The sequence below is a fragment of the Arcicella aurantiaca genome, assembly GCF_003148625.1.
Lineage (GTDB): Bacteria > Bacteroidota > Bacteroidia > Cytophagales > Spirosomataceae > Arcicella > Arcicella aurantiaca.
Genome location: NZ_QGGO01000012.1, coordinates 57,672 through 105,621 on the forward strand (window position 1 = coordinate 57,672; position 47,950 = coordinate 105,621).

At 35.0% G+C, this 47,950-nt stretch carries 52 protein-coding genes (1 of these 52 running past the window's edge); 28 read left to right on the forward strand and 24 right to left on the reverse strand.

What is annotated here, in order from left to right; genetic code table 11:
* Both LV89_RS12510 and LV89_RS12515 read right to left on the reverse strand, forming a co-directional pair.
* Positions 1-148, reverse strand: the beginning of a protein-coding gene (locus LV89_RS12510; RefSeq protein WP_109743240.1) for a tetratricopeptide repeat protein. It extends 2,294 nt beyond the left edge of the window; only the first 148 of its 2,442 coding nucleotides appear in the window; its start codon is at positions 146-148; its stop codon lies off the left edge, out of view.
* Between the two features lie 190 nt (positions 149-338).
* Complete coding sequence (locus LV89_RS12515) at positions 339-758, reverse strand: hotdog fold thioesterase (protein ID WP_109743241.1); 420 nt, start codon at positions 756-758, stop codon at positions 339-341.
* A gap of 286 nt (positions 759-1,044) precedes the next feature.
* Here LV89_RS12515 and LV89_RS12520 point away from each other — a divergent pair, with 286 nt between their 5' ends.
* The 12 genes from LV89_RS12520 to LV89_RS12570 all read left to right on the forward strand — a co-directional run bounded on the left by LV89_RS12520 (position 1,045) and on the right by LV89_RS12570 (position 12,109).
* Positions 1,045-1,701, forward strand: coding sequence for a histidine phosphatase family protein (locus tag LV89_RS12520; protein WP_109743242.1), 657 nt, complete (start codon positions 1,045-1,047; stop codon positions 1,699-1,701).
* A gap of 120 nt (positions 1,702-1,821) precedes the next feature.
* Positions 1,822-2,913 carry a sensor histidine kinase gene (locus tag LV89_RS12525; protein ID WP_109743243.1) on the forward strand — a complete coding sequence of 364 codons (1,092 nt, stop codon included), beginning with the start codon at positions 1,822-1,824 and terminating at the stop codon, positions 2,911-2,913.
* Between the two features lie 68 nt (positions 2,914-2,981).
* The gene (locus LV89_RS12530; protein ID WP_109743244.1) at positions 2,982-3,719 is read left to right on the forward strand and encodes a LytR/AlgR family response regulator transcription factor; all 738 of its coding nucleotides are present in this window, start codon (positions 2,982-2,984) and stop codon (positions 3,717-3,719) included.
* Positions 3,720-3,801: 82 nt separating this feature from the next.
* Complete coding sequence (locus LV89_RS12535; protein WP_211321201.1) at positions 3,802-4,641, forward strand: Rpn family recombination-promoting nuclease/putative transposase; 840 nt, start codon at positions 3,802-3,804, stop codon at positions 4,639-4,641.
* 132 nt (positions 4,642-4,773) lie between these two features.
* Positions 4,774-5,316, forward strand: a complete 543-nt coding sequence (locus LV89_RS12540; protein WP_109743245.1) for a hypothetical protein — start codon at positions 4,774-4,776, stop codon at positions 5,314-5,316.
* Positions 5,313-6,266, forward strand: a complete 954-nt coding sequence (locus LV89_RS12545; protein ID WP_146199154.1) for a hypothetical protein — start codon at positions 5,313-5,315, stop codon at positions 6,264-6,266. Before LV89_RS12540 ends, LV89_RS12545 begins: the two co-directional genes overlap by 4 nt.
* Before the next feature lie 208 nt (positions 6,267-6,474).
* The gene (locus LV89_RS12550) at positions 6,475-8,340 is read left to right on the forward strand and encodes a carbamoyltransferase family protein (protein WP_109743247.1); all 1,866 of its coding nucleotides are present in this window, start codon (positions 6,475-6,477) and stop codon (positions 8,338-8,340) included.
* Positions 8,340-9,521: a hypothetical protein gene (locus LV89_RS12555; RefSeq protein WP_109743248.1), complete on the forward strand. Its 1,182-nt coding sequence runs from the start codon at positions 8,340-8,342 to the stop codon at positions 9,519-9,521. Before LV89_RS12550 ends, LV89_RS12555 begins: the two co-directional genes overlap by 1 nt.
* 107 nt (positions 9,522-9,628) lie before the next feature.
* Positions 9,629-9,778, forward strand: a complete 150-nt coding sequence (locus LV89_RS25505; protein ID WP_170117758.1) for a DUF5989 family protein — start codon at positions 9,629-9,631, stop codon at positions 9,776-9,778.
* Between the two features lie 80 nt (positions 9,779-9,858).
* Entirely contained in the window at positions 9,859-10,233 is a 375-nt protein-coding gene (locus tag LV89_RS12560; protein ID WP_109743249.1) for an SxtJ family membrane protein, read from the forward strand.
* 86 nt (positions 10,234-10,319) lie between these two features.
* A complete protein-coding gene (locus LV89_RS12565) occupies positions 10,320-11,255 on the forward strand; it encodes a glycosyltransferase (protein WP_109743250.1) in 936 nt (311 codons plus the stop codon).
* Positions 11,256-11,374: 119 nt separating this feature from the next.
* Complete coding sequence (locus LV89_RS12570) at positions 11,375-12,109, forward strand: glycosyltransferase family 2 protein (protein ID WP_109743251.1); 735 nt, start codon at positions 11,375-11,377, stop codon at positions 12,107-12,109.
* A gap of 96 nt (positions 12,110-12,205) precedes the next feature.
* Here the strand turns inward: LV89_RS12570 and LV89_RS12575 are convergent, their stop codons facing one another.
* Positions 12,206-12,649, reverse strand: a complete 444-nt coding sequence (locus tag LV89_RS12575; RefSeq protein ID WP_109743252.1) for a hypothetical protein — start codon at positions 12,647-12,649, stop codon at positions 12,206-12,208.
* 84 nt (positions 12,650-12,733) lie between these two features.
* Between LV89_RS12575 and LV89_RS12580 the strand changes: the two genes are divergently transcribed.
* Positions 12,734-14,476, forward strand: a complete 1,743-nt coding sequence (locus LV89_RS12580; protein ID WP_229201509.1) for a capsule assembly Wzi family protein — start codon at positions 12,734-12,736, stop codon at positions 14,474-14,476.
* Between the two features lies 1 nt (position 14,477).
* On the opposite strand, the gene LV89_RS12585 is transcribed toward LV89_RS12580, so the two are convergent.
* Together LV89_RS12585 and LV89_RS12590 are read right to left on the reverse strand one after the other, a co-directional pair.
* Complete coding sequence (locus LV89_RS12585; protein WP_109743253.1) at positions 14,478-16,010, reverse strand: glycoside hydrolase family 10-like protein; 1,533 nt, start codon at positions 16,008-16,010, stop codon at positions 14,478-14,480.
* A gap of 42 nt (positions 16,011-16,052) precedes the next feature.
* The gene (locus LV89_RS12590) at positions 16,053-16,763 is read right to left on the reverse strand and encodes a response regulator transcription factor (protein ID WP_229201510.1); all 711 of its coding nucleotides are present in this window, start codon (positions 16,761-16,763) and stop codon (positions 16,053-16,055) included.
* A gap of 177 nt (positions 16,764-16,940) precedes the next feature.
* On the opposite strand from LV89_RS12590, the gene LV89_RS12595 reads away from it, so the two are divergent.
* The gene (locus tag LV89_RS12595) at positions 16,941-17,414 is read left to right on the forward strand and encodes a DUF6934 family protein (RefSeq protein ID WP_109743255.1); all 474 of its coding nucleotides are present in this window, start codon (positions 16,941-16,943) and stop codon (positions 17,412-17,414) included.
* Between the two features lie 13 nt (positions 17,415-17,427).
* The gene (locus LV89_RS12600; RefSeq protein ID WP_109743256.1) at positions 17,428-17,616 is read left to right on the forward strand and encodes a hypothetical protein; all 189 of its coding nucleotides are present in this window, start codon (positions 17,428-17,430) and stop codon (positions 17,614-17,616) included.
* Positions 17,617-17,696: 80 nt separating this feature from the next.
* Here LV89_RS12600 and gpmI read toward each other — a convergent pair whose 3' ends face one another.
* From gpmI to LV89_RS12625, 5 genes are all read right to left on the reverse strand, one after another.
* Entirely contained in the window at positions 17,697-19,223 is a 1,527-nt protein-coding gene (gpmI, locus tag LV89_RS12605) for a 2,3-bisphosphoglycerate-independent phosphoglycerate mutase (protein ID WP_109743257.1), read from the reverse strand.
* Between the two features lie 130 nt (positions 19,224-19,353).
* Positions 19,354-19,953 carry a DUF1684 domain-containing protein gene (locus LV89_RS12610; protein ID WP_109743258.1) on the reverse strand — a complete coding sequence of 200 codons (600 nt, stop codon included), beginning with the start codon at positions 19,951-19,953 and terminating at the stop codon, positions 19,354-19,356.
* 8 nt (positions 19,954-19,961) lie between these two features.
* Positions 19,962-20,558, reverse strand: coding sequence for a hypothetical protein (locus LV89_RS12615; RefSeq protein WP_109743259.1), 597 nt, complete (start codon positions 20,556-20,558; stop codon positions 19,962-19,964).
* A 44-nt stretch (positions 20,559-20,602) separates the two neighbouring features.
* On the reverse strand, positions 20,603-21,109 hold the full coding sequence (locus LV89_RS12620) for a low molecular weight protein-tyrosine-phosphatase (protein ID WP_109743260.1): 507 nt from the start codon (positions 21,107-21,109) through the stop codon (positions 20,603-20,605).
* 67 nt (positions 21,110-21,176) lie between these two features.
* Positions 21,177-21,485: an FtsB family cell division protein gene (locus tag LV89_RS12625; protein WP_109743261.1), complete on the reverse strand. Its 309-nt coding sequence runs from the start codon at positions 21,483-21,485 to the stop codon at positions 21,177-21,179.
* Between the two features lie 282 nt (positions 21,486-21,767).
* Here LV89_RS12625 and LV89_RS12630 point away from each other — a divergent pair, with 282 nt between their 5' ends.
* Genes LV89_RS12630 through LV89_RS12645 form a run of 4 tightly spaced genes read left to right on the forward strand, consistent with a single transcriptional unit; the run spans position 21,768 to position 23,960 of the window.
* Positions 21,768-22,055 (forward strand): hypothetical protein, encoded by a 288-nt coding sequence (locus LV89_RS12630; RefSeq protein WP_109743262.1) that lies wholly within the window; start codon positions 21,768-21,770, stop codon positions 22,053-22,055.
* Positions 22,056-22,090: 35 nt separating this feature from the next.
* On the forward strand, positions 22,091-22,366 hold the full coding sequence (locus LV89_RS12635; RefSeq protein ID WP_109743263.1) for a DUF4160 domain-containing protein: 276 nt from the start codon (positions 22,091-22,093) through the stop codon (positions 22,364-22,366).
* 1 nt (position 22,367) lies between these two features.
* Complete coding sequence (locus LV89_RS12640) at positions 22,368-22,640, forward strand: hypothetical protein (RefSeq protein WP_109743264.1); 273 nt, start codon at positions 22,368-22,370, stop codon at positions 22,638-22,640.
* Between the two features lie 18 nt (positions 22,641-22,658).
* Entirely contained in the window at positions 22,659-23,960 is a 1,302-nt protein-coding gene (locus tag LV89_RS12645; RefSeq protein WP_109743265.1) for a hemolysin family protein, read from the forward strand.
* An 82-nt stretch (positions 23,961-24,042) separates the two neighbouring features.
* On the opposite strand, the gene LV89_RS12650 is transcribed toward LV89_RS12645, so the two are convergent.
* On the reverse strand, positions 24,043-25,272 hold the full coding sequence (locus LV89_RS12650) for a chorismate-binding protein (RefSeq protein WP_109743266.1): 1,230 nt from the start codon (positions 25,270-25,272) through the stop codon (positions 24,043-24,045).
* Positions 25,273-25,659: 387 nt separating this feature from the next.
* On the opposite strand from LV89_RS12650, the gene LV89_RS12655 reads away from it, so the two are divergent.
* Together LV89_RS12655 and LV89_RS12660 are read left to right on the forward strand one after the other, a co-directional pair.
* Complete coding sequence (locus LV89_RS12655) at positions 25,660-25,884, forward strand: DUF8507 family protein (protein WP_109743267.1); 225 nt, start codon at positions 25,660-25,662, stop codon at positions 25,882-25,884.
* A gap of 1 nt (position 25,885) precedes the next feature.
* On the forward strand, positions 25,886-26,302 hold the full coding sequence (locus LV89_RS12660) for a putative toxin-antitoxin system toxin component, PIN family (RefSeq protein WP_109743268.1): 417 nt from the start codon (positions 25,886-25,888) through the stop codon (positions 26,300-26,302).
* Between the two features lie 50 nt (positions 26,303-26,352).
* On the opposite strand, the gene bioA is transcribed toward LV89_RS12660, so the two are convergent.
* The 6 genes from bioA to LV89_RS12690 all read right to left on the reverse strand — a co-directional run bounded on the left by bioA (position 26,353) and on the right by LV89_RS12690 (position 30,923).
* Positions 26,353-27,696, reverse strand: coding sequence for an adenosylmethionine--8-amino-7-oxononanoate transaminase (gene bioA, locus LV89_RS12665; RefSeq protein WP_229201511.1), 1,344 nt, complete (start codon positions 27,694-27,696; stop codon positions 26,353-26,355).
* A 57-nt stretch (positions 27,697-27,753) separates the two neighbouring features.
* On the reverse strand, positions 27,754-28,365 hold the full coding sequence (gene bioD, locus LV89_RS12670; protein ID WP_109743270.1) for a dethiobiotin synthase: 612 nt from the start codon (positions 28,363-28,365) through the stop codon (positions 27,754-27,756).
* On the reverse strand, positions 28,362-29,489 hold the full coding sequence (locus tag LV89_RS12675) for an aminotransferase class I/II-fold pyridoxal phosphate-dependent enzyme (RefSeq protein WP_109743271.1): 1,128 nt from the start codon (positions 29,487-29,489) through the stop codon (positions 28,362-28,364). The genes bioD and LV89_RS12675 overlap by 4 nt, the downstream gene beginning before the upstream one ends.
* Before the next feature lie 264 nt (positions 29,490-29,753).
* Positions 29,754-30,224, reverse strand: a complete 471-nt coding sequence (locus tag LV89_RS12680) for a GyrI-like domain-containing protein (protein ID WP_109743272.1) — start codon at positions 30,222-30,224, stop codon at positions 29,754-29,756.
* A 9-nt stretch (positions 30,225-30,233) separates the two neighbouring features.
* Positions 30,234-30,515: an antibiotic biosynthesis monooxygenase gene (locus LV89_RS12685; protein ID WP_109743273.1), complete on the reverse strand. Its 282-nt coding sequence runs from the start codon at positions 30,513-30,515 to the stop codon at positions 30,234-30,236.
* Positions 30,516-30,530: 15 nt separating this feature from the next.
* Positions 30,531-30,923, reverse strand: coding sequence for a VOC family protein (locus tag LV89_RS12690; protein ID WP_109743274.1), 393 nt, complete (start codon positions 30,921-30,923; stop codon positions 30,531-30,533).
* Between the two features lie 320 nt (positions 30,924-31,243).
* On the opposite strand from LV89_RS12690, the gene LV89_RS12695 reads away from it, so the two are divergent.
* The 3 genes from LV89_RS12695 (at position 31,244) to LV89_RS12705 (ending at position 33,240) form a co-directional block, all read left to right on the forward strand.
* Positions 31,244-32,269 (forward strand): nucleoside hydrolase, encoded by a 1,026-nt coding sequence (locus LV89_RS12695; protein ID WP_109743335.1) that lies wholly within the window; start codon positions 31,244-31,246, stop codon positions 32,267-32,269.
* 198 nt (positions 32,270-32,467) lie between these two features.
* A complete protein-coding gene (locus tag LV89_RS12700) occupies positions 32,468-32,926 on the forward strand; it encodes a hypothetical protein (RefSeq protein ID WP_109743275.1) in 459 nt (152 codons plus the stop codon).
* The gene (locus tag LV89_RS12705; RefSeq protein ID WP_109743276.1) at positions 32,905-33,240 is read left to right on the forward strand and encodes a hypothetical protein; all 336 of its coding nucleotides are present in this window, start codon (positions 32,905-32,907) and stop codon (positions 33,238-33,240) included. Before LV89_RS12700 ends, LV89_RS12705 begins: the two co-directional genes overlap by 22 nt.
* Positions 33,241-33,334: 94 nt before the next feature.
* On the opposite strand, the gene LV89_RS12710 is transcribed toward LV89_RS12705, so the two are convergent.
* From LV89_RS12710 to LV89_RS12720, 3 genes are all read right to left on the reverse strand, one after another.
* A complete protein-coding gene (locus LV89_RS12710) occupies positions 33,335-35,680 on the reverse strand; it encodes a M1 family metallopeptidase (protein ID WP_109743277.1) in 2,346 nt (781 codons plus the stop codon).
* Between the two features lie 132 nt (positions 35,681-35,812).
* Complete coding sequence (locus LV89_RS12715; protein ID WP_109743278.1) at positions 35,813-36,625, reverse strand: HNH endonuclease family protein; 813 nt, start codon at positions 36,623-36,625, stop codon at positions 35,813-35,815.
* Entirely contained in the window at positions 36,622-37,767 is a 1,146-nt protein-coding gene (locus LV89_RS12720; protein ID WP_109743279.1) for an AAA family ATPase, read from the reverse strand. Before LV89_RS12720 ends, LV89_RS12715 begins: the two co-directional genes overlap by 4 nt.
* A 389-nt stretch (positions 37,768-38,156) precedes the next feature.
* On the opposite strand from LV89_RS12720, the gene LV89_RS12725 reads away from it, so the two are divergent.
* From LV89_RS12725 to LV89_RS12735, 3 genes are all read left to right on the forward strand, one after another.
* Complete coding sequence (locus tag LV89_RS12725) at positions 38,157-38,642, forward strand: hypothetical protein (RefSeq protein ID WP_109743280.1); 486 nt, start codon at positions 38,157-38,159, stop codon at positions 38,640-38,642.
* Positions 38,643-39,415: 773 nt separating this feature from the next.
* Positions 39,416-41,893 (forward strand): S8 family serine peptidase, encoded by a 2,478-nt coding sequence (locus LV89_RS12730; RefSeq protein WP_109743281.1) that lies wholly within the window; start codon positions 39,416-39,418, stop codon positions 41,891-41,893.
* A 23-nt stretch (positions 41,894-41,916) separates the two neighbouring features.
* Positions 41,917-42,258, forward strand: a complete 342-nt coding sequence (locus tag LV89_RS12735) for a LytR/AlgR family response regulator transcription factor (protein ID WP_109743282.1) — start codon at positions 41,917-41,919, stop codon at positions 42,256-42,258.
* 133 nt (positions 42,259-42,391) lie between these two features.
* On the opposite strand, the gene LV89_RS12740 is transcribed toward LV89_RS12735, so the two are convergent.
* The 4 genes from LV89_RS12740 to LV89_RS12755 form a co-directional block, all read right to left on the reverse strand.
* The gene (locus tag LV89_RS12740) at positions 42,392-42,976 is read right to left on the reverse strand and encodes a LutC/YkgG family protein (RefSeq protein ID WP_109743283.1); all 585 of its coding nucleotides are present in this window, start codon (positions 42,974-42,976) and stop codon (positions 42,392-42,394) included.
* Positions 42,977-43,083: 107 nt separating this feature from the next.
* Positions 43,084-44,457, reverse strand: a complete 1,374-nt coding sequence (locus LV89_RS12745; protein ID WP_109743284.1) for a lactate utilization protein B — start codon at positions 44,455-44,457, stop codon at positions 43,084-43,086.
* A gap of 74 nt (positions 44,458-44,531) precedes the next feature.
* The gene (locus LV89_RS12750; RefSeq protein WP_109743285.1) at positions 44,532-45,269 is read right to left on the reverse strand and encodes a (Fe-S)-binding protein; all 738 of its coding nucleotides are present in this window, start codon (positions 45,267-45,269) and stop codon (positions 44,532-44,534) included.
* Between the two features lie 156 nt (positions 45,270-45,425).
* The gene (locus tag LV89_RS12755) at positions 45,426-46,280 is read right to left on the reverse strand and encodes an AraC family transcriptional regulator (RefSeq protein ID WP_109743286.1); all 855 of its coding nucleotides are present in this window, start codon (positions 46,278-46,280) and stop codon (positions 45,426-45,428) included.
* A gap of 395 nt (positions 46,281-46,675) precedes the next feature.
* On the opposite strand from LV89_RS12755, the gene LV89_RS12760 reads away from it, so the two are divergent.
* The gene (locus tag LV89_RS12760; RefSeq protein WP_109743287.1) at positions 46,676-47,905 is read left to right on the forward strand and encodes an MFS transporter; all 1,230 of its coding nucleotides are present in this window, start codon (positions 46,676-46,678) and stop codon (positions 47,903-47,905) included.
* Positions 47,906-47,950 lie beyond the last annotated feature (45 nt).

Consider the following 47,950-nt stretch of genomic DNA (forward strand, 5'->3'; position numbering starts at 1 on the left):
TGAGTACGTCCCAATGGATAACATTTTCTAAACCTCTGAAATAGGCTATTCCGAAAATTATCAGTGAAATAACAAGAATAGATAACGAGAAAAGATAAAGAATACGGGTAGGCTTTTGCCAATTCGCCCAAAATTGTAATTGATTCATAATTGGTTGTTTTTCTTAGAACAAAGTTAGGCAGGAAATATTGTTTGGGAAATGAAGTTTGTTGCTGGGATTACGGAGTTTAAGATAAAGTTAACGTAGTCAGCGTTCAAAACGCTGACTACGTTGCTGATTTCGTAAAACAAGTTTTGTGAAAATCTTATCTATATCAAATTTACTGATTTTTGTTTTTTTAACGCTTCTCAATAATTGCCGTAGTCAATCGGCTAACACAAACTAAATCGCCTGTTTCGTTAGTAATTTTTATGTCCCAAATGTGCATGGTTCTACCCACTTTCAAAGGCGTACATTTGGCATAAACGTATCCATCACGAGCAGATTTTAAGTGATTGGCATTGATTTCCACGCCTACTGCTGCTTGTTTTTCGGGGTCAATTGATAAATAGGAAGCAATACTTCCAACTGATTCTGCTAAAACCACCGACGCTCCACCGTGCAGAAGTCCCATTGGTTGTTTGGTTCGGTTATCGACAGGCATTTTTGCACAAATATATTCAGGATTTAGTTCGGTAAATTCTATGCCAAGCAGTCCAACCATATTATTTTCGCTCATTTTATTAAGCATTTCCAATGAAACGGAGGTATTTATCATTTTAATCTGTTGTTTTAAGTAACTCAATAACTGAAGTGGCAGAATATTTTTTCGTTAAATTCCGCTAACATTTAGCAAAAATATTATCAATCTATCTTAGTTTACCATCAATCTTCAAATAAGTGTTCGCATTTGGCTGAAAACCTGTACTTTTGCGTGAAAATTAGTAACCACAGAAGTAATATTAGAAGGCAGTGGTTGCAAGAAGTAAATTTCCTCTCAAAGTATTGTTAGTAGATTTACTTTTCTCAAATCGCACTTCGCTCAAATTTAACCTTACGAATCAATGTCTAACGACCAATCACCAATTCATCATACCAAGACCATTTATTTAATTCGTCACGGAGAAACTGATTTCAACCGTCAGGGAGTTGTTCAAGGAAGTGGCGTAGATTCTTCTCTTAATGCGTTGGGGCAAGCTCAAGCAGAAGCGTTTTTTCAGGCTTATCAGCATCTTAATTTTGATAAAGTTTATACCTCTGTTTTGCAAAGAACGCACCAATCGGTAAAGAAATTTCTTGAAAGAGGTCATGCTTGGGAACAACACGAAGGCTTAAATGAGATTAGTTGGGGCGTGCGTGAAGGCAAAATTCCCAATAGTCGTGATAACGAATATTACAAAATTCTAATTGATAGTTGGATTGAAGGCAAAACTGATATGCCCTCTGAAGGCGGTGAAAGTCCAGAAGACGTGGTGGCTCGTCAGAAACCTGTTTTTGAGTTAATTTTGAGCCGTCCAGAAGAACAATTAATTTTGGTTGCCATGCACGGGCGTGCCATTCGTATTCTTTTGACACACTTATTAGAACGTCCTCTACACGAAATGGATACTTTTGACCATGCTAACTTGTGTTTATACAAATTGATTTACGATTATAAAACATCAAAATTTAGTGTTGAATTAGCCTGTGATGTTTCGCACTTGGAAGGAATCTCAGAATAATTGACCTTTCAAAATCTTCCGTTTATCCACATTACTTTCCGTTTACTCAATTTTTTCAACGTTTTCGACACGATTACGCTAAATTGTTGTTGTCTAAAGGTAAAACTTTATTAAAAATTCATGTCAAGAACAAAACTATATTGGACGCTGCAAATCTTTGGCTGGTCGGCTTGGCTCGCCAATGAAGCCTTGATATATGCCAATAATTATGGGTGGTCGCTTGACTGGTTTGTTGCTGCCGATTTGAACGTCGTCATTGCGATTGTAATGACCAATAATTTCAGAAAAGTTATAAAAAAATACGGTTGGGTTGAACTTCCCATTGAAATGGTGATGCCCCGTATTTTATTGGCAGTTGGCTCAATGTCGATTTTCATGGCTTTAGTCAATATTCCACTCGACTCATATTTATTGAAAGAACACGAAGAAGCTAATCTGTGGTCATTTTTCTTCATTTTGCAGTACATTTTTAGTTGGGCAAAACCTCTCATGATTTGGACGCTTTTTTATTACGCTTCGCATTATTTTGAACGAAAATCAGAAGTTGAAGTTGATAAAATTCGTTTAGAATCATCGGTAAAAGAAACAGAATCGAAGGTTTTGAGAGCTCAAATGAATCCGCATTTTATGTTTAATGCCCTAAATTCAATTCGAGCCTTGATTTTGGAAGACCCCGATAAAGCTCAAAAAGCTGTAACACAATTATCAAATATTTTGAGAAGTTCGCTTTTGGCGGATAGAAGAAAAACGGTTTCACTTTCGGAAGAATTAAGAACGGTAGAAGATTATTTAGCTTTGGAAAAAATCCGTTATGAAGAACGTTTGCAAGTTCGGAAGAATATTTACCCCGAATCTTTGACGGTGCAAGTTCCGCCAATGTTATTACAGACTTTGGTAGAAAACGCTATCAAACATGGCGTTTCTAAACCCGTAAAAGGTGGTTTTGTGAGTTTGGAAGCACAGGTAATTGATAAAGTTTTGTTGATGACTATTAGTAACACAGGCGTTTTGGAAAGTACAGAATCGGAAGGATTTGGCTTGCAAAATACCGCCCACCGCTTGGAATTATTGTTTGGACCAGAGTCAAAATTCAAAATATTTCAATCTGCCAAAGAAGTGGTAACGGCTGAAATCACCATTCCAATTCCACAGATAGAATCAGAAAAAGCTAATCCTTTGACGAAGATTACTAATTTGGTGAAAGTGGGGTGATAATATCCACGCTCGTCCAGATTTACAATTTGGATTAGCAACATTCTTAAAACTGATAACTGAATAATATGAAAGCTCTAATCGTAGATGATGAACGTTTGGCAAGAAATGAACTGAAACGCTTGCTTGAAAATTTCCCTAAAATTAATATCGTTGGTGAAGCTGCCAATGCTGAGGAAGCCGTTGAGTTGATTGACCAATTGCATCCAGACCTTTTGTTTTTGGATATTCAGATGCCGGGGAAAACGGGTTTCGACTTGTTGACAGACCTTGAAGGATACGTTCCAGAAGTTATTTTTACGACTGCCTACGATGAATATGCCATCAAAGCTTTTGAGTTTAATGCTTTGGATTATCTTTTGAAACCCATTGAATTACACCGACTTAGCGAAGCCGTTCAGAAAGTTGAGGAGGAATTTGACCGTCAAAAACAATTGACCGAAACGGTAAAAGACAACACAACGGTACTTTCTGAAAACGACCAAGTTTTTGTAAAAGACGGTGAAAAATGTTGGTTTGTGCGTTTAGGAAATGTTCGCCTTTTTGAATCAATGGGAAATTATGTACGTCTTTATTTTGACGACCAAAAGCCTTTGGTTCTCAAATCTTTAAATGCTTTGGAAGACCGTTTAGACCCTAAAATTTTCTTCCGTGCCAACCGTAAGCATATTATCAATTTGAAATATATCCAAAAGATAGAGCCTTGGTTTTCAGGAGGTTTACAAGTAACCTTGCGTGAAAGTGGCGATAAAATTGAAATCTCTCGTCGTCAAGCAATTCGTTTTAAAGAATTATTGAGTTTGTAAAATAGTTGGGGTATCTGGATAATATAGAATTATTGATAAACAATTATCTTTGTCTATCAATTCAAAAATATATTGCAAAATCATGTCGAAATACATTAATCCATATACGGATTTTGGTTTTAAAAAACTGTTCGGGGAAGAAGGTAATAAGGATTTATTGATAGACTTTTTAAATCAGTTGTTACCAACTCATCATCAGATTGAAACCTTAACTTTTCGTAATAATGAGAATTCTTCGGAATTTGCATTTGAGCGTAAAGCTGTTTTTGATATTCATTGTCATGCCCAAAATGGAGAAAGATTCATTGTAGAAATGCAAAAAGCTAAAGTGAATTACTTTAAAGACCGTTCTCTTTTTTATACCACTTTCCCGATTAGAGAACAAGCGAAACGGGGTGAAGCATGGGATTTTAGATTGACTCCAGTTTATATGATTGCCATTTTGGATTTTCTTTATGATGAAGAAGCCGAAAAGCAAAAGTTCTTGCGTTCGGTAGCTTTAAAAGACCAAGACGGGGAAATATTTTACGATAAGTTACACTTCAAGTTTATACAAATGCCTTTGTTCAATAAGGGCGAAAATGAGCTGAAAACGCATTTTGACAAGTGGATTTATTTTTTGAAAAATTTAGATTCATTCAATGATATTCCTCTAATTCTGAAAGAACCAATTTTTGAGAAAGCATTTCATGAGGCAGAAATTGCAGCAATGACCGCTCCGCAATTTGAACAATATCAAGAGAGTTTGATGAGTTATATTGAAATTCGAGAGGTTATCAATACCGCAATACAAAGTGCTGAGAATGATGGGAGAAAAAAGGAAAAGTATAATATTGCCAAAGAAATGAAGAAAGATGGGGAGCCATTAGATAAAATAATGAGATACACAGGACTTTCAGAAAAAGAAATTAACGGTTTGTAAGCAAATCTTACTTGAAGGGTTTTGACAGTCTGTTGAAACCCTTTTTTCATATCCATAGTTTTGTCTTTATGAAAGACTTTCAACAAAACCACCGAATTTGTCTTTAATTTTACAGGAATTTTAAGAAATGATATGAGAAAATTAACTTATTTATTGATATTGAGTGTGTTTTTGACCTCTTGCGGAGCTGAAAATCAGGGAGAACAAACAAAGAAATATTTTGATTTGAAAGGATTAATCGAACAACAAATTAAAGTTTTGGAAAAGAGAAAGCCGATGATTCAAAAGACTATTTCAATGGCTGAAAAATCTGAAAGTCAGCAAATTAAATCGGTTGATTGGACGAAAGAATTAGAACTATTCACCCAAGCAGATTTGAATAAACCCGCATTTATCAGCAGTTATAACATAGATAGTTCAGCGAATGGAATAAAGTACGTTTTGAAAGAAACGGAAAAATTGCCAATTAAATATTTGACAATCAGTAAAGTAGGAGGGAGGACAACCCAAATTGAAACTTTAATGAGTAATGAAAATTATTTATATCAATCAGAAAAGCATTTGAAATTATCATTGATTAATGAGCAATTATCTGATTATCAGATTGATGGATTTCAAAAAGTGGTGTTTGGTGATAAAAAAGATTTTAAGATTAACGGTAAAATTGCACAATGATAATTCAGTTTCTCAAGAAAGTTTTTGTGCTTTGTTTCTTACTGGTAATAAGTCTCTACGCCTTGTCGTATATGGTTGATGCTGGACTTCGGAAGTCACGAAACGATTATTTTGCCTCATGGAATGATTTGTATTCTTCCAAGATTAATGCCGATTTACTCATTATGGGTTCTTCACGGGCGGCATTTCATATTTCTCCCCAAATTATAGACGCTACTCTTTCTCTAAATTCTTACAATTTAGGACTTTCCGCTTGGCATTTTGATATGCAAAATGCACGTTTCAAAATGTATTTACAGCATAATCGAAAACCTAAATATGTTATCCTAAATGTAGATGTTTATGGTTTTTCAAAACGTGCAGATGTGGCTGATTATCAGCAGTTTTTGCCATATATTCAAGATACTGTTTTACAAAAAACAATTCGTGGGCATAAAGGCGAATTTGACGTTTATCAAAGAAATATTCCCTTGTTGAAATATAGAAACCTACAAAACTTAGCTTTTGAAGGCATTTTTACGTTTTTCGATTTTACGAATTTATATGACTCTACAAGAAACTATAAAGGTTATAGAGGCAATGACTATGCTTGGACTCAAGATTTTGAACGATTCAAAAAACGCTTTCCCAAAGGAGCAAAATATACTTTTAACAAAGAAGTAAAACATCAATTTAATGAGTTTTTAGCCTTTTGTCAACGTGAAAAAATCAAAGTATTTTTGGTATATGCTCCAGAATATTTTGAAGTTCAACCTTATTATAAAAACAAAACTGAATTAATTAATTTATGTATCGAATCAGCTAAAAAATACCAATGTCATTTCTTTGATTATTCTAAGGATTCACTTTGCTATAATCGCCAATATTTTTACAACTCTCAACATCTAAACAAAAAAGGAGCAGAGTTATATTCTAAGGATTTAGCGAAGAAAGTAAAATTGCTTCTATAAAAGGATGCAACCTTTTTAGTATTTTCTTGCGTCTTTCAATATTATATCAAAAATCATGTAGGATAAGAACCTACAATATCAGAAATCATGTAGGATAATAACCTACAAACAGCCTTTTAATAATTTTATAATCTACTTCACTCTTCATAATTGGCATTTCTCTCAATCAGTCGTACTTTTGTAATTCAAATACCCAGAAAACTATTTCATGAACATATTAGGAATATCAGCATTTTATCACGATTCGGCTGCTACTATTACTCAGAATGGAGAAATTATCGCCGCTGCTCAAGAAGAACGCTTCACCCGTATCAAGCACGACCCCGCATTCCCGACAAAAGCAGTTGAGTACTGTTTGATGGAATCTGGATTGTCTTTGGATAAATTAGATGCGATTGTTTTCTACGACAAACCTCTTTTGAAATTTGAACGTTTGTTAGAAACTTATTACGCCTTTTCTCCAAGTGGTCTTCGTTCATTTTTAACGTCTATTCCAGTTTGGTTAAAAGAAAAAATGTTCTTGAAGAGAATGTTGTACGACGAACTTTTCAAGATTGGTCAATTCGATAAGAAAAAAGTAAAACTACTTTTTCCAGAACACCACCTTTCGCACGCTGCCAGTGCATTTTATCCTTCTCCTTTTGAAGATGCTGCCGTTTTAACTATCGACGGTGTTGGTGAATGGGCTACGGCTTCTATTTGTCATGGAAAAGGAAAAGACATGACCATTCTGAAAGAATTACAATTTCCTCATTCATTGGGTTTGTTGTATTCTGCTATTACTTATTTTGCAGGATTCAAAGTAAATTCAGGTGAATATAAATTGATGGGACTTGCTCCGTATGGCGACCCAAATTCTGAAAGAACACTTCGTTATGCAGATATTATCCGTACAAAACTGATTGATATTCATCCCGATGGTTCAATTTGGTTAAATCAAAAATACTTTGATTATGCCACAGGACTACGCATGGTGAAAGATAAAGAATGGGAAAAACTGTTTGGTTTTGCTCGTCGTGAATCAGAAACTAACCTTCAACCAGAACACTGTGATTTTGCTTTAGCTGCTCAAATTGTGACGGAAGAAATCGTTATTTTGATGGCTAAAGAAGCCAAAAGATTAACAGGTTCAGACAACCTTTGTTTAGCAGGTGGTGTTGCCTTGAACTGTGTTGCTAACGGAAAATTACAAAATGCCAAAATCTTCAAAAATGTCTATATCCAACCAGCCGCAGGTGATGCAGGTGGAGCTTTGGGAGCGGCATTAGTAGGAGAATATATTTATTTCGGACAAGAACGCAAACTTACGGCAGGAGCTTTAGACGAAATGAAAGGTTCTTATTTAGGACCAGAATATTCGGATGTTGATACCCGTTTGATGGCAAAAAAATACAATGCCGTTTATACATACTACGAAAATTTTGAAGAATTAGCCGCTAAAACTGCTACTGCTTTGGCAGATGGTAATGTAGTTGGTTGGTTTCAAGGTAGAATGGAGTTTGGACCTCGTGCTTTGGGCGGACGTAGTATTTTGGGAGATGCTCGAAACGAAGAAATGCAGAAAAAACTAAACCTCAAGATTAAATATCGTGAAGGTTTCCGTCCGTTTGCTCCTTCGGTTTTGGCAGAAGATGCCGCTGAATATTTTGAATTGGAAGGTACTTCGCCATATATGCTTTTGGTGCATGGCGTTCAAGAAAAGCGTCGTAAGCAATTGCCAGATAATTACCGTTCTTTGCCTTTGATGGAGAAATTGTATTATCTACGTTCAGACTTACCGTCAATTACGCACATTGACTTCTCTGCTCGTATTCAAACGGTTCACAAAGAAACCAACCCAAGATATTGGACTTTGATTGACCAGTTTAAACAACAAACGGGTTATGGTTTGGTGGTAAATACCAGCTTCAACGTGCGTGGCGAGCCTATCGTATGTACGCCAGAAGATGCTTATAAATGCCTTATGCGTACAGAAATGGACTATTTGGTAGTAGGTAATTTTATTTTTGATAAGAGAAATCAACCAGAATGGGCTGAAAAAGACGACTGGAAAGACGAATTTAAGTTAGACTAATGAATACATTAAAAATCATCTTTTTGTTATTACTATTGAGCGTCTTGGGTTCGTCAGGATTGCTATTGCTTGATTTGTTGAGAGGTGATGGTAATGGTATTGTAGCAGGAATTAATTTTGCTCCTGTGGCAAAATACTTGACTTATGCTTTTTTAGCGTATTGTTTTTGGTATGCTTTCAAACAAAAAATAGGTTGGTTACAAAACGTCGTCATGTCGGGTTTGATGATTTTCTTAACTGTTCTTTTATTAGAATGGATTTGTGGAATTGTCTTGAAAAAACAAGCTGACCTTGCTCCAAAAATTGAAGGTCCAACGCATTCAATGACTTGGGATAATGTTTTGGGCTATAAACCAAATCCTGATACTGTTCATACAGGAACAAGAACTAAAGATGGCAAAGTTATTTATAGCATCACGTATGCAACAGACCATAATAGTCTGAGAGTTACGCCAATTGATACCACCAAACCACGAATGAAATACGCTCAGTTTTTTGGTTGTTCCATGACTTTTGGTGAAGGTGTGCAAAGTAATGAGACGCTTCCATATTATTTTGCAAAATTTGATAGTACTTATCGCCCTTACAATTTGGCTTATAGTGGTTATGGACCTCACCAAATGTTGGCACGTTTAGAGACAAATCAATTGAAAAACATTGTCAAAGAGAAAGCAGGAGTTGGGTTTTATATTTACATCAATGACCATGTAAACCGTGTTTTAGGTACAATGACAAACTTTAGTTATAACGGAGGAAATGCTCCTTATTTTCATAAAGTTGGAAGCGAATTGAAGCACGACGGATTATTCAAAGATAGTCGCAAGATTAGAAGCTTGATTTTTGAGAAATTATTGAAAAGTAATATTCTAAAATTATTCAAAATTGGTTATCCTTTCAAGATTACAGACGAAGATTATGAATTGACTGCTGAAGTGATGGCTCAATCAGCAAAATTATTTAAAGAACAATTTGGGAATGATAATTTTTATGTAATCATTTACCCGACTTCGGTGGATAGTTTTTTGATAATCAATTTGTTAAAGCAAAAAGGCGTGAAAGTTTTAGATTATTCAAAACTATTCAATCCACTTGATGCCAAATATGCTATTCCGTTTGATGAACATCCAACGGCATTGGCAAACGAAGTTTTAATTAAACAATTAGTAAAAGATATAAACTGATGGAAGTATAAAGTATCAGGTATTAAGTATTAAGAAATTCTAAAATCTTACTTCGTGAATACTATTGAACTTTGTAAAGCCTTTAAAACATTTTAAAATTTAATATTATGGACTTTTTAACTGACCTTTTTAGTTTTTTGAAAGAGCGTAAAAAATGGTGGCTCTTACCTGTAATCATCGTATTGTTATTAATCGGTGTACTTATCGTAATTGGCGGAGGTTCAGCCATTGCTCCATTTATTTATACATTATTTTAAGTTAATTGTGATTTAGAGAATGAGTGATTTGTTATTAATAATTCACAAATCACTCATTCTCTAAATCACTAATTAAAAACATGAAACGAGAAAAAAATCTTGAAACCATGCTTGTCATTACGGTAGGTATGTTGGTATTATATTTTGTATTTAGAGAAAAAACTTGGGCAAATAACCTGTTGATTGCTTCTTTAGTCATTGGATTAATTGGTGTTTTTTCAGATTTCTTGAGCGAAAAAGTTGCTTGGGTTTGGGGAAAAATTGCCCATTATTTAGGTACTTTCAACTCTTACGTTTTATTGTCAATCATCTTTTTTGTGTTTCTTACGCCAGTAGCGTTTTTATTCAAATTGACTCGTAAAGATTCATTAAAATTGAAAGCTCAGAAAAATGGTACTGTTTACGAAGAACGCAACCATTTGTATGTAGCAAAAGATGTTGAGAATGTTTGGTAATATGTAGGTTTTAGGAATTAGTTGTTAGGTTTTAGATTTAATCGGTTACTAACACCTAATACCCAATCCCTAATACCTAAATTAAAATGATAAAAATAATCATACCTCTTTATAACGACTGGGAAGCTCTCGATTTATTACTTCAAGAAATAAAAAAGAGCGTCTCAGTCGAATTGTTTTCTAAGTTATCGTTCGTAATTGTGGACGATTGCTCTTCCGTAGATTGTGACATAACTCAATTTTCTTCCTATAATTTATCCATTATCAGGCTTTGGCGTAATGTTAGCCATCAAAAAGCTATTGCATTAGGACTTTCTTATTTAACGCAAGAGTCTGATTTTGAGAAGGTTATCGTTATGGATTCTGACGGGGAAGATAAACCCGCTGATATTCAACGTCTTTACGAAGCTTCTTTGAAAGAACCCAATAAAATTATTTTTGCTCAACGTGCCAAACGTAGCGAAGGTTTAGTGTTTAGAATTGGCTACTCTGTTTATAAATTTCTTTTTGGATTATTGACAGGCAAAGTCATTGAATTTGGCAATTTTAGTATTTTACCATTCCGACAAGCACAAAAGTTAGCCTATGTTTCTGAGATTTGGAATCATTTTCCGGGAGGAATTATTCGCTCAAAATTACCTTATTCGTCCATTCCCATTGAAAGAGGAACACGCTTAGCGGGTAAATCAAAAATGAACTTTGTTTCTTTGGTTCTTCATGGTTTAAGTGCGGTTTCGGTTCATCTTGACACTGTTGCGGTAAGAATCCTGATTGGGTCTTTATGGATGACATTGATGGCAGGTTTAGGAGCAGTAGGCGTTGTTATCGTGAAACTTTTATCTCCTGCAAATGCTTCGCCAGGTTGGGCAACAACTTTAGTTACTGCTTCGATAATCATTATTTTACAAGCCCTTTTGAGTTCGCTGTTCCTTATTTTTACCGTATTGAATTACCGAACACAAAAACACTTTATTCCAGCAAAAGAATATTCAGACTTTATCGAAAAAATAGAAGAAGCGTGAAGGAGTTTATGAGTTTAGGAGGAAGTGAGTTTATGAGTATTTAGCAATTTAGCATATAACTTTGAGATTTTTTTCTCCTTTTATCATAAGTATTTTCGTTTCTTTATCAATAATTAAACATGAAATTAAGCGTAGTAATTCCTGCCTATAACGAAGAAGAATCTCTTCCAGAAACTTTACGTTCATTGTACGAAACGTTAGTAAAACATAATATTGACCACGAAATCTGTGTGACCAATGATAATTCAAAAGACCGTACAGAGCAAGTTTTACAAGATTTACAGAAAGAAATTCCTACTTTGGTTTATTTCACCAATAAAGGACCTAACGGTTTTGGATATGCAATCAGATATGGTTTAGAGCGTTTCTCGGGTGATTGTGTGGCAGTAATGATGGCAGATATGTCAGATTCTCCAGACGATTTAGTGAAATATTATAACACCATGATTGAGCAAGACGTTGATGCCGTTTTTGGTAGCCGTTTTATTAAAGGTGGTGCCGTTTATGATTATCCCAAAGTGAAATTATTAATCAATCGTGTTTCTAATTTTGTGATAAAAATGCTCACAGGAATTAAAACCAACGATACCACAAACGCTTTCAAATTATACAAACGAGAAACCATTGAAGGTGTTAAACCTTTCATGTCGGCACACTTTAATCTCACAGTAGAATTACCTTTGAAAGCCTTTGTCCGTGGTTATTCTTATACTGTTGTACCTAATAGCTGGCAGAATAGAAAGTACGGAAAATCTAACTTAAAGATTAAAGAAATGGGAAGCCGTTACTTATTTATTTTGCTCTATTGTATGATTGAAAAATCATTTTCAAGAGGGGATTATATGAAAAAGTAAAGCATTTTACATGAAACGCCCATCTCAAAACTTTGACATCCCAAAGGAATGATAAGGCGTTCCATCTGATACAATTTAAAAAAACTGAAATTATAATCAGATGAAAAAATGCTTCAATTCAGACATTTGAAAAATCAAAAAAGTCATTATAACACCCCAAAACAAGGCAAAAACTAACATTGAAAACAAAATTTTAGGAATTGGCACTTTAAATGAAAGTGCCAATAACGTTCCACCAATTGGAGTGAAAAATAACGGCGTAAAGCAGGCAATTCCCCAAATTCCCAATTTTTGCCATATTTTCACGGCAAAACGACTTCTCTTTGAAAATAATTTTGGCTCTGTTTTTCTATATTTTGCCATCAATTTCTGAATTTCTCTTCCTAAAAAAGACATTATTGTTACCATCGACATCATACCGATAATAGAACATATAGCTGTCTCTTGCCATGTTAGTCCCAGAAAAATTCCTGCAATTGGACCATTAAAAAATTTGATAGCTGTGGCTAAAATAACTGTAAAATATTTACCGAATGGCATGGTTTTGGGGTTAGGATACTTAAATAATTCTTATCTTGCGAAGGTATTTATCGCAGGGAAGCTAAGCCCTAACAATTTAAAATTATGTTGAAAAAATTACTCTTACTTATTTTATTTGTTTGTATATCAGTGTGTTATGATTCAAACGCTCAAAGCTCATTTGCCCCTTTAAATCAGGACTATTACCATCTTATTGACCGTTACGAAATCAAACGAGGAAAATTTTCTGAAGGTTTTCATACAACTGTTAAGCCATTTACACGCAAAAGTATCGTAGCTTTAGTTGATAGCGTATGGAAAGACACCTCAATCTATTTATCACCGCAAGATAAGTTCAATCTCGAATATTTGGAAAATGATAGTTGGGAATGGGCGAAATCCGATTCAGCCGGTAAAAGTCGTAAGCCAATCTGGAATGTTTTTTACACTAAAAAAAGTGATGCTTATTCCAGTTCTAACGACGTTTTTGATATTCATATTAATCCAGTAGTCAATTTTGAAGTTGGGACAATCGAAGGCAAAAATGCAACTTCTACAACCCTCAATACTCGTGGTGTTGAAATTAGAGGAATGATAAATCGAAAAGTTAGTTTTTATACTTTTCTGACAGATAATATTTCTCTAATTCCTGATTATGTTAAAGAATTTGTGGATAAATATAACCAAAACGAACAACGTGTGGCAGGCAGACTTCCCGGTATGCCCGGTGAAGGACTCACCAAAGAGTTTCGTCAAGACCCACTCAGTACCGATTTCTTTTCAGCACGTGCTTATATTACTTTCCAAGCTACTAAAAATATCCAACTTCAATTTGGACATGATAAGAATATTGTCGGGAATGGTTTTCGTTCTTTAATTCTTTCTGATAATGCTGCTCCGTATTTGTTCCTAAAGTTAAACACAAATATTGGAAGATTTCAGTATCAAAATATATTCTCTCAATTGGTTTACACAGGTTTTAAACCCAATGACCAGATTTTTCCGAGAAAGTATATGACGATGCACCATTTGAGTATCAATATCTCGAAAAAACTCAATATTGGCTTTTCAGAGAGTGTTATTTTTCAAAGAGATAGTACCACAGGAAGTGGCTTTGATTTGAATTATTTGAATCCTGTCATTTTTTACCGTTTTGTCGAAAGTTTTCAAGGAAGTGCTGATAATGCTTTTTTAGGAATTGATTTTAAGTGGAATTTTGCGAAGAGATTTTCATTATACGGTCAATTTATGTTGGATGAATTTAACTCTAAACAGTTTTTTAAAGGCACTGGTTTTTGGGCAAATAAATATGCTGTACAGGCAGGTGTGAAATATATCAATGTTTTTGGAATTGATAATTTAGACTACCAAGCCGAAGTAAATGTGGCTCGTCCATACACTTATAGCCATTACGATGACGCCAATTATTCTCATTATAATCAGAGTTTGGCTCACCCATTGGGAGCAAATTTTGAAGAATGGTCGCACATAATTCGTTGGCAACCGATTAAAAAATTACAGTTAACTGGTAGAGTTATTTATGCAAAATTTGGGGAAGACCGTACCACAACTGAAAACTGGGGAGGTGATATTTTAAAAGATTACGATACCAGAAGTAGGAAAGTGCTTTACGATGACCTCTACGGAAATTACACAGGGCAAGGTAGAAGTACAGTTACCACAATTCTTGATTTTAGAGCTTCGTTCCAAATCAAGCATAATTTATTTATCGAAGGGCATTATATGAATAGAAAATACGATAGCTCAGTTGATAAATTAGATTATACCAATACCGTTTCTTCTTTGGGAATTCGTTGGAATGTACCTGCCAGACAAATGTTTTTCTAAACTATTTTTCTCCGTATTCAATCGTAGCTTTTGCAGAAGTATTTGATTCATTATGCAGACGGTCGAATGAAGTAACGTGGTACACATAACCACGAGCTTTTTCGGCGGTAGAATCTGTGAATGTATTTTGTCTGCCAACATAAAGCATTTTATCAACTCTTTGAAAGTCAGGCGTTTCAGCTCTTTCAAAACGATAAACTGCAAAGTAGGTATTTTCATTTCCATCACTTGCAGTTTCACCAGGCTGCCAAGTTAATATCGGGTTGCCAATTTCATTCCGTGTCAAAAAGACTTTCTTTGGGGCTGTTGGCGGGATATTATCTTTCCACGGCATAGCAGGAATGATGGCAGGCTTTCTGTAAAAATCTGTTCTTAATGAATCTTGAAAACCACCATAATTTTCGGTTAAAGATTTTGAGCTGAAGAATAAACCACCATCAATTTGTGGGTATTGGCGGTCGAGCCGAATCTGGGCAGGAGCTTCTGTTAAACTCCAACCTGCTTTTATTTTATAAACGCCATGACCAATGTATAGGTGTTTTCCAAAAGCATTTTCCATCCACCATTTTGATAATTCTTTATAAGGAACTTTGGCATGATAACGGTCAAAATAAATCTGAGGAGCAATATAATCTATCCAACCTTGCGATAACCATTTACGAGTATCAGCGTATAAATGTCCAAAAGAAGTTTGTCCTGCTTGTGTGCGTGAGCCTTCGGGCGTATTTGAGCTATAATTTTTCCAAACGCCAAACGGACTAATCCCAAATTTAACGTGTGGTTTCGTTTTCTTGATAGCATCACTGATTTGAGAAATCAAAATATCTGTATTATTTCTTCTCCAATCTTCAATATTAGTAAAACCGTTACTATATTTTCTAAAAGTAGCTTCATCTTTTAGCGTTTGCCCCGGCACTTGGTACGGATAAAAATAATCATCAAAATGAATACCGTCAATATCGTAATGTTTTACAATATCGAGAACTACGTTGGTGATGTATTCTCTTACTTCTGGAATACCAAAATTGAGTAATTTTTGACCGTCATAAGTCAGCATCCATTCTGGTTTTCGGTTACTGATATGGTCAGGAGTGACGCTGGTTGCCCGTCTGAAAGTAGCACGATTTAGATTTAACCAAGCGTGAAATTCTAAATTACGGTCGTGGGCTTCCGTAACCATAAAACTGAGAGGGTCGTAAAAAGGATTGGGAAATTTGCCTTGTTGTCCTGTCAAAAACTCAGACCAAGGTTCAACACTACGGGCATAATACGAATCACAAGCATCTCTAACTTGAACCATTACTGCGTTCAGGTTAGAGCGTTTGTGTTCGTTTAAAATACGAATAAAATCGAGTTTTTGTTGGTCAGAGTCATGTTCGCCACGCTTGGGCCAGTCAATATTTTCAACGGTAGCAATCCACACCGCCCGAAATTCATGTTTAGGCGGATTACTTAATTGACGGTTTTTTTGGGCGTGACAACTAAGGGAAATAAATAGTATTAAGAGTAAAGTTTTAATAACTTTTTGTAGCATAATCAAGTAAGGAATGTACAGCGACTATGCAAGTTATTAAATTTATTCTTCAATAGAAAACATATAGCCTACGCCTTTTAACGTTTTGATGTATTGTTCTGGGATTTTTTCACGCAGTTTACGGATATGTACATCAACCGTTCTTTCTACAACATAGACATCTACACCCCAAACTTTCTCTAATAATTCGTCACGATTAAAGACCTTATTTGGGTGTTTTGCCAAGAAGTACAATAGTTCAAATTCTTTCTTGGGCATCACTAATGGATTACCATTATTGAGAACGCTATAATTGGTACGATTGATTGTTAAAAGTCCTATTTCAATTAATGAATCGCTTTCAACCTGTTGTGTATCTCTACGAAGAATTGCCTTAATTCTACTCACTAAAGCACGTGGTTTGATGGGTTTAACGATGTAATCATCAGCACCTACGTCAAATGCAGCGACTTCTGTATATTCTTCTGCACGAGCTGTAAGGAATAAAATATACGTATCTTTAAATTCAAGGATTTGTCTTATCTGACGAGCCGTCTCGATGCCATCTTGACGAGGCATCATTACATCTAACAGTATTAAATCTGGTTTGAAATCCTTTGCAACCTCTAAAGCTTGGATACCATCATTTGCCGAAGCGGTCTCGAAACCTTCCTTGTTAAGGTTGTATTCCAATAATTCAATGATGTCTGGGTCGTCATCAACTAATAGAATTTTGGGGGTAGGTAAAGCGTTTGCCATATTGAAGTTTATCATTACATTACAAAGTTAGCTACCTCAATGTTACGGAATTGTTAAATGTGGATGAAGGAAGCAAACAGCTTTTTTTATTTTAATCGTATTTTGTCCTTAAATAGAATTGTCTATTTTATCAAATTTGCTTTTGGAAGTTATAAATTTAACTCATTATCTTTGAGATAATTGAAAAGCTACATGAAAATAGAAAAATATCAGTTAGAAACTACCAATGATGGACTAAAATACTTTTTTGATAGTATTGGAAAAACAACTATTGAGAAAATAGTATATTATCAACAATTTCCATCTTCAATAATAATAAAAGTGGGATTACCTCCAGAATTAGAAGTTTATAATTTAGCTTTTGGAGATAGAATTGCTGGAACAGATGATTTTAGTGATAAAATGCCGAGTAATAATGGGGATATGGAAAAAGTTTTAGCTACAGTTGTGGATACTACTTTTTATTTTTGGAAAAAATATCCCCAAGCTAATCTATTTCTTACGGGAAGTTCTATCAGTAGAACATATCTTTACCAAAAGAAAATAGAACGCTATTGGGACGAAATTACTGAAGTTGCATACGTTGCAGGACGATTTGATTCTCAATTTGAATTATTTGAAAAGGGAAAAAATTATGATGCTTTTTTGATAATCCGCAAAAGATAGTTATTTTAGTATCATGAAAACGGCAACACTAAATACGAAGTCAAACAAAATGTCCATAAGAAGCGTTTATGAGACTAAACTTAATAAAGTTAAAGAGAAAAACCTTTTTAATGAACAATTTGACCATGCTCAAAAAATATTTTCAGATTCTATTTTTTCAAAGGAAGTATTGGATATAATAAATAAAGAACACAATAAATAGTAAAAAATACTTATAATTGTTCTAAAGGTATATAATGAAAAATGCCTCTGTATAACAAACAAAGGCATTTTTGTTAAAATCTATACCAAACTCAAACCAGTCATAATGGCAGGTTTTTCGATACCCATTAATTCTAAAACGGTAGGAGCAATATCTCCTAATTTACCACTTCTAACAGCTTTTTTATCTTTGTCAATCAAAATACACGGCACAAGATTTAAACTGTGTTGTGTATTTGGTGAACCATCATCATTAATCATATAATCAGCATTTCCGTGGTCGGCTAATACAATTACAGAATAATCACTTCCGATGGCAGCGGTTACTACTTCTCCTAATGATTCATCAACGGCTTCACAAGCTGCAACTACTGCCTTAAAGTCTCCCGTATGACCCACCATGTCTGGGTTGGCAAAGTTCAAACAAACGAAATCAGCTTCTCCTTTTTTCAGAGCAGGAACTAACGAATCACGAACATCATAAACGGACATTTCTGGTTGTAAATCGTAAGTGGCTACTTTTGGAGAATTTGATAACAGACGGCTTTCTCCTTCGAATAATTCGTTACGTCCACCCGAAAAGAAGAATGTTACGTGAGGGAATTTTTCGGTTTCTGCAATTCTGATTTGTGTTTTACCTGCATTCGCAATCACTTCTCCTAAAGTTGAAGGCAAGTTGCTATCATCAAAAATTACGTTTACATTCTTGAACGATTTATTGTAATTGGTCATTGTATAATACTTAATGTCCAATGTTTTCATGCCATTTTCTGGGAAATCTTCTTGCGTAAGTGCTTTCGTGATTTCTTGCGGACGGTCGGTACGGTAGTTAAAACAAAGCACTACATCTCCATCTTTAATGGTTGCGATAGGTTCATTGTTTTTAGTAACAACAATCGGTTTGATAAATTCGTCGGTGATACCCGCAGCGTAAGATTCTTGCATTAAAGCAACAATTCCTTCATCACAAACAGGAACGCCTTCGCCTTTCACCATTACGTCGTAAGCCTCTTCGATACGTTCCCAACGGTTATCTCTGTCCATTGCATAATAACGCCCCGTTACGCTGGCAATTTTACCCACAGAAGTTTTCAAGAAACTCTGTAAATCACCAATAAAACCAACGCCCGATTTAGGGTCACAGTCACGTCCATCTGTAAAAGCATGGATGAAAACGTTTTCTAAATCATTGTCTTTGAATACATTACAAAGAGCTTTTACGTGATTGATGTGTGCATGAACACCTCCGTCAGACACTAAGCCAATTAAATGTACAGGTTTATTATTTTCTTTTGCATATTTGATAGCTTCAACAAAAACGGGTTCATGACGAAGCGTATCTTGCTCAATGGCATCATTCAAACGTACCAAACTTTGTTTTACAGTACGTCCAGCTCCTAAGTTCATGTGTCCCACTTCTGAGTTTCCGAACTGTCCTTCTGGCAAGCCCACTTCTGGACCAAAAGTTACGAGTGTGCTGTTAGGATAATTCGCAATTAACGAATCATAAAAAGGAGTTTTGGCTGCAATAATGGCAGAACGGTCTTCATAACCTTTCTCGGCAATTCCCCAACCGTCTAAAATGACTAAAATTACTTTTTTGCTCACGATATTATTATTTTTTGGAATACGCTTTTTTAATTGTGATTGAGTGAATTAGTGATTTTTGTTCTACGCAAAAGAAAATTACTCTTTTAAATAATTCACAAATCACTAACTCACAATTCACTAAATATACCTAATGTGCTTTTTTGAAATTCTTTTCGCCTGCTTCGATGTTCGCTTTTAAGTGATTTTCTTTGGGCGGAATCGGGCAACTGTATCCGCTACTGAACGCACAATAGGGATTATAGGCTTTATTAAAATCTAAAATTACGGAGTCTCCTTGAATATCCGTTGTTTGTAAGTCTAAATAACGCCCGCCACCATAAGTTTCTTTTCCACTCGTAAAGTCTTTAAAAGGAATGAAAAGATAATTTCTGTATTTTGGATTACTCATTAAAGACAAACTCCGATAGACGTTCAATATCAACTTTTTCCCTTTAATCTCAAATGACAAAACACCATATTTGAAATATTCTTTTTGCTTGCCATCAACCGTTGGAATTTTGAAGGTAGAAGGTTTTTTCTCGATTTTAAATTTACATTTTACACGAAAGAGAGTATCTGGTTCATAAAAATCAAAATACGAAAAGTCTTCCTTTTTTACAGGACCTTCTGCATTTTCCAAAAACTCATTTTTATAAGTTTCACGATGTTGAGCAATGCTTTCTTGGTACGTTTGTGCTTTAATTTGGAAAGCAAAAAGGGTTAGAATTATGAGGAGGATTTTATTCATTTTGGCTTTTATTGATACAAATCCACAATTTTTTGTAAAATCCCCAAAACGGTTGAGAGATTTTTGTACGGATATAATTCGTTGTCAATAATTAAAATATTATTTTCTAATTTCAAAAATAGCCAATCATCTGCGGTTGTAACTGCTCCATAAACAACCTCAATTGGATTCCCTTCTTTTTCGTTAAAGATTCTTGCTCCTAACATTTGAGCGGCACATTGAGAAATTCCTAAATCAAAATCTTGTTTTTTAGCTTCTACAACAGCAAAAAGAGGAGCATCAATCGTGAAAGAATGGGTATTTCGTCCAATAATAAAATCACATTCACCATTCAGCCCAACTTTAGCATCAGCATTAAGATTATCGCCCGAATGAATAGTTAAAAAATCAATATTTCTTTTTTTGATTTCCATTAATATCGGTGCAACAAACCATTCTGAACGAGCTTTTTCGCTACGTTTAGGTAATAGCTGAGAGGTTTCAAGGGTTTCTTTTAACCAATTGCTGGCTTCGATTGGCTCAATGAAATCAAATAAAGATTGGCTTCGATTGATGATTCCGAAATCTTTTTTTAATCTCTCTAAGGTAAAATTTTTGTAAGCCATTTTTTTGAATATTAACTTGTAACTAACCGACTAAATCCCAACCCCTAAACCAATCCATGCTTCTCTACCAAATAATCCAAAAATCCTTCTGCACAACGACTTACTATTTGGTAAACTTCTTCAAAATCAGATGATTGTCCGTAATATGGGTCTGGTACTTCGGGTGTTTTTGTTGATTTACTTTGTATTGCTGAGTCAAATCTTCTGTATAAAAAACAATTTTCTTGAGGTTGGGTCATGCCCAATGAACGATTACTGATTGATTGGATATTTTCCATATTGTAATTGTCCATCCCGACTACATAATCAAAAACTGAAAAGTCTTCGCCGTTCAATTTCCTACATTTATGAGTAAGCGTAAGTTCGTGTTCAAGAGCATTTGTGCGTGTGCGGTGGTCGGGCAATTCTCCGATATGATAAGCGTGAGTAGCGGCGGAGTCGCACTGAATTTCTCTTTGTAAATTTCTCGCTTTGACTGCCCTTCTAAACGTTTCTTCAGCAATGGGCGAGCGACAGATATTTCCAGTACAAACAAATAATATTTTAAGCATTTTATTTAGGGGTTGGGGATTAGGGTTTGAGAATTGGTGTTTTCAATTTTATCCTAAATTCTAATCCCTATTTCTCAATAGGTTGATTTTCTTCATCAACAATCACGAAGATTTCTTCCTTTGGTTTTTTCATTAAATATTTTTCACGGGCAAATTTTTCGACTAATTTTTTATTACCCATCACTTCTATTCTTTCTTTTTCTACTTCTTTAATCTTTTCGGTATAATATTTTTTTTCATCTTCCAAACGCCCTAATTCTCTGTACATTTTGATTTGCGTAAAAAAATCATTGATGTCAAAAAATAACATCCAAAGAAATAACCCTGCAAAAGTGAAGGTATAAAAGCGATATTTATGTAAAAGAAGTTGCTTCATAACATTTTTTTTTCACTACAAATATAAGGCTTTTGCAAGTTTATTGATAGATTTTCAAGGATTGCTTTGCATAAAGACGTTATCATTAGATTAAGATGTAAATTTGTAGAAAATTTTTAGGGTTGGGAAAACTTATCAACTCACAAAATGATTATTATTCAATAGGTGTTAGGATTTAGGGGTTGGGGATTAGTGTTAGAACTTACTAATTCACAAATTAAATAGATACCGATACCTAATCACAACTTATTAAAGCGTCTTTTGAAATATCAAATAAATATCATGTCAAAAAAAGAAATACTTCTCCTTTTTGCCGCAGTTGGCTTTTTGATTATTTGGGTGTTAGACTTGCGTGCAGGGCTTCCTGCGGGGCTTGAACCTACCTTTTGGAATAAAATATTTTATCATTATTCATGGCTAATGTTTGCGGCAGGATGTTTGTTTTATTTTCAATATTCTAAGCAAATCCGCTTGAAAAAAGAGGAAGATGAAGCAAAAAATAAGCCTGTCGAAAAAGTGAAAGATGATAAAAAAGCTGAAAGAGATGCTTTTTTAAAAGGAAAGAAATAGGTTTTTTGTATATTTGAACATATAAAGTTTTCTATATGCCTAAAATATTGTTGTTTAAAAACCTTGTTTTTTTCTTCTATGCTTATGATTTGACCGAAAGGCTTCATCTTCATATCGTTAATTCTCGAAGTGAACGAAGTAGGTCGGCAAAAATTTGGTTAGATACTTTAGAGATTTTTGAGGAGGGTTCTTTGACAAAAAAAGAACTAAAAGTATTTCAACAATTGATAGAAGAAAATATCAACGAAATCTTAGAACAAATCAGTCGTTTTGCTCAAGGAGAAAAAGTAGAAATTATTAATTTGAACTAAAATGAAAAATTTAGAGGGATTTCAAGGAATACAGCCTGTGATTGAAAAAGTAAGTTTTTCTTTCAAAGACAAGATTGCCATTTACTTGCAAGATGGGCGAATTATTATTGCTCCATTGTGTCAGTTCCCTTCTATTCAACAACTTTCTTCGGTTCAACGAAAAAAAATGAACATTGTTGACGACCAAATTATTATGTTTGATGATTGTGATGAAGTTTTTCACATAGAACAATTTTTAGGGTGTGAACAAGAATATAAATATCATTTAGCCTAAAACCTCGCTAATTCATATATGGACTCCCAACAAGCATTAGGAATTATAATATCAATCATTGCCTCAGCATTCTTTTCGGGTGTTGAAATGGCTTTTGTTTCTGCTAATAAATTGTACTTTGAACTTCAAGCTAAGCAAGGAGTAATTACGGGTCAAATTATTTCAAGATACCTTAAAAACCCTTCAAAATTTATCGGGACAATGCTTATCGGTAATACTTTGTCGCTGGTGGCTTACGGTATTTTCATGGAGGGATATTTGCATCATGAAATCGAACATTATTTGCCAATTAGTGGTTTGGCGGCGGGTTTACTCGCTTCTTTAGTGGGTACAATTCTGATTTTGATGACTTCTGAATTTACCCCAAAAAGTATTTTTCTTTTGAATCCAGATGGATTTTTAGAAGTTTTAGCCATTCCAATTTTAATCATTTATACGTTGATGTATCCGCTCGTTTGGGCGATTGTTGGTTTGTCTAAATGGTTTATTAATAATGTGTTACGTTTGGAATATTCTGAAGAAAGACCTGCTTTTGGCTTGACAGATTTGAACAATTATTTACAAAATCTTAACCGTAAAACTTCTACCGAAGAAGAAACTGAAGTTGATACCAAAATCTTCAATAATGCTCTTGAATTTAAGCAAGTTCGGGTGCGTGACTGTATGATTCCGAGAACGGATATTGTAGCAGTTGATATTGAGGGTGGCATGGACGAGCTGAAGAAAACTTTTGTAGAAAGTGGACATTCGAGAGTTTTGGTTTATAAAGAAACGATGGAAGACGTTTTAGGATATTGCCATTCGTTGTCGATGTTCAAAAAACCAAAGGAAATTCAAGGGATTTTGACGCCAATTCCGATTGTACCAGAAGCTATGCCAGCGAAAGATTTACTTTTCAAATTCTCGAAAGAACATAAATCGTTGGCTTTGGTAGTAGATGAGTTTGGGAGTACGGCAGGTTTGGTGAGTATGGAAGACGTAATGGAGCAAATTTTTGGAGATATTGAGGACGAATTTGATGATAACGACGAACTAACAGAAAAGCGTTTGGAAGACAAAACGTATTTACTTTCTGGACGTTTGGAAATTGATTATTTGAACGAAAAATACGAATGGAATCTTCCAGAGGGCGATTATGATACCTTGGGAGGTATGATTATTAGTATTAATGAGGACATTCCAGAATTGAACGAAACTATTATCGAGCATCCATTTAATTTCCAAATTATGGAAATGATTGATGCCAGAATTGATTTGGTGAAATTGACGATAATCGGTGAAATTGAGAAGAAAACGGAAAGTTATTCAATGAAACACTGATAAATTTGATGCTTGTATTTCGATGTTTGATGTACGAAGTTTTTAAAACCCAACATCAAACATCGAATTCCTAATATCGAAATCAAACAATAACTTTCATCAAAGTCTGAATTTTCATTTCTGTTTCATACCATTCTTTCACAGGGTTTGAATCTTCCGTAATACCACAACCTGCATAGAAAACGGCTTCATTTCCAACGACTTTCATCGTGCGGAGATTGACAAATAAATGGCTTTCTTCTTGGATATTTACAGGGCCTAAAAATCCACTATAAAATTCTCGATTGTGTAGTTCTTGTTCTGCAATAATTTTGAGAGCAGGAATTTTAGGCATTCCACAAACTGCTGAAGTAGGGTGAAGGAGTTCCAACATCACTGTTCCTAACTGTGGAAAATTAACTTCTTTGGTATCAACCACATAATCGGTGCGAAGGTGCATCAAATTTCCTGCTTGAACCGTTTTAGGACCACTTTCTAAATATTCACGTAAGCGAATTTTCTTGAAACATTCAATAATATAGCGACTTACAAATGCTTGTTCCTCAATTTCTTTGTGTGACCATCTGATAGAATTGATACATAAGGTATTGCCGTTTTCATCAATTGCCGACTGTGTTCCTGCCAAAGACATGGTTCTAAACTTTCCTTCTTTATCCACACTCACCAAAGTTTCGGGCGTTGCACCTAACCAAAAGCAATTGTATTCTGGTAGATAAACCAATGAAACAAAGGCGTTTGCGTAAGTATTGCAAAGTTTTTGAAAGGCTTCAATTACCTCGAAATCATCTGATAAAGTAACGTTTTTTGTTCTTGATAAAACCACTTTTTGCACGTCTCCTTGCTCAATGGAAGTAACTGCGTTGGAAACCATTTCGGCAAAAAGCATTTCGTTGTAAAGTCCGAAGTGTTTTTCTTCTGTAATGAAATTAGGGTGAGTTTCTTCGTGACTTACTTTTTGTTCTTCATTATCAGCATAAGTTAAATACTGCTTTTCAAAAACTTCTTTTTCACTGTTTGTACCTGATAGATTTTGGTCAATTTCTTGATTTTCAGCATCAAATCGATAATATAAATCGCCTTTCAAGAACAATGATTCACCTTCAAATGGACTCATCGCAAAGCCCGAAGGAAGTTCTTCTAAATCAATTTTTGTTCGTGAAACATGACCAGACAAATCAATAATTAATTGTTTTTCGGTGGTTTTGGGTAGTCTCCATAAAGCAATTGGAAAGCCTTCGTGTAAAGCAGTTTGCCAGAGATTTTTAATCTTCGGAGATTTAGTGGAAATATGGATTTCTGAAGTCAGAGACATATTTTACGTATGATTAGGTAGTGAATAACTTTGTTGATGAATATTTATTAACGGAATTATCTACTATTTGGCGGAATTAAGGTTAGGCTTCTCCGAAGCCCGTAATTCGAGGCTATTCTTGTGCTACAAAGGTTGAATTTCTCCGAAATTGTGTCGATTTATACCTCGGAGAGGTTCAACCTTTGTAGAATATAGTGAAAATTCTCGTACCCACTTCGGAGAAGTGTAACCTTAAAAGAGTCCGCCAAATGGTAGATAATTCCGTTTATTAATAACGCAATGTTTGAATGAGAGGTTTCTGAAAATGTGTATTTTTACAAAATACTTCCCAAAATCTACAAGAGCATAGGACTAAAAAATGTTTATATTTGTAAAAATAAGAAAGATATGAGAAATAGCCTAAAGACACCCATGAACCAAGCTCAAATGCTGGTTTTGCAGGTAGTAAAAGAGCAATATAACGAAGAAGACTTGGAAGAGTTGAAGCAATTATTAATTGACTTTAATCATCGAAAAATGCAACAACATTTAGACCAAACGGTTGCTAAGAAAGGTTATACCACTCAAGATTTTGAAAATATTTTAAAAGGGCATAATCGTATAACTCATTGATATGCTTAGAATTGTTTTAGATACCAATAATGTCTTGGTCGCAAGTATTTCCCGTAAATCACCTTTTCATTGGGTTTGGGTTGCTTTTTTGCAGGGAAAATATCAATTATGTGTTACAACTGATATTTTAGATGAATATGCCGAAATTATTGAAAGATATTTCTCAGAAACTGATGCTGAAAATACATTGACTCAAATAATGTTGAGTGATAACGTTATTAAAATAATTCGTTTTTATGAGTGGAACGTCATCGAACAAGATGCTGATGACAATAAATTTTTCGATTGTGCTGTTGCTGCCAATGCTCACTATCTTATTTCGGAAGATAAACATTTTAATATTCTCAAGAAAATACCGTTTCCTTTAGTCACCCGATTAAAAACTGCTGAATTTAAGCGAGTGTTAGCTAATCTGTAAGATAGGTATTCTGCATCGAATCTAATTTTCTCCGATGCAGAAGCATCAGTTTACAAATTCAAAAAATCTTCAATACAACCATAAATATATTTTAAATCTTCTTCCGAAATACAATAGGGTGGAAGTAAATATATCACATTGCCTAATGGTCTAATCAAAATGCCTTTTTCGATAAAAAACTTATAAGCAATGTCTCGAATATTGTTAAAATATGAAGTGCCTTCTTCCGTTTGAATTTCAATAGAAAGGATTGTTCCTTTTACTGTAATATTTGAAAGTTGAGCGTGCTTTTGCTTGAATTCTTGGTGTAATTGGTTGATTTTTAGGATTTTATTTTCTGTTTCTTCATTCAATAATAAATCTAAACTTGCTAAACCTGCCGTACAAGCCAACGGATTTGCCGTAAAAGAATGACTATGAAAAAGCGTTTTTCGGCGGTCTTCTGAGAGAAAAGCGTCGTAAATTTCTTGCGTACATGAGGTTACGCCCAAAGCCATTGCTCCGCCCGTTAATCCTTTAGAAAGGCATAAAATATCTGGTTTTGTCTCGACATAATCCGTTGCAAAAAGTTTTCCTGTTCTGCCAAAACCCGTCATAATTTCATCGGCAATGGTTAAAACGCCATTTTCTCTTGCCAATTTGATGAGAGTATCTAACATTTTGGGTTCGTACATGACCATTCCGCCTGCTCCTTGAATGAGTGGTTCAAAAATAAAACAGGCAATTTCATCGGCATTTTCCATGAGTTTTTTCATGGTTTCCAACGAATGGGTTTCTTGACCTTTTATGGGAACAGGCAAATAAATGGTTTCGTACAAAAAAGCCTCAAAAGGGGCATTAAAGCCAGATTTTGCCCCAACTGCCATCGTTCCGAAGGTGTCACCATGATAGCCATTTTCCAGAGCAATTACTTTTCTTTTTTTCGTAAATCCTTGATTATGAAAATACTGAATTGCCATTTTTAGGGCAACTTCTACGGCTGTTGAACCATTATCAGAATAAAAGATTTTTGCCTGATTTTTGGGTAAAATTTCTAATAATCTTTCTGCCAATCTTACGGCAGGTTCATGGGTGAATCCCGCAAAAATGACTTGTTCTAATTGTAAAAATTGTTCGGCGACTTTTTGAGCAATATATGGGTGCGAATGTCCGTGCAGATTTACCCACCATGATGAAATGGCATCAATATATTTTCTTCCCGAATCATCAAATAAATATGCACCTTCTGCCCGTGCCACAGGTATTGAAAAAGGGGCGGTATAATGTTGCGTAAACGGATGCCAAACGACTTTGGCGTCTCGTTTGGCAAGTTGCGATTCTTGAATATAACTATTGGTATTTTCTACGGGATATTCTATTTGTTCGTTCATGTAGGCAGTAGTGGCGAATAGCATTCGCCAACGTTTTATTTTTTATTTTGGCGAATACTATTCGCCACTACATTTTATAAATTAAAACTGAATTGCTTCAGCCCATTTTTTTACGACAATTTTATTAATATTTTCCTCAAAATTTACTCGTGCCAAACAATCCAATTTTGTATAATTTAAGATAAAGTCTTCGGACGATTTATTTTGTTCTCCGTTGAAAATCAAGCCTTTCACTGGAATATTATTGAGTTTTAGAAGCTCAGCAGAAAGTAAAGTATGATTGATTGAACCTAAATAATTTCGAGAAACTAAAATGACGGGCAAACCTAATTTTTTAATTAAATCTAAATTGGTTTCTTGGTCGTTTAAAGGAACCATGAGTCCGCCTGCTAATTCAACAATTAAATGATTATCAGTTTGTGGTAATTCAAACTTTGAAAGCCCAATGGTTACGCCATCAATTGCTGCGGCAGCGTGTGGCGACATTGGCTCGGTTAGTCGGTAAGTTTCAGGATGAAAAATTGTTTTTTCGTTTGAAATCAAACTTTTTACGGTGTCAGAATCTGTAAAATCTAATGCTCCTGATTGTACGGGTTTCCAATAATCTGCTTGCAAATATTCTGTTAAGATGCTGGAAATGAAGGTTTTGCCAATTTCTGTTCCAATTCCTGCGATAATATATTGTTGTTTCATAATAATACTTTTAATGTCTCAAAAATCTTCAAAATTTCCTCTTCTGTATTGAATGAATGTAAGCAAATTCGCAGTCTTTCTTTCCCTTTCGGAACGGTTGGCGATACAATTGGACGAATGTCTAAACCATTTTTTTGTAATTCCGAAGCTACCAATCTGCAACGCTCATTACCCGAAATGATAATACATTGAATTGCCGAAGAACTTTCGATAAGTTCTAAACCAGAAATTTGAGATGCTTGTTTTCTGAAAAATTGAATGAGTTTATGTAAGGACTGATTAGAAAAATCAGGAGATTTTAGGAGTTGATACGCTTGTCTGACGCTCTCGTGGGTATGCTGTGGGGCAGCAGTTGTATAGATAAATGAGCGAGCAAAATTGATAAGATAATCTCGTAAACCTTTGCTGCCCAAAACGATAGCTCCGTGACAACCCAATGCTTTTCCAAAGGTAACGACACGAGCAAAAACTTTATTTTCTAAGCCCAATTCGTTCACTAAACCTTTTCCATTTTTACCAAAAACGCCTGTTGCATGGGCTTCGTCCACAATGAGATTTGCTCCATATTTTTCGCATAAATTGGATATTTCTAATAAATTGGCTTTATCTCCATCCATTGAATAGACGGATTCGAGAGCAACAAATGAGTTGAGAGTGGTGAATTGTGAATTATTTTCTATTTGTAGTTTCTTTTCTAAGTCTTTCACATCATTATGCCGAAATTTATATCTTGTGGCATAGCTCAATCTGGCTCCGTCAATCATGCTGGCGTGGATGAGTTCGTCGGTTAATAACACATCATTTTTTTGAGGAAGACATGATAAAAGTCCAACATTGGCATCATAACCAGAATTAAAAATTAATCCTGCTTCTGCACCATGAAAGTCGGCAATTTCTTGTTCTAAACCTTCAATAAATTGAGTATTTCCTGCTAAAAGTCTCGACCCTGTTGCCCCCGAAGGAAAATCATTTACTTCCGAATTTAACAATATACTTTTAGAAAATCCGAGATAATCGTTGGAACAAAAATCGACCAAATTTTCTTTGGGTCGTAACGAACGGAAAAGGGATTGTGCTTTTCGTTGTTCGAGAGTTGCTAAAATTTGTTGTTCTATCTGTTTCACATTTCAATTGTTGTGTAACAAAGTTAAATATAAACCCCCAATTTTATGTATTCATGGATTTCTATTAACGTTTAATAAATAACAAATATTTTTTTTACGATTTCACTTGACTTTACTTTAAAAAATTCCGTATCTTCGCACTTAATAGGTGTAGAACTATTTACTAAGATTGCCCAGATGGTTTCCGTCTGGGCAACTTTCTTTATAGGGCATCAAAGAAATTGAAACAAAAAAGGCTTACAGAAACTCTGTAAGCCTTTTTTGTTATTGAATCGGAATCCAAATTTCTTCTTCAGAATCTGGATGATTGTTTTTGTATTTTTCTCCTAAAATCTCAAAATGTGGTCGATGAGCTAATTGATAGCCTGATTTAGGTAACCACGTTTGAAAAATATATAAAAAAATATCGGTAGAATGTCCTTTATGATTGAAAATGGCATATTTCCCTCCAACGAGTGTAAAAGCTTCCATTTTATCAGGAATATTCTCAAAATTACTCACTTCTATGGCTGCCCATTTCTCGAAGACTTCTTCTGGATTAAAGTTTTGAAAAGGATTTACTTGATTATAATTCTGTAAACTGAATAAATCAGAGCCAATGGTATTTTCAATTTCCTTGCGTCTGGGCATAAAACTTCGCCAAAGTTCAGCAGTTTTATTATTGGAAAAACTCATTTGTAGCCGTTTTCCAACGAGTTTCTTTTCCGAAATGGTTTCTATTCGAGGTTGTTGCATCTTTTGTTTTTATAAAATACCCGCTTCCAACTGGTCTAAATAAATAAAATCGGGAGCTTTTACGCCCGCTTCTTTTCTAATTTGAACTAATTTTGGTGATTCAAAGAAATTTTTAGCATTTTCATGGGAAGTCCAAACCGAAAAATGAACGATTTTATTGGCATCATTTTCATATTTCAAAACTTGAAATGAAACTTCTCCTGCTTCTTTTCTAATGTCAGCCGCTTTATCGAAAATGATTTTCCATGCTTGATAGTCTTCTACTTCATGGATGATTAGTACGTATTTCATGGTGTTTGGTTAAAGTTATGCCATCGCTGTACAAATCTCAATCAAAAAACCGTCCAAATCTCTGATGTATGCAACCACTTGCCCCCACGGTTTTGTTTTGGGTTCTTCAATGATAATTGCACCTGCTTCTACGGCAATTTTCAAGGTTTCTTCCACATTATCTGTCGTAAAACCGATTTCAATCCCGAAAGGTTGTTGACTCAAATTACTTTCTTGAAAACCATCTTTTAAGTTAGATTTTGCTAATGTAACCGAAGCAAATGAAAGCGTGGTTTCGCCCGTAATAATTTCTCCGTAGGAATTGTCAGGTGTGATAAATTTTCTGGTAAAGCCAAATGCTTTTTCATAGAATTCAAGTGTTTTGGCAACGTCTTGAACGTAAAGAATTGTGTATGCGAATTTTATCATAGTTGATTATTAATTTTTATGTCGCAAGTTAATGATTTTATCATTTTACGGATTCACATTTTAGTCAGAAGGAAGAAAATGAGTATCAATATTAATAGTTTTGAAGGATTTTAATTTGAGATTATCTAAAGTTTTCAAATGCTTTCTTTTATTTATTATTTATTTCTTTTATTTTCTATTTTGATGAATTTTATTACTTTTGTCTAATAAAATAATGTATTTGTACAAACTTTAATTTCCTTTAAGTTTGAGTTAATAGTTGTAAAATCCCAATCCTTTTTCAGATGACAAATTATTCCAAGCGTTTAAAATTCCATGTGATGGCGAATAAATGCAAAGTGATTCTTTATTTAGGTTTTTTCTTTTTGATAGCTCCTGCTCTTCAAGGACAAACTTTAAATTCTCCCGTTTCTTTTTCTCCTCGCATGAGAATAATTATTGATAATGATTTGAGTGGCGACCCTGACGGATTGTTTCAAGTTGCTCATACTCTGTTGTCTCCATCGGTAGAAGTTCGGGCAATTATTGGTTCTCATTTAAGAGTAAATGACCCCTTTGATAATTCGGAGAAACAAGCAGAAAATGCTGCTGCGAAAGCCAATGAAATGATACAATTGTTGGGCATAAAAACGCCCATTCCTGTTTTTGCAGGCTCGAATAAAGCAATGATCAATGATACGACGCCTGTTAAAAATTCGGCAGTTGATTTTATTATTAAAGAGGCTTTGCGTACCGATACTAAAGCTCCTTTGTATGTGGTTTGTGGGGCAGGACTTACCGAAATTGCTTCGGCTTTATTGACAAATCCACAGATTGCTAACAAATTGACTTTGGTGTGGATTGGTGGACCAGAATATACAGATTTGGCTGTTCCACCTCCAGGATATTCTCATATTGAATACAATTTAAACATTGATATTTCGGCTGCGAGAGCAGTATTTAATCGTAGCAACGTACCTATTTGGCAAATTCCACGTAACGCATATCGCCAATGTTTGATGACTCATGCTCAGATGTTGGTTAAGGTAAAACCAAAAGGTAAAATTGGAGAATATTTGTTTGGACAGATTGCAAGCCTTTTAGGAAAATTTCAAAAATATGGACTTCTTCCTGCTGAATCTTACGTAGTAGGAGATAGCCCATTGGTTTTGTTAACGGCATTACAAGCACAATTTGAACCAGATGCTTCTTCAAGTGATTATGCGGTGAAACAAGCACCAATTATCTCGGAAGATGGACAATATGTGTATAATCACAAAGGTAGAATGATTCGGGTTTATACCAGATTGGATACTTATTTGATGTTTGATGATTTATTTACCAAACTGGAATTGGTAGCTCATTGATTTGGATTTGATTGAAGATAAAGAAAGAAGGCATCGCATTTGTGGTGTCTTTTTTTGTTTAGGTGATAGTTTGGATTACATTGTGAACAAGATGCGAGTGATTGCGATAATAAAAAAGAGTCATTCCGATTTATTAAGAACTACACTCAATACATAATTTCAATTTTATTTAGTAATTTTAGTAAAAAGTATTGTAGATTGAAAACAGAAACAGAAATTATAAATTTGTCGGATGCCAAACTTAGAGTTGCCGAATTTTTATTACAGAATAATTTTTTTGATGATGCTTATTACTTAGGCGGATATTCATTTGAACTTTGCCTAAAAGCTAAAATTTGTAAAACATTAGATATTGCAGATTTTTTTGATTTTGATAATACCAAAAATAGAAGACTGCCTGCAAGCCGAAATAAAAGTAAAGATAACTTGTATAAATCCTTTAAGGTGCATGATTACGAGCAGTTATTGATTCTATCAGGTTTATATACTGTGTTTTCAGAAAAAATATCAACAGATTTAGAATTTGAAGCTGATTGGTCTGTTGTTAGTAAGTGGGATGAAAGTCTTAGATATTCAAAGGGAGTAAATGAAATGGATGTTAAATCTTTTATGCAATCAATAAAAAATATAATAACATGGTTGAAACAATATCTTTAGAAGATTTAAAATTAAAGCTAAAAGGTATTTTTTGTGCTGAAAATAAAACGGACAAAAAATATTCGGATATATGGTTATCTGATGTTGATTTTGGTGGATTATACCAAAGCGATAAATTTGTGCTTAATGTAAAGGCAGAACATCAAATTATGTCTTGTAATGAAGAAATAAAATATATTATTACTAATCTTTTTAAACAATTAACTAAGGAGGAACGGACATTTATATGGAGAGTAGATGTTTACAATTCCCATGAACAGGTTCATTGTCAAAGTGACGATATAGTCATTTATACGAATGCAAATCCTTGTTAGTTTTAGTATTTAACTTAGGGATAAAAATGGATTGTAAAATATTATTTTACAATCCATTTTATTTTATAAACTTTCGTGATGTTACTATAAAGTGTTAATTTTTAGCTCCCTGCACTGCCGAACCTGATTTTTTCTGTGCTTCTTGCATCGGGTTTAGTTGTGATGGACGTTGTCCTTTGAAAACTTGGAAACGTGATGGTTGCTCTGGCTCACGTGGGAAAGTGTTGTCTTCTGTCTCAATATCCGCAATTTCCATGAATGGGTCAAGTGTCCATTTTGCTACTTTTTTATCAGTTGGAATTACTTTCTTGATTTCTTTGTCGTTCAAACGCCAAATCTCCGCAGGGAATCTGAACACTTCGTTTGTTCCGTCTTCATAATTGGCTTGTACGATAACTGGCATTGGTAAACCGCCTTTGTTTTTTACGTTCAATACGTAGAAATTCTTGTTTGAATCAACTAATTTCTTTTCGTCTTCATTCAAACTCGACATTGTTTGGTCGAAACGCTTTTTATCTGCTTCTGAAGTAGCAAAACGGTCGTAAGTATTATAAAAATCCTTCATGTCTGGATTTTCTTCTACCACCGTTTTTTGAATATCTTTTTTATTACGGATATTGCTGATTGTCTGACGTTTAGCTTCTGCTTCTTTACGAGCCACTTCGCTTTTCTTTGTAGGGTCAACGTTGTCAATTCCGAACCATTCTACCGTTTCAAGTGATTGGTTTACAGGTTCAACACCATAGAACCAACCTTTCCAGAACCAGTCTAAATCAACGCCCGAAGCATCTTCCATTGTACGGAAAAAATCAGCAGGATAGGGTTGTTTGAAAGCCCAACGACGTGCGTATTCTTTGAAAGCTGCATCGAATAATTCACGTCCCATAACGGTTTCACGCAAGATATTTAAAGCCGTTGCAGGTTTTGCGTAAGCGTTTGCACCAAAAGCCATGATGTTTTCCGAATTGGTCATGATTGGCACTTGTTGCGTTGGGTCAGTTTTCATGTAAGGTACGATAAACTGAGGCTCACCACGACGAGAAGGGAAGTTTCTGTCCCATTCTTGTTCCGCTAAATATTGGCAGAAAGTATTTAAACCTTCGTCCATCCATGACCATTGTCTTTCGTCAGAGTTGATAATCATCGGGAAGAAATTGTGTCCAACTTCGTGGATAATTACGCCAATCATTCCTGCTTTTACCGCTTCCGAATATGTTCCGTCTGCTTCTGGGCGACCACCATTAAACGAAATCATTGGATATTCCATACCGCCACCCGCAACTGAATGACACGAGTACGCCACTGGGTACGGATATGCTACGCTGTGTTTTGAATATGAGCGTAAAGTGTGTGCAACTACCATCGTTGAGTATTGTCCCCAAAGTGGATTTCCTTCTTTTGGATATAAAGACATTGCCCAAACTTTTTTGCCTTCTACGTCCACCTGCATAGCGTCCCAAATGAATTTACGAGAACTCGCAAAAGCAAAATCACGCACGTTGTCAGCTTTGTAAATCCATGTTTTTTTACCTGTTGGTTTGCCTTTTTCTGCCTTTTCAGCTTCTTCTTGCGATACTAACAAAACTGGACGAGTAGCAGTTTTTGCTTTTTCCCAACGTTTCAATTGTTCAGCCGAAAGCACCGCAGTTGGGTTTTGTAATTCTCCCGAAGCACCAACCACGTGGTCGTTTGGTACGGTAAGAGCCACTTTATAATTTCCGAAAGTCAAGGTAAATTCTCCCTGACCTAAGAATTGTTTGTGTTGCCAACCATAAACGTCATTGTAAACTGCCATTCTTGGAAACCAATGAGCGATGAAATAATTTACGTTACCATCTTTAGCAAAATATTCGTAACCCGAACGTCCGTAATATTCTGTGATTAAATAATTCCAATCAATTGAAAATGAAACGCTTGCACCCGATTTCAGAGGCGTTGGCAAATCAATACGCATCATGGTATTATTGATGGTATGTTTCAATGGAGAACCTTTTGCATCTTTTACCGAAAGAATATTGTAACCATATTTTTTGGGGTCAGTGATGTTTTTGAATTGGTCAAAACTTGCTTGTCCGTTAATTCCGCCCGTTTTTGTATTGTTACCGATAGCATCTTTTTGGAAGATATTTTGGTCTAATTGCAACCACAAATAGCCCAATTCATCAGGAGAATTATTGAAATACGTAATGGTTTCTGAACCTGTAATTTTACGTTCAACATCGTCCAATTCTGCTTTAATGTCATAATCAGCCCGTTGTTGCCAATATTCTTTTCCCGGACTTCCCGAAGCGGTGCGGTAAGTATTTGGCGTTGGTAAAATGGTTTCTAACTGCTCAAAACGCTTATTTCCATTGTAAGGATTGGTCGGAGCTTGTTGTGCTAAAAGCGATGTGCTTTGTGCAATGAGTACACCAAAAAGTAGTTTGAGTGTGTTTCGCATTGGGTTTTTAGGTTGAAGTGAATAAATTATAATGTATTGTTTTTATACGCTTTGAAATATGCTAAGGTAATGTTTTGCTGAAAAGGGTCTTTTAATTGACTGATAATCAAATTGTTGAAATTGTTTTCATTGTCAATTACAAACCATCTCAATAACGTAAATGCCCTTTTTTCGTCTTGACTTTTCTAATTCTACAAAAATCTCTTTTATTTCTGTTCTAAAATCAGTTTTATTGATTGCACCTTTTGATAATAACGCAAACGTTTTTCGTAAATCATCTTTTATTTGGTCAATAACTCTTTCGTATCGTTTCAATAATAAATCTTCACGATTAAGATTGCAAATGTTCCATGTATGAAAACCTCTTCCATTTACTCCATCAAGTTCTTTGATGGCAATTCCTTTTTTGTGAGAATCAATTTCAAAACCGAGAAAATTTTTAGGCTCATCTATTTCTGGGTGCAATAAATAAGGCTCTTCTTGTTGATTTAGATAAGTAGCATTGATTTTATTAGAACTAAATTCTCCATTTTCCAAACAGTCTTTTAAGGTTAGATGAGTCTTTTTTATTGGAAATTGGTCACCTTTTCCCCCTGCAATTTTATTACATTCATGGCACGTTGGAAGAAGGTTTGACCATTCATAACAAAGCCAAAAATAACCTCCGTGATTGGTTTGAATAACTCTGCCTTTCGGACGATAATGTTCTATATAAACTGTTGAATAGTCTTCACAATAAGCACATTTTGAGTGGTAAAATGCGTTTAATTCCTCAATTACGGCATCGCCTTTTGTTCCGTTTTCTTTAACATATTTTCCTCTGTACAAATCTGACTTTATTTTTTTTGCATCTTTACTTTCAATGATGGTTTTAAGATGGTCAAGTGTTTCTTGTTTGGTCAGTGCCAAAGGTTTTTTATTAAAGTCTTTAAAAACTTTTCTCATAGATGATTTTCTTTCAATAGGTATAATAATTCTTTTTGATTGTCCTCCGTCAAATATTCACTGATTTGTTTATCCAACTGGTCATTAAACAAAACCTCTTTGTAAGTATCTTCCGTCCGAATCATCTTATCATCACTTTTACTCTCAGGAATCAAATCTTGAAAACCAAAAATTGGTGAACTCAAAATACTATTCGGTGTCAAAACGCTAAAATCAATATCTAATAATTCTGCTTTGATGCCTTCCTCACGTGTACGAGAAACATTGATGATTACCGAATTTTTAGGAGCTCCCAACAAAGGAATTGGGCTATGTGTTGAAACGATAAATTGAATTTTTGGGAATAATTCTGTTAGCTTTTCTACGAATAATTTTTGGTATTTGGGGTGGAGATGTAGGTCTATTTCGTCTATTAGGACTATGCCTTCTAAACTTGACAAATCATCTGGGACAGATTCACGAGTTAATCTATTTATCATGTCCCCAACCATTCCCAAAATATTTTTATAGCCTGCCGCTAAATCATTTAACTCAACATTGTCTTCTAATAAATTATTTTCTGAGTCTAATTCGTAATATTTTACTTTATTTCTTTTTGTTTTTTCCTCAACTTCAACTTCAATTTTACCTAACCTTGGAATGAGTGTTTTAAATATTTTTTCAAGTTGCTCGTAACCTTTTGGATAGTTTATTTTCCAATCTTTAAAATTTTCTTCAATATTTATTAGAAGAATTTCATTGGAAAATAGAGAATCAATAGAAGAATATTTATCCATTACTTCATTTGCAGAACCTGCGGATATTCTTAATCTTGTTGAACCGTAAGCAATTACTAAATTCTCTCCTCTTAAATTTTCAAAATCATTATTAGCATTAAGAGTGAATTCTCCGTCCTTTGTTTTTGAATATTCCTTCCCATGAAAAATATGTTGAACGTTATTTTTAGGGTTAAGGTAGGTTGTAGAATTTACATAATTTGAAGATAAGTAAGAAGCTAAAAACTGCAAAACCGAAGTCTTCCCAAATCCATTTTCACCCGTCAAAAAAATCCATTGCGTATCAGGCGAAATATTATCAATTTGTGTATCAATAATTCCTCTGTAATTTTTAATATGAAATGATTTTAGGGCAATTGGTAGCATTTTCTTGTATTTTTATTTTAGAGCTATCTACTATTTTGTGGAATTTAAGGTTGGGCTTCTCCGAAGCCTGTAATTCGAGATTATTCTTATCCTATAAAGGTTAAATTTCTCCGAAATTGTCTCGGATTATACATCGGAGATGTTCAACCTTTGTAGAATATAGGGAATAATGTGTTGTTCACTTCGGAGAAGTACAACCTTAAAAGAATCCGCTAAATAAGTAAATATTTCATTTTTGTTTTATCGAAATTACAAATTTATCCTCATTCCAAAAACAAAAATCTTTTACGTCTCGTTGTTGTCAGTATCAAGTACCAAGTATTAGGTATTAAGACTTTTTACCGATGCTTTGTACCTAATACTTAATACTTAGGACAAATAAAAAAGACATGGCTCACGCAAATTTAAAATTGATTGATGCCCTTAGAATAACGGCTCAAAAATTAGCAGAAGGTGGAAATTACCAATGGGGACACATGGGTAGTTGTAATTGTGGAAACTTGGCTCAGGAATTAACGAAACTCACCAAAGCAGAAATCCATCAGTTTGCGATGGAAGGACGTGGAGATTGGCGTGAGCAAGTAGAACAATTTTGCCCAAGCAGTGGTCTGAATATAGATTTATTGATTGTTGATTTGCTAAATCATGGCTTAAATGTAACCGATTTGCAAGATTTAGAATGGCTTTCGGATAAGAAAATATTGCAACGCATCCCGCTTGAAAAAAGAAACAAAATGCGTCATAATGTACGTGAAGACGTGGTTTTGTACATGAACACGTGGGCGGATATGTTGGAAGAACAATTAATTCCGCATATTAAATTGAATCTTGATTTTCTTGCAAAAGAAGTTTTAGTAGAGTATGAGCAAGTTTAATGGTAAAATCATTTTGATTAAAACTCCCGAATAACTCCGTTAGAGGTTAAATCCTCAATGGATATTGTTTGGGATTTTTTTTAAAAAATTATTAAACAGTGTTTTACGCCCAATTGACAAACTATGATTTTTATAATCAAAAATAGACTGTAATATATTGGTAATCATATCTTTAGTAATATTTGTCCAGACGTCTAAATCTCCACACTTACCTAATTCTACTTTGGTACTCTAAAAAAAGATGAGAATTTGAGTATTTCCCGTTCAACTTCCCGAAAGTCAAATTTGCCCCATTTACTTTAAAGTGCCAAAGTAGAACTAACTTCCAGACCCTTCCGATATTAAGTATATACTTCCAATGTCTTTTTGATAAATCCGATTTCAGATTGAGTATTCATGGCTAATCCTAATTGTGCCAGCAATAAAGAGAATAAGTAAAAATGATATGCCGTTTTGACAAAATTTACCATTCACGTAATAAATCTTACCATTCACGGTGTAGAACTTACCAGTCTATTGTTTTGACAATTTTAGAAAAACATATTTGTGTCGAAATCTCGAAAAGAGAATATTTAAGAAAGAATCGTATAACTCTTTTTGAAATGAACCTGTTTATTTTTTTCGTTTTGAGTGGGTATTGAATTATTTTTTTGTCTGTAAAATAGCAGGCATAAATTGAAACGATTCACAACCAGAGGAATAAGTTTAAATAGGTCAATTGCAAATATCTATTTTTCAACATTATCAAATATTTTAGCCCACATCTCAAAATTATGCTAAACAAGTATTTAACTGCCTTTGTATTAAGCGTATCAACTTTTTATTTTTCTGCCAATGCTCAAACGGCAGAAGAACGAGTAAAAATTGTTAAAGAGTATCAAACCCAGTATCCACAAAACAAGAATGCTCGGCAAGTGGCATTGAATCAGGAGTATGTAACTTCTAAATTGCGGGTCGATGCTTATCTCAAAAAACATCCTGAAAAACAAAGAACCTTCGTGAAAAACGGGTCATTTTATTTTTTAAAGGAAATAGATGCTCAGGGAAATCCTGTTTATATCAATACAAAAAGTAATGTTGAATCAGGGATTTTAATCAAAGCTAACCAACTCTACACGGGTGGTACATTGGGCGTAAATATTACGGGTCAAAATATGGTGGTGGGTATTTGGGACGGTGGTCAAGTACGTGCCACGCACGAGTTATTATCGGGTAAGGTGGCAATGCAGGCGGAGCAAACACTGGATGGTAGTAAAACCGAAAATGGAGTAACAACTTATCCCGGAAATGACCATCAGACACACGTATCTGGGACAATCGTAGGAAAGGACATTGCTAATCAGCCATCTGCAAGAGGTATTGCCTTTGGTGCTACGGCTCTGAATTATGATTTTAGTAATGATTTTCCAGAAATGGCTTCTTTTGCGGGTCAGGGTTATTTGATTTCTAACCACTCTTACGGTGGGGCAAATGATAATACAACTCCACTTTGGAAGTTTGGTGCTTATGATAGAGAAGCTCAAAAATGGGATTCTCTTACCAATGCTAATAATTACTACCTTCCATTTGTGGCGGCAGGGAATGAACAACAATCTAACGGGAATAGTAGTAAAAGCGGCTACGATTTAATGACAGGCTCGGCGGCATCTAAAAATGCTATGACTGTTGGGGCGGTGAATGCCGATAAAACAATGTCAAGTTATTCTAACTGGGGACCTACTGATGATGGACGTGTAAAGCCCGAAATCGTAACCAGAGGTACAGGTATAAATTCATCTGTTTTTGCTAATCCAACTACTAATGTTCCTTCTGATAATTCGTATAGCGGTAGTGGAACGGAGTCAAGTGGTACATCTTATGCAGCTCCTGCCGCCGCCGCAGCAGGGCTTTTGTTGCAACAATATTATAAAAGTTTGCATGGAAATTATATGAAATCTTCGACCCTCAAAGCCTTGATGTTGGGTACTGCCGAAGACTTAGGACAAACAGGACCAGATAATAAGTTTGGTTGGGGATTATTAGATGTTGAAAAAGCTGCTAAGGCAATTAAAACAAAAAGTACAGAAGGAAATCCTACGGCACAAAGTACATCGCCTGCACCTACTCTTACAAAAGGCTCATACATAGAAGAGATTACATATAATTTACCTCCTTATATCCAAACTGACCCTAATAGAATAGAAATCAACCGTTGGGTAATTGCTAAAGGTAGCGAACCTTTGATTATTTCTATCGCTTGGGCAGATGAAAAAGGTACAGAACAGACCTCTGCCAATGGTACAGACCCTACTACCTCAAGATTGACGCATGAATATGACATGTTGGTAAGAATTACCTCGCCATTTCAAGATTCCAGACCTTGGAAACCAAGCACTATGGCAAATAGAACTGCAGATGCTACCACCCAAACAACTTGGTTTGATGGAAATGGGAATAATTATAAACAAATAAAAATATTGAATCCCGTTGCAGGTGGAGAATATAGAATTGTGGTTAGAAAAAGTGCTACTTCGCCCTCAACCCTGATGCCCCTATCTTTAGTGGTAACAGGAACAGCATTAGCAGCACCAGTGGCTTCGACTCAAACTCGTTGTACTGGTCAGACGGTAGCTAATTTAGTGGCAACAGGAACTGATATTAAGTGGTATGATGTATCTACGGGTGGTACGGCATTAGCTACCACAACGGCATTGGCAACGGGTACTTATTATGCTACCCAGACAGTAGATGGAACAGAAAGTTTGAGGACTTCAGTAGCAGTAACGGTAAATGCCGTAACTGTGCCTTCTGTAAGTATTAGTCCAATAACAGTGTGTGCAGGAGCAACACAAGCAGTTTCTACAACTGTAACCAACGGAGGTACGTCTCCTACCTACGTTTGGACAAAAAATAATGTCACTGTGGCTAATACCAAAGATATTAATATAACTAATGCAGTAGCAGGAGATGTATATGCTCTAAGAATGACGCCTTCGGCTGATGCTTGTCCAAATCCTGCAAACGCAACGGCTTCAATTACGATTGGAACAGGGTGTACATCATCAATTACAAGTGTTGCTTCGGGTAATTGGGAAAGCCCAGCAACTTGGAACTTGAACCGTCTCCCAACTAATACGGATAATGTAATTATTGACACAAATCATACAGTAACCGTTACAACTCCTGATGCAAATGCCAAAAAAGTAGAAACTCGTGGTAATGCAAAGGTGATATTTAATGACAATACAACAAAGTTGAAGTTAGGATTTTAGTACAATCATTAACACACTATTTTATGAAAACATATAAACAAAAGGGGAACTCTGCACTCTTAATTCTCAATCAAAAAACATCTACTAAGGTGTTGGTTAACAACGTAGTATTAATTAAAGGTGATGTAAATTATACTACATTTTACTTGAATGGCGGTCAGGAAAAAGTAGTGGCACACACCATGAAATTTTTTGCTAACCATCTGGAGAATTATGGTTTTTTGCGTGTTCACAGAGCGTTTATGATTAACCCAAATTATGTGAAAGAGTATAATCCTTTGGAAGAGAGCTTAATAATGTCTAATGGGCAAAAAGCAGTTATTTCAAGACGGAAACGACACGTTTTAAAGGATATAATTTCTTGAAAATGAGGAGGTAATTGATTTGTCCTGTGCGTAAGGTGTTTATATGTTTGTGGTGGCGGCCCTTAGTGATAAGCATCTCGCACAGGACAATAAAAAAACGTAAGATTTTATTTCTTACGTTTTTTTATTTGAATTATCCCAACACATAGACTGTCAAGCCTCTCGCTCCATGAGCTCCAATGACTAAACTCTGCTCAATATCTGCTGTTTTTGAAGGGCCAGAAATAAATGTTCCAAAGCCTGTATCATCAACTTTTACACGCTCGTAAGCACGGTGCATATTGGTTACAATTTCAGATTTTTTCACAACAATTACCAAATATTGGGTAATCATGGGCAAAACTCGGTGAGGAATATGTTTTTCCGAAACCCAAATAGCTCCATTTTCTGCTACCGCAAAATCGCCTTCAATGATAGCCAAATTAAGCGTTTCTAAATCATGTGGGTCGGCAATATTCAAACTAAAATCTGCTAAGTCTGAAAATTCTGCAATGGTTGTGGCTATTCTTGTAACTCCACTATAATGACTTTGAATATCGGCTTTAATTTCGTCGAAGTTTTTTACCTCAATGGCTTTTCCTCCAACAAAACTGAGTATTTCTGAAAACTTGTTAAATAAATCATCATAAACTGTCTCAAACTTAAATTGAACGTCAAGTTTTTGATAATCAGGCTGATTTGTTTTTATAGCGGATAATATTTTCTCTCTTGATGACATTTTTTTGTTAGTTACTGGTTATTAGTTACTGGTTACTGGCGAAAAGTAGAAATCAGGATTTTGATGTTTTTTATTTGACCTAATAACTAATAACCAGTAACGAATAACTAATTCCTTTTCCGAAGATACCAATCTCTGAAACTCTCTTTGGGTACTTCTGGCATTTCTCTTTGATTGTACCAAACATTCATATTATTATTGACCATGAATGGTGCTGTTTTCATCAAAAATCTACCTAATTTTCCTGCTGTTCTGTAAAATTTAGGAGAATTTAAAACGCTTGCCATTGATTTTATCCCAATACTTTTCACACTTGAAACATGACCATCTTTTACCAAAACTTGTCGCCATTTGTATAATTGGTCATGAATATCAATTTTGACAGGGCAAACATTTGAACAAGAACCGCAAAGCGTGGAGGCAAAAGGCAAATCTGCATTTTTTGCCATGTCCAAATTTGGTGCGAGAATCGACCCAATTGGTCCTGCAATAGCTGTATGATAACTATGCCCACCCGAACGACGATAAACAGGACAAGTATTAAAACAAGCTGCACAACGAATACACTTTAAAGAATTTCTAAAATCTGCTCGACCTAATTGCGTTGTTCTGCCATTATCTACAATGACAATGTGCATTTTTTGTCCTGCTCGTGGCTTATGAAAATGGCTTGAAAATGTAGTAATCGGTTGCCCTGTGGCACTTCTTGCTAATAGTCTCAAGAAAACACCCAAGTGTTCAGCCTTTGGAATGATTTTCTCAAAACCCATTGCCGCAATATGAACGTCTGCCAAATGAGCTCCCATATCGGCGTTGCCTTCGTTGGTACAAACCACAAAACCGCCTGTTTCGGCAATGGCAAAATTGACACCTGTTAAAGCTACTTTACGAGTTAGAAACGTATCTCTAAGGTGCTGACGAGCCGCTTCTGTTAAATATTGTGGGTCGGTTGCTCCTTTTTCAGTTCCTAAATGTTCATGAAAAGTATCTCCAACGTCTGATTTTTTGAGGTGAATGGCTGGCAAAACAATATGCGAAGGTGGTTCTTCACGCATTTGTACAATACGCTCTCCGAGGTCTGAATCTATCACTTCAACGCCTTTTTCTTTCAAAAATTCGTTTAAATGACATTCTTCGGTTAGCATAGATTTTGACTTTACCATACGGTTTACGCCCTCATTTTTGATAATCGAATAAATGATTTCGTTATGTTCTTTGCCGTCGGCCGCCCAGTGAACCGTAATGCCGTTTTCAGTCGCTTTTTTCTCGAATTCGGTTAAGTAATCATGTAAATTTGATAAAACATGATTTTTAATTTGTGAACCCGCTTCACGCAATTGCTCCCATTCTGGAATCTGAAAAACAGCTTTATCACGCTTAGAACGCACAAACCAAAGGGTTTCGTCATGCCAATTTACACGAGCTTCGTCTTTATTAAATTCTGTTGCCGCTGCCGAGTGGTCTATTTTTATGTTATTCATTTTATAGTTGTGAATTGTGAGTTAGTGAATTGTGAGTTAGTAATTTTCGAGAATAAATCACAACTCACAATTCACTAACTCACCACTGAATTCAATATTTCTGCGATATGTTTTACCTTGATTTTTGAACCTTGTCTTCTCAAAATTCCTTCCATGTGCATTAAACACGAAACGTCCGAACCTGTAATAACTTCTGCGTCGTTTCGGGTATGGTCGGCAACTCTGTCTTTTCCCATTTTTACGGAAACGGCTTCTTCGGTTACACAAAATGTTCCACCAAAACCACAACACTCATCTTTGCGGTCTAACTGAATTAAGGAAATCCCAGCAACCATACCTAACAGTTGTTCTGCTTTTGAGAATGGAGGAGCAACTAATTCCGACATTTGGGCGATTTTCAACCCTCTTTGTCCATGACAACTTTGGTGTAAGCCAACTTTGTATGGGAATTTTGCCGTAAGATTTTTCACTTTCAAAACGTCAATCAAAAACTCTGAAAGTTCGTAAATGTTCTTGCGTATGTGTTTAGAGGCAGTTTCGTCTGAACCATGTAAATGGTCTTTGATGTGTAAAGTACAACTTCCAGAAGGAGAAACGATGTAGTCGTAACCCTTAAAATTTTCTACAAAATTATTATCACAATCCTTATTAAGATGTTCAAAACCAGAGTTAGCCATTGGTTGCCCACAACAGGTTTGATTGAGTGGAAAAACAACTTCACAACCTAATTTTTCTAATAATTCTAAGGTTGCAATACCAACTTGTGGATAAAATTGGTCAATATAACAAGGAATAAAAAGGGCAACTTTCATATTTAATATTTTAGCGAAGTTCGATTAGCAACCTGCGAATCGTATAAACTCAGCGACAAATTATTCTGAATACTTTAACTGTTATTTGAGTTTTTGTGGATACTGTTTTCAAAGTTAAAGGACAAAACTATTCGTACCATACTGTACATTCATGGTCTAATTCATGCTAAATTTTCGTCTAAATTCAGAAGGGTTTGTTCCTTTAATTTGTTTGAAAACCCGTCCGAAATAAGATACATTATTGAAGCCACAACGGAAACAAATATCTACAATTTCTAAACCTTCCAATAACATTAAACAGGCTTGATTGACACGATATTCGTTGGTGAAATCTGTGAAAGTTTGATTGAGATTTTTTTTGAAATAATTACAAAAAGCTGGAACTGTTAGATGGCAAATGTCTGCAACTTCTTGTATGTCAATGCTTTGAGAGAAATTTTCTTCCACAAAACCATACACTTTTTTCAAGCGTTCTTGGTCTTTTAAACTAAAGTTATAGCGATTTTCGGCAGCATTTAACAGGGCATATTCTTTAGAGTTTGACAAGGTTTGCAAGATTTTCAATAAAGCTAATAGCCGCTCAAATGGCGGAACTTCAAGTAAATCACGCAATTGTTGAGCAATTTTACGTTGTGTTTCTCCACTAAAACAAATTCCTCTTTTTGAACGCTCAAATAATTTTTTGATAGACTTCATTTCAGGTCTTGATAAAAAGCCTTCTCCCAAAAAATCTTCTCTAAATTGAATGACTACTTCTTCATGTGTATCCACTGAGCCATAACCGAAACCCCCGTGTGGAAGATTTGAACCAATTAGCACTAAGTCGCCATTGGTGTAGTTGCTGAGGTGATTTCCGACGTGCCTTCTGCCAGAACCTTCAAAGACACAAACAATTTCGTATTCTGGATGATAGTGATAATGCCATTTGAAAGCATCAGCGGCAACCTTATGATGTAGAAGACGGAAAGAACTACCTTCATCAGGTTGGATAATTTCAAATTCAGTTTTCATTGGTATATAGTTTAGTTATTTAAAATTGTAACAGATGAAAGCGATGAAGAGAAGCCATATAACTTCTAAACTCGTTATATAATATTATTTATGGAATAATTGGTGTTTTTTCTATTATTAGTCTTTTATTGCTAATATTTTAATTTAAAAATTGATAAAAATATTAATATAGTTAATATTGTGAATAATGAAAGAGTAGTTATTTATTTAAAATTAGCACAACTTTGTGTAATCATTAGCCATTTTACATTATAAAGTTGAATACTATATTGAAAATACAAAAAAGCGGGCAAAAGTCCGCTTTTTTGATATTAGATTTATATAGATTAATTGGGATGGTCGTCCCTACTTAATAAATATTCACTCAATAATCCATTAACGCTCTCTCTGAAAACATGAATAACTGGAAAATCAAACTATCAATTTTTATTAATTATTTTCTGTTTGCTATTTTATTGAATAGCGTCGGAACGGTCATTTTACAAGTTCAAAATACATACGGAATTACGGAGTCTTCGGCTGCCATCTTAGAAGCATTTAAAGATTTAAGTATTGCTTTTGTGTCGTTTTTAGTGGCTTCTTACATCACAAGAATTGGCTATAAAAATTCAATGTTATTGGCTTTATTGATAGTTACAGTTGCGTGTTTGGGAATGCCTTTGGTGAATCAGTTTTGGATGACAAAATTGCTTTTTGCTGCCGTAGGGGCAAGTTTTGCTTTGATAAAAGTGTCGGTGTATGCCACAATTGGCTTAGTGGTGAAGGACAAAAGTGAACATATTAGTTTAATGAATTTCATCGAATCCTTTTTTATGATTGGGATTATGTCGAGTTACTTCATTTTTGGTGCTTTCATCGACGATACAAATCCGCAGTCAGATACTTGGGTTCATGTTTATTATCTCTTGGCTGGACTTGCTGTCTTGGCTTTCTTGTTATTATTTACTACGCCCGTTGATGAATCAAGCATTCAAAAATCGAATGACGAAAAGTCAATGGGTGGTTTTTCCGAAATGTTCCAATTGATAATTGTGCCTGTGGTCTTGGTGTTTGTGGCAAGTGCTTTCATTTATGTTTTGATTGAACAAAGTATCATGAGTTGGTTGCCTACTTTCAATAGTAAAGTTTTGCATTTACCTTCTACTTTGAGTATTCAGATGGCAAGTATTTTGGCAGCTTCAACGGCTATTGGGCGTTTTTTGGCAGGGGTAGTTTTGAAGAAAGTGAAATGGTTAACTGTTCTTATTAGCTGTATCGTATTGGCAGGGGCTTTAGTTTTATTAGCTCTTCCTTTGGCTCAAAACCTTGGCAGTGAACCCATTACAGGTTGGGGTAATGCTCCTTTAGTTGCCTTCATTTTCCCGATGATAGGTTTAGTAATTGCTCCTATTTATCCTGCTATTAATTCGGTGATTTTGAGTTCATTACCAACTCGTCAACATGGCGTAATGTCGGGATTAATTGTGATTTTTTCAGCTTTGGGTGGAACAACAGGTTCTTTAATTACAGGATATATTTTTGAACATTACGGCGGACAAAGTGCCTTTTATTTCTCTTTAATTCCAATGGCTTTGTTGATAATTTGCTTAATGTTTTTCAATAAATTATCAGTAAAGGGGAATTAGTTAATTGGTTATTGGTTAATTGGGAATTGGTTACTGGTTAATTGG

Coding starts and splice junctions, on each gene's coding strand:
- LV89_RS12515 (WP_109743241.1), bottom strand. CDS start 758: ATGATAAATACCTCCGTTTCATTGGAAATGCTTAATAAAATGAGCGAA.
- LV89_RS12520 (WP_109743242.1), top strand. CDS start 1,045: ATGTCTAACGACCAATCACCAATTCATCATACCAAGACCATTTATTTA.
- LV89_RS12525 (WP_109743243.1), top strand. CDS start 1,822: ATGTCAAGAACAAAACTATATTGGACGCTGCAAATCTTTGGCTGGTCG.
- LV89_RS12530 (WP_109743244.1), top strand. CDS start 2,982: ATGAAAGCTCTAATCGTAGATGATGAACGTTTGGCAAGAAATGAACTG.
- LV89_RS12535 (WP_211321201.1), top strand. CDS start 3,802: ATGTCGAAATACATTAATCCATATACGGATTTTGGTTTTAAAAAACTG.
- LV89_RS12540 (WP_109743245.1), top strand. CDS start 4,774: ATGAGAAAATTAACTTATTTATTGATATTGAGTGTGTTTTTGACCTCT.
- LV89_RS12545 (WP_146199154.1), top strand. CDS start 5,313: ATGATAATTCAGTTTCTCAAGAAAGTTTTTGTGCTTTGTTTCTTACTG.
- LV89_RS12550 (WP_109743247.1), top strand. CDS start 6,475: ATGAACATATTAGGAATATCAGCATTTTATCACGATTCGGCTGCTACT.
- LV89_RS12555 (WP_109743248.1), top strand. CDS start 8,340: ATGAATACATTAAAAATCATCTTTTTGTTATTACTATTGAGCGTCTTG.
- LV89_RS25505 (WP_170117758.1), top strand. CDS start 9,629: ATGGACTTTTTAACTGACCTTTTTAGTTTTTTGAAAGAGCGTAAAAAA.
- LV89_RS12560 (WP_109743249.1), top strand. CDS start 9,859: ATGAAACGAGAAAAAAATCTTGAAACCATGCTTGTCATTACGGTAGGT.
- LV89_RS12565 (WP_109743250.1), top strand. CDS start 10,320: ATGATAAAAATAATCATACCTCTTTATAACGACTGGGAAGCTCTCGAT.
- LV89_RS12570 (WP_109743251.1), top strand. CDS start 11,375: ATGAAATTAAGCGTAGTAATTCCTGCCTATAACGAAGAAGAATCTCTT.
- LV89_RS12575 (WP_109743252.1), bottom strand. CDS start 12,649: ATGCCATTCGGTAAATATTTTACAGTTATTTTAGCCACAGCTATCAAA.
- LV89_RS12580 (WP_229201509.1), top strand. CDS start 12,734: ATGTTGAAAAAATTACTCTTACTTATTTTATTTGTTTGTATATCAGTG.
- LV89_RS12585 (WP_109743253.1), bottom strand. CDS start 16,010: ATGCTACAAAAAGTTATTAAAACTTTACTCTTAATACTATTTATTTCC.
- LV89_RS12590 (WP_229201510.1), bottom strand. CDS start 16,763: ATGATAAACTTCAATATGGCAAACGCTTTACCTACCCCCAAAATTCTA.
- LV89_RS12595 (WP_109743255.1), top strand. CDS start 16,941: ATGAAAATAGAAAAATATCAGTTAGAAACTACCAATGATGGACTAAAA.
- LV89_RS12600 (WP_109743256.1), top strand. CDS start 17,428: ATGAAAACGGCAACACTAAATACGAAGTCAAACAAAATGTCCATAAGA.
- LV89_RS12610 (WP_109743258.1), bottom strand. CDS start 19,953: ATGAATAAAATCCTCCTCATAATTCTAACCCTTTTTGCTTTCCAAATT.
- LV89_RS12615 (WP_109743259.1), bottom strand. CDS start 20,558: ATGGCTTACAAAAATTTTACCTTAGAGAGATTAAAAAAAGATTTCGGA.
- LV89_RS12620 (WP_109743260.1), bottom strand. CDS start 21,109: ATGCTTAAAATATTATTTGTTTGTACTGGAAATATCTGTCGCTCGCCC.
- LV89_RS12625 (WP_109743261.1), bottom strand. CDS start 21,485: ATGAAGCAACTTCTTTTACATAAATATCGCTTTTATACCTTCACTTTT.
- LV89_RS12630 (WP_109743262.1), top strand. CDS start 21,768: ATGTCAAAAAAAGAAATACTTCTCCTTTTTGCCGCAGTTGGCTTTTTG.
- LV89_RS12635 (WP_109743263.1), top strand. CDS start 22,091: ATGCCTAAAATATTGTTGTTTAAAAACCTTGTTTTTTTCTTCTATGCT.
- LV89_RS12640 (WP_109743264.1), top strand. CDS start 22,368: ATGAAAAATTTAGAGGGATTTCAAGGAATACAGCCTGTGATTGAAAAA.
- LV89_RS12645 (WP_109743265.1), top strand. CDS start 22,659: ATGGACTCCCAACAAGCATTAGGAATTATAATATCAATCATTGCCTCA.
- LV89_RS12650 (WP_109743266.1), bottom strand. CDS start 25,272: ATGTCTCTGACTTCAGAAATCCATATTTCCACTAAATCTCCGAAGATT.
- LV89_RS12655 (WP_109743267.1), top strand. CDS start 25,660: ATGAGAAATAGCCTAAAGACACCCATGAACCAAGCTCAAATGCTGGTT.
- LV89_RS12660 (WP_109743268.1), top strand. CDS start 25,886: ATGCTTAGAATTGTTTTAGATACCAATAATGTCTTGGTCGCAAGTATT.
- bioA (WP_229201511.1), bottom strand. CDS start 27,696: ATGCTATTCGCCACTACTGCCTACATGAACGAACAAATAGAATATCCC.
- bioD (WP_109743270.1), bottom strand. CDS start 28,365: ATGAAACAACAATATATTATCGCAGGAATTGGAACAGAAATTGGCAAA.
- LV89_RS12680 (WP_109743272.1), bottom strand. CDS start 30,224: ATGCAACAACCTCGAATAGAAACCATTTCGGAAAAGAAACTCGTTGGA.
- LV89_RS12685 (WP_109743273.1), bottom strand. CDS start 30,515: ATGAAATACGTACTAATCATCCATGAAGTAGAAGACTATCAAGCATGG.
- LV89_RS12690 (WP_109743274.1), bottom strand. CDS start 30,923: ATGATAAAATTCGCATACACAATTCTTTACGTTCAAGACGTTGCCAAA.
- LV89_RS12695 (WP_109743335.1), top strand. CDS start 31,244: ATGGCGAATAAATGCAAAGTGATTCTTTATTTAGGTTTTTTCTTTTTG.
- LV89_RS12705 (WP_109743276.1), top strand. CDS start 32,905: ATGGTTGAAACAATATCTTTAGAAGATTTAAAATTAAAGCTAAAAGGT.
- LV89_RS12710 (WP_109743277.1), bottom strand. CDS start 35,680: ATGCGAAACACACTCAAACTACTTTTTGGTGTACTCATTGCACAAAGC.
- LV89_RS12715 (WP_109743278.1), bottom strand. CDS start 36,625: ATGAGAAAAGTTTTTAAAGACTTTAATAAAAAACCTTTGGCACTGACC.
- LV89_RS12720 (WP_109743279.1), bottom strand. CDS start 37,767: ATGCTACCAATTGCCCTAAAATCATTTCATATTAAAAATTACAGAGGA.
- LV89_RS12725 (WP_109743280.1), top strand. CDS start 38,157: ATGGCTCACGCAAATTTAAAATTGATTGATGCCCTTAGAATAACGGCT.
- LV89_RS12730 (WP_109743281.1), top strand. CDS start 39,416: ATGCTAAACAAGTATTTAACTGCCTTTGTATTAAGCGTATCAACTTTT.
- LV89_RS12735 (WP_109743282.1), top strand. CDS start 41,917: ATGAAAACATATAAACAAAAGGGGAACTCTGCACTCTTAATTCTCAAT.
- LV89_RS12740 (WP_109743283.1), bottom strand. CDS start 42,976: ATGTCATCAAGAGAGAAAATATTATCCGCTATAAAAACAAATCAGCCT.
- LV89_RS12745 (WP_109743284.1), bottom strand. CDS start 44,457: ATGAATAACATAAAAATAGACCACTCGGCAGCGGCAACAGAATTTAAT.
- LV89_RS12750 (WP_109743285.1), bottom strand. CDS start 45,269: ATGAAAGTTGCCCTTTTTATTCCTTGTTATATTGACCAATTTTATCCA.
- LV89_RS12755 (WP_109743286.1), bottom strand. CDS start 46,280: ATGAAAACTGAATTTGAAATTATCCAACCTGATGAAGGTAGTTCTTTC.
- LV89_RS12760 (WP_109743287.1), top strand. CDS start 46,676: ATGAATAACTGGAAAATCAAACTATCAATTTTTATTAATTATTTTCTG.